Here is a 54,976-nt window from a genome sequence, read left to right on the forward strand (position 1 = left end):
TGACTGAGCAGGATCAGCCGCAGATCCTGCGGTGCCACCCCGCGTGCCTTCATGTTGTCCAGCAGGTGACCGGCCATCTGTGGCATGCCGCCATCCAGCAGCACTGCGCCCTCGGCGGTCTGCACCAGCAGGGCGGTCAGCTCCTGCGTGCCGATCTGCCAGGTGTGGTCGGCAATCTGCAATGGTGCCATTGGCTGCAGCCAGGAGGCATCTACGGTGTAGGCGCGCAACTGCGGTAGCGGCGCTTCGGCGGCATGCGCCTGGGCGAATGGGAGCGCGGCAGCAAGGGCGAAGGTGAGCAGGGAACAACGCATGGTTCACGTCCGTTTGAAGGAGGCCCAGAAACTAGCATGGGCCTCCTTCAGCGCGTCTCGCATAGATTTCATGACTCCCATAAGGGCGCCGATGGCTCAGTAGCGGTACTGCCAGCCCAGCGTCAGCACCCGGCCGCGGCCGGAGAAATAACTTGGGTTCGACGGCGTGGTCTGCGAGTAGTAGCTGATGTACTGCTTGTCCGCCAGGTTCTGCACGCCCAGCGTGAGCGCGTGCTTGCCCAGCGTGTAGCGCGCGACCAGGTCCACCATGGTGTAACCCTTGAACTCTGCCACTCGTGCGCCGCGCAGGTCGAAATCGCGGTCGAAGGCATGGCTGGCCTGCAGGCGGGTGCTGAACTGCGGCGTCCAGCCCTGTTCCCAGAACGCGGTCAGCCGGTTCGGTGCGATGTTGACGCCGGCCAGGTCGCTGTCGAGGCGACCGTCGATGTCGGCGTCGTAGCGGCCGTTGGCACGGGCATAGCCCAGGCCGAGCCGGCTGTCGCCAAGCCGCAACCGCAGGTTGCTTTCAAAGCCCTCCACGCGGGTCGCCTGGCGCTGCACTGCGTAAGCATCGATGCCCGGGTCATAGACCAGCACCGAACCCAGCTTCGATTCGGAGGTGTAGTAGGCGATGTCACTGCTGAAGCGGCCATCGTCATACTCCAGGCCGATCTCGCGGTTGTCCGACACCACCGGCGACAGGTCGATGAGGCTCTCGACGCGCTGGCCGTCGCGGTTGATCGCGCGCAGCACGCGGCCGACGTCGGCCACGGTGTATCCCTCCGAGTAGGAGGCATAGGCGTTGAGACGATCGTTGATGTACCAGACCGCGCCGAAGTTGGGCAGGGTTTCGCTCATGGTCGGCTTGCCGCCGGTCACCTTGCGCGCGCCATAGCGGGGCAGGGTGGTGTAGTCGCCCACCTCCAGCTCACCCTTTTCGTAGCGCAGGCCGCCGGACAGCATCAGGTGGTCGGTTGGCCACCAGTGCAGCTGCAGCAGCGGCGACAGGCTCTGGTAGGTAGTCAGCGGTACCCAGTTCATGCCGCTGGCCAGCAGCACCTGGTGGGTGCGGTCACGCAGGCCGTCCAGGCCCAAGGTCACATCCAGCGTGGTATCGGCGATGCGGCTCCAGCTCTGGGTCAGCTTGAAGCCGCGCTTGTCCGATTCGTTCTGGGTCTGGTCCCAGGCGGCATTGGCACCGGTATTGCCCCACGGGTCCCACTGGCTGGCGCCATAGCGTCCCTCGAAGTCGACCGCGAACGCCTGCGCCTGGAAGCGGCCACCGAGCAGGTCTGCGGCGCTGTAGTCCACGGTCAGCGAGCGCGAGCGGTTCATCGGTGGGTCCAGCGGCGTGTCACCGCGCACCGAAATCGTCGGGCGGCCGGTGCGGAAATCGCCATTCACCGCGAAGTAGTTGTCCAGCCCGCGCAGCTCGTAGCGGTTGGCCATCACCTGCAGGCGCTGGCCTTCGGCAATGTTCCAGCCCAGCTTGGCGAACACGTTCGATGAGGTCGAGTCCATCAGCTCGCCCTGCGCGTTGGTGCCGATCGATCGGCCCTCGCCGTCGTGGTACAGGCCCTGCTTCTCATAGGCCAGGCCGGCAACCAGGTCGAACTGTTCGCCGCGCACGCCCACCAGGGCCGAGCCGCGCTGGCCATTGTCGTCGTGGCGGCTGGGCAGGGCGGAGCTGTAGCTGACATTGGTGTCGAGCAGGAAGGCACCCGGCTCGCTGGGCGCGCTGCGGGTGATGATGTTGACGATGCCACCGGTACCGCCGATGCCCTGCAGCGCGTTGGCGCCGTGGATGACCTCGATGCGCTCGATCATCGCCGGGTCGATGGTGTGCGAATCCCGTGAGCCGTCACGCAGGGGGGTGGACTGTGGCACGCCGTCGACCATGTAGAGGATGCCGCGGCCACGCATGGTTTCGCCGTAGTTGGACATCTTCTCGCGCGCCGGGGCAAACGCCGGGATCTGTGACGAGAGCACCCGCGACACATCCGAACCCAATGCCAGCTGCTGGGCGATGTCCTCGCGGGTCAGCACCGTGATGGTGTTGGGCATCGCCGTCTCGCCCTGCGGCATGCGAGCGGTCGAGGCCGAGACCGTGACACGGGCCAGCGAGGTCGGATTGGCCGGTGCGGCGGGGCGTATCGTTGCGTCGGGCCTGGCCTTGGTCTGTGCGGCAGTTGCACTGACCACGAATACCCCGGGGACGCGTTCCTGCAGGGTCAGGTCGTGGCCCTGCAACAGGCGTTGCAGCGCATCGCGCGGTGCATAGCGCCCATCCAGTGCCGGCGCGCTGCGGCCACTCACACTGTCGGCGGCGAACAACAGCTGGATGCCACTCTGGCGCGCGAGCGCATTGAGCGACGCATGCAGCGGGCCGGCGGGCAGGTGAAGCTCGACGAGCGCGGATGCAGCGCTCTGCGCCATGGTAGGCAGGGCCGTGCACAGGCAGGCGGCGAGCAGGGCAGGGGCCAGCCGGCGCAGGGCGGCAGGTGGGACAGGGCGGGTCATGCAGGGTCCTTCGGAGGGGTTCAGGCAGCTGCCGGATGGGACGACGTGCAACCCACCCTCGCGTGCGCAATCAATCGCGTGCGCGCAGATGCAGGCTGCCATCGCTGGCCGTGTGCACCTGCACCGGCAGGATCTCCGGCAACAGTGCAACAGCGGTCTCGGCGTGATCGGCATCGAACACGCCCGAGACCCGTAATGGTCCCAGCTGCGGGTCATCCAGCACGATCGGGCGGTCGTGATACCGCTGCAGGATGCGCAGCACTTCGGCCAGCGGCAGGCGATCGAACTGCAGGCGGCCATGGGTCCAGTCGGCCCGGTCCGGGCTGACCGGTTCGGGTGGCGACAACGATCCCGGCTGGGCCAGCATGCGCTGCCCCGGCTTCAGGCGCTGCTCGGCGCCCCGGCCATCCACGCGCACGCCCACCTCGCCGCGCCACAGGGTGACCTCGCTGAGGTTGCCCTGCCGGTCCACGTCGAACACCGTGCCGTAGTTGCGCACCCGCACCGGCCCGGCCTCGACCTCGAACGGGCGCCAGCTCGAGTGCTGCACCTGGAAACGGGCCTGGCCCTGCACCAGCACTACCTGTCGCGAGCGAATGTGCCTGCGAACCTGCAGATGGGTACCGGCGTCGAGCAGGAGATGGCTGCCATCGGGCAGGCGGATGTCGCGGCGTTCGCCCACCACAGTCCGATAGTCGTGCACCTGCCATGCCGGGTCGGCAATGAACACGCCGGTGGCCGCGATCAGCAGCAGCGGCAGGACGATCTTCGCCGCACGCCCACCGCGACGACGCTGCAGGGCATCCGCGCTGGGCATGGGGAAGCGTTCCTTCAGGGCGTCGCGATGCTGGTCCAGCACCTGGTCGGTGGTGGCGGGTTGGATCGGCGGTTGCGGTGTGGACGGCGGCGGCTGTGGACTCATCGCAGGCCAGCCGACAGGTGGCAATCGGCCATGGCCAGGCGCAGGTGGCGCTCCACCGCCTTGAGGCCGATGCCCATGCGCCGGGCGACCTCGGCCTGTGGCAGTTCATGGATCTTGTGCAGGATGAAGACCTGCTGGCGGCGGCAGGGCATGCGTTCGATGGTCGCGCCCAGTCGCTGCATGGCCTGCTGTCCCTGCGCCTGCTGCTCCGGCCCGGGGCGCGGGCAGGCGTCATCGGGCAGCTTGGCACGCCCCTCCACCCAGTGCCGGCGCAGATCCTCGGCGCGGCAGCGGTCCACCGCGGCATCGTGTGCGATCCGCCGCAGCAGCGCGACCGGTTGCCGTGCGTCATGCGCGACCGGACGCTCCAGCAGGCGCACGCAGACATCGTGCACCACCTCACGGGCCAGCCCCGGCGAGCGGAAACGGCGGCGCAGATATTCCACCAGTTCCTCGTAATGGCGCACCAGCGAGGACATCAACGGCGGCGCAGGCGGGCAGGGAGAGGGCAGGCGGGGCATCCGGACCGGCAGTGGAAGCAAAGGGCGGGCGCGGGAGGGCATCCCTGCGCGATGACGCAATACTAATGGGAACTGTTCTCGTTTGCCATGTGGCACGCGGGTCGGGATTGTTCGTCGGGGCTGGAAGGTGAAACCACGATCATCGGCTGGAGCGCAGAATCGGCGGCGGCTAGCCTGCCAGCGGGCTCAAGGAGATGGACCATGCACGTGCTTCTGGTGATGGTGGGTGGGGTGCTGCTGTTGGGCGTGTTCCTGCTGTTCGGGCGGCTGTGGAGCGTAGGCCAGTCGCTGCTGCCCACGGCCCTGATCGCGTTCATCGCCACCTGGCTGCTGGTGACGGTAGCCAACATGTGGGTGGGCGTGAGCAAGGCCGGTTACGCCGTGCGGGAGGAACTGCCGATCCTGCTGCTGGTGTTCGCCGTGCCTGCACTGCTGGCGGGCCTGCTGTACTGGCGCCTGGCGCGCTGAAGGATGGCCATGAGCACACGACTGCGACTGCCCGCCCTGCGTCAGCGCGATGGCCACCACGCCCGCGTGACCTACGAAGAGCTGTTCTTCGACCTCGTCTACGTATTTGCGGTTACCCAGCTCAGCCATCATCTGCTGCACCACCTGGACCTTGCCGGCGTGATGCAGACGCTGGTGCTGTGGTTCGCTGTCTGGCTGGGCTGGCAATACGCCTGCTGGGTCAGCAACTGGTTCGATCCGGAGGCGCCACGCATCCGTGGCCTGCTGTTCGTCACCATGCTGCTGGCGCTGCTGATGTCTTCGTCCATCCCCGAGGCCTTTGCCGATCGCGCCTGGGTGTTTGCCGGGGCCTACGCCACGATGCAGGTCGGGCGCACCGTGTTCGTGCTGCTGGAGGTCGGTCGCGGCCATCCGCTGGCGCCGAATTTCCGCCGGATGCTGGCCTGGGTCAGCGTCTCGGCGTGCTTCTGGCTGGCCGGGGCGGCCACCGAGGGCAATGCGCGACTTGCGCTGTGGGCGGTGGCGGTCGCCTGCGAGTATGTCTCGCCGATGTTCGGTTTTGCGTTCCCGGGGCTGGGCCGTTCGCACACCCGTGAGTGGACCATCGAAGGTGGGCACCTGGCCGAGCGATGCCAGTTGTTCGTCATCGTCGCGCTGGGGGAGACCCTGTTGGCGACGGGGGGCGTACTCAGCGAGATCGAGCACTGGAGCAGCGCTGTGGTATCGGCGGTGTTGGCCACCTTCGCCGGGACCATCGCCATGTGGTGGCTGTACTTCGGCATCTCCAGCCGCGACGCCACCGAGGCGATCACCCATGCGGCCGACCCCGGGCGCATGGGCGCCAACTTCCACTACGTGCATGCACTGCTGATCGCGGGCATCATCGCCACAGCGGTGGGCAATGACCTGGTGATGGATCACCCGGGCGCGGCGGTCACGCCGGTGTATGCGACGGTGCTGGTGGCTGGGCCGCTGATCTACCTGCTGGGCAGCGCCTTGTACAAGCGGGTGGTCTACGGGCGTGCGCCCTGGTCGCATCTGTTCGGTGCCGTGGCGCTGGCCGTGCTGGGCGTCGCGCTGACGCAGGCCCATCTGCTGGCTGCCGGCTGGCTGACCAGTGCGGTGCTGCTGGCCGTGGGACTGATGGACACGCGGTTGAAGCGCCGCCTACAAAGCGCCTGATCCGCACGTTGCCCGGCATTGCTTGCGCAGGCGTGCGACGGGTGTAGCGTTGGCAACGGGACGCATGGATCCGGGAGAGGCGCAGCATGCAGAACGTTCCGCAGTGGTTGGTGTGGGCCGGGTTGTCGGCGTGCTTCGCCGCGCTGACCGCGTTGTTCGCCAAGGTGGGCGTGAAGGGCGTCGACTCGGACCTGGCCATGGCGATCCGCACCCTGGTGGTGGCCGCGGTGATCCTGCCGTTGGTGGTGGTTACCGGCAAATGGTCCAATCCGCTGCTGTTGCCGGGTCGCACCCAGTTGTTCCTGGTGCTGTCTGCACTGGCCACCGGCGCTTCATGGCTGTTCTACTTCCGCGCGCTGCAAAGTGGTGAGCTGGCCAAGGTCGCGGTGGTCGACAAATTCAGTGTGGTGCTGGTGATCGTGCTGGCCTACCTGCTGCTGGGCGAACGACCGACCCTGCGGGAATGGAGCGGGATCGGCCTGGTGGTGGCCGGGGTGATCGTGCTGGCGACGAAGAAGTAGCGGCGTTCAAACCCATCGACGAGGGAGAGCAGGATGCAGGGCGAAGCGCACGGAACCTTTAAAGTGAACCTGCTGCCGATCGGTGGCAACGACGGCCCGATCGGGGTGATGTCGATCGACAAGGTCTTCCACGGTGACCTGCAGGGCAGCAGCGTCGGCCAGATGCTGGCGTTCCGCAGCCCGGTACAGGGCTCGGCCGGCTACGTGGCCATGGAGCGGGTGAGTGGCACGCTGGCCGGACGCCAGGGTGCTTTCACGCTGCAGCACAACGGCCTGATGACCCGTGGCAGGCCGGAGCTGAGCGTGGTGGTGGTGCCTGACTCGGGCAGTGAGGGGTTGCTCGGCCTGAGCGGCACACTGGAGATCACCATCAGTGAAGGCCGCCACGACTACCGGTTCGCCTATGCATTGCCGGAACCGGAATAGCCGGCTTCCGGATTCAAGCGCTGCCCGCCTGCAGGCGGTCATACATTCGCACCAGATCCACCAGGGTGCGCGCACCCATCTTGCGCATCACCTGTGCGCGGCGAACCTTCACCGTGATCTCGCTGACGCCCAGGTCGCCGGCGATCTGCTTGTTGAGACGGCCGCGCACCACGCCATCGACCACCTCGCGCTCACCGGTATTGAGTGTGGCCCAGCGCTGTTGCAGCGCGCCCAGTGCTTCGCCCTCGCGGCGCCGCAGGCGGTCGAGCTCGATGCCCTTGTGGATCGCATCGAGCAGTTCCTGGTCGCGGAAGGGTTTGGTCAGGAACTCGATGGCGCCGTCCTTGATCGCGTTGACGCCCATCGCGATGTCGCCGTGGCCGGTGATGAACACCACGGGCAGCTGCAGGCCCAGGCTGCCCATGCTGCGCTGGAACTCCAACCCGCTCTGGCCCGGCATGCGTACGTCCAGCACCAGGCACGCAGGGGTGTCTTCCAGTTCGTGTTCAAGGAAGGCCTGGGTGGAGGCGAAGGCGCGCACCTGCAGGCCCATCGAGGCCAGCAGGTCTTCCAGCGCCGCGCGCACCGATGGATCGTCGTCGACCACGTAGACGATCGGCGCCGGTTCGGCCGCAGGTGCAGGGGGCTTACGCATGAGGGGTATCCAGGGCGACGGGCAGGTCGAAGATGAAGCAGGCACCGCCGCCTGCGGGGCGTTCGGCGCGGATCTGGCCGTCATTGGCCTCGATCATTGAACGGCTCAGGCTGAGCCCGAGCCCCAAGCCGTGTGACTTGGTGGTCCAGAAGGCATCGAACACACGCTCGGGATGGTCGGCGGGCAGGCCGACGCCGCGGTCACGCACACTGAGACTGACCCGCTGGCCGTCACGCCGGGTCAGCAGTGACAGGCGCCGGTCGGCGGCGGGCACGCCTTCCATCGCGTCCACCGCATTGAGGATCAGGTTGCCGATCACCTGCTGCACTTGCACGCGATCGGCCTGCACCGGAGGCAGGTCGGCGTCCAGCAGCAGCGCCACGGCCACGCCGTGCTGGTCGAGCTCGCTGCGCGACAGCGCCAGCATTTCCTCCACCGCCTGGTTCAGATCGAAGGCGCGTCGTTCCGGTGCCGCGCCCTGGGTCAGGCCGCGGATGCGGGCGATCACGTCGCCGGCGCGGTGCGCATCGGCCAGGATGCGGGCCACGGTCTGCCGTGCCTTGTCCACGTTCGGCGGGTCCTGTGCCAGCCAGCGCTGGCAGGCTTCGGCGCTGCTGGCGATGGCGGCGAGCGGCTGGTTCACTTCATGCGCGATGGAGGTGGTGAGCTCGCCCACGGTGGAAGCGCGCGCCACCCGCAGCAGGCGGCCCTGTGCTTCCTGCACGGCGGCCTTGGCCGCTTCCATGTTCAGGGCGAGGTAGGTGGTGATGCCGATCACCAGCATGCCGATCACCGAGTTGACCAGGCCGATGCGGTAGGTGCCGAAGCGGGTCAGGAAGAAGCTCAGCCCGGTCAGCGCGATGCAGGCAATGGCCAGGGTGATAAGCCCGCGCGCGCTCAGTACGCGCGACGCGGCGAGGATGACTGCTGCGTAGAAGCAGGCGGCGGCAACCGCATAATCGGTGACGGTGTCGATCAGGAAGATCGCCGCCATCACGACGATCAGAGCCAGCAGCACCAGCGGGCGGCGGGGCGACAGCGATGGCATCGGGACGGCTCCCTGGCGTGGGCGGAAAGGATAGCAAAGCCGCCATTGGGTGGATGCCGGCCGGCAGTACCGAACCACTATTCCTCCAGGCTGGCGTTCCAGAACCCCTGCAGTACGCCGGGCGTCGTCGCCAGTGTGGCCAGCACCGCATCGAGCTCACCGGCATCGACGGTGGTGGCATACAGCACCGCCTCGATCTCCACGTCGCGCTCGCCGAACGGCCGCTGGTCCACCGCGCGCACCGGGTACTGCGCCTGCTCGAGCAGCAGCAACAACCGGTCCAGCACCTCGGCCTGCTGCTCGCGCTGGCAGACCACGTTGATCGCATAGGTCGCCTCGCTGAACGCTTCCGGCAGTGGCTGCCGCTGGATGCGGTTCACCACGGGCCGAAGCAAAGTATTGGCGGCCAGCACGAACACCGCCGCCAGTACCGCCTCAGGCAGCAGCTTGATGCCCGCACATGCGCCCACGGCCGCCGATCCCCACAGGGTGGCGGCGGTGTTCAGGCCGGACACCTGGGCGCCGTCCTTCATGATCGCGCCGGCACCGAGGAAGCCGACGCCGGAGATCACATAGGCAACCACATGCAGCGGCGACGGCGGGCCGCCGTACAGGTCATGGAAGCGTACCGCCAGATCGACGAACACCGCCGCTCCCACCGCCACCAGCGTGTTGGTACGCAGGCCGGCGGTGCGTTGCCGCAGCTGCCGTTCCAGGCCGATGATCGTGCCCAGCACGAATGCCACCGACAGGCTGATCAGCGAGCTGAGCGTTGCGCCGGCGTTGAACGCCGGCAGGTTGGGATTGATGTCCATTGTGTTTCTCCCTGGACCAGGCGGCGGGCGCTTACTGCCAGCCGTAACGGCGGATGTAGAACCGCTTCAGCGCAGTGGTCAGCACCGCATAGCCGAACAGGATCGCCACCAGGAAAGGCCAGTAGCCGGCCGGCAGGGCCTGCAGCTTGAAGTAGCCGGCCAACGGGCTCATCGGCAGGGCCACGCCGATGGCCATGATCAGGCCGGTCATCAGCAGCAGGGGCGGTGCAGCGATGCTCTGCAGGAACGGTACTTTCGGCGTACGGATCATGTGCACGATCAGGGTCTGGGTCAGCAGGCCGACCACGAACCAGCCGGATTGGAACAGGCCCTGGTCGGCCGGCGTGCGGGCATCGAACACGTACCACATCAACGCAAAGCAGGTCAGGTCGAAGATCGAGCTGATCGGCCCGAAGAAGACCATGAAGCGACCGATGTCCGTCGGGTTCCACTTCAGCGGCTTGCGCACCAGTTCCTCGTCCACGTTGTCGAACGGAATGGCGATCTGCGAGATGTCGTACAGCAGGTTCTGCACCAGCAGCTGCAGCGGCAGCATCGGCAGGAACGGCAGGAAGGCCGAGGCCACCAGCACCGAGAACACATTGCCGAAGTTGGAGCTGGCGGTCATGCGGATGTACTTCAGCATGTTGTTGAACGTGCGCCGGCCCTGGATGACACCTTCTTCCAGCACCATCAGGTTCTTTTCCAGCAGGATGATGTCGGCGGCCTCCTTGGCGATGTCCACGGCGCTGTCCACGCTGATGCCGATGTCGGCCGCACGCAGTGCCGGGGCATCGTTGATGCCGTCTCCAAGGAAGCCCACCACCTTGCCCTGAGCACGCAGCTCGCGCACCAGGCGCTCCTTGTGCAGCGGCGTCAGCCGGGCGAACACGCGATGGTGGTGCAGCGCCCGCGACAGCGCACCGTCATCCATGCGCTCGATCTGCGGGCCGGTCAGGATGGTGTCGGCATCCAGTCCCACCTGTGCGCAGACACGGGCGGTCACCAGTTCGTTGTCGCCAGTGAAGACCTTGACCTCCACGCCATGCGCGGCAAGCGCCTGCAGCGCCTGCGCGGCCGATTCCTTCGGCGGGTCGAGGAACGCCACGTAGCCGATCAGGGTCAGGCTACATTCGTCGGCCTGCGAATAGGCGGTCTGGCTGGCCGCGGTCTCCTTCATCGCCACCGCGACCACACGCAGGCCCTGTTCGTTCAGCTCCTCGGTGGTCTGCCGCACGCGGGCCAGGCGGCGCTCGTCCAGCGGCATGTCCTGGCCGTTTTCACGCACGGTGCTGCAGACCGCCAGCATCTCTTCTACCGCCCCCTTGCAGATCAGCTCGTGGTGGTCCTCGCGCTCGGAGACCACCACCGACATGCGGCGGCGCTCGAAGTCGAACGGAATCTCATCCACCTTGTGGTAGTCCTGCGACAGCCGCAGCGAACTCTGCAGCTCCACGTGCTCCAGTACCGCACGATCCAGCAGGTTGATCAGCCCGGTCTGGAAGTGGCTGTTGAGGTAAGCGAACTTCAGTACGTCTTCCGAATCGTGGCCGAACACATCGGTGTGGCGCTCCAGCGCGATCTTGTCCTGGGTAAGGGTGCCGGTCTTGTCGGTGCACAGTACTTCCATCGCGCCGAAGTTCTGGATGGCATCCAGCCGCTTGACGATCACCTTGCGCCGCGACAGCAGCACCGCGCCCTTGGCCAGGGTGGAAGTGACGATCATCGGCAGCATTTCCGGGGTCAGGCCCACCGCCACCGACAGCGCGAACAGGAAGGCCTCGGTCCAGTCGCCCTTGGTCCAGCCGTTGATCAGCAGTACGAACGGCACCATCACCAGCGCGAAGCGGATCAGCAGCCAGCTGACGCTGTTGACGCCGGCCTGGAACGCGGTGGGTGCGCGGTCGGTGGCGGTGCTGCGCTGGGCCAGGGTGCCGAAGTAGGTGCGGTTACCGGTGGCCAGCACAATGGCGGTGGCCGTACCGGACACCACATTGGTGCCCATGAACAGCAGGTTGTGCTGCTCCAGCAGGCCGGCCAGCCCGTCGCCCGGGTGCGCGAACTTCTCCACCGGCAGCGACTCACCGGTCATTGCCGCCTGCGCCACGAACAGGTCCTTGGCACTCAGCACGCGGCAATCGGCCGGAATCATGTCGCCGGCCGACAGCACGATATGGTCACCGGGCACCAGCTCGCGGATCGGAAGGTCCAGCAGGCGCGCCGGGCGGCGGCTGTGCAGGTGCGCGCCGAAGTACTGGTCGGCCACATCCGCAGCCTCGGTGCCGGGATTGCGGCGCAGCACGCGCGCAGTGTTGCCGACCAGTGCCTTCAGCCGCTCGGCCGCTCGGTTCGAACGACCCTCCTGCACGAAGCGGATCAGCGTGGACAGCAGCACCATCGCACCGATGACGATCGTCGCCTTGATGTCCTCGGTCAGCCAGGACACCGCCGCCAGCACGGTCAGCAGAAGGTTGAACGGATTGCGGTAGCACTGCCACAGGTGGCGCCACCACGGCAGCGGCTTTTCGTGATCCACCTCGTTGGGGCCGAGCGTGGCCAGTCGTTCCTCGGCCTCATGCGGGCTGAGGCCATCGGCATGTGATTCCAGCGTGGCCAGCAGCTGGTCTTCATCCTGCTGGGCGAGGGTGACCAGGCCGGTGGTGAGTGCGAATGGTGCCGCTTCGGCGCTGCCCGGGCCGAAGCCGGCCTCGGGCATCGCGCGGCGGCGGAACAGGTTGCCTGCGCGACGGCTGCGCAGGAAGGCGTTGAACCAGGCGTTGAGCAGGCTCATGGGACGCTCCTTGAATGTCAGAGCCGGCCGGGGCCGGAACACGAACGGAATGGACGAAACAGATCAGGCGTGGCGCATCGCCAGCACCGCCGGTGACCACGGCTGCATGTGCAGGCGCTGGCTGCCGCCGATGCACAGTGGCTTCATCGCATCGCGCAGGGGGTAGGGCAGGTGGCGCAGCACCGTGATGCGTTCGCTGATCGGCAGCAACGACAGCGCGTCGGCCACCACGCGTGGCGAGCCGAGCGACAGCGAACGGGCGAACATGACCGGGCCGTGCTGCAGCAGCTGGCTGCGCAGAGCGGCAACATCGCGCTCACCGATCAGGCGGCGCAGGGTGATGTAGAGGATCTTGTATGACATGGGGGCGATCTCCAGGCAGGCGGCACCTGGCGATCCCCCCTCACTCAGACAGGCAGGGACCGGCGGGCAGGCGCCAGGAACAGGCAACAAGCGGGCATCCGGGGCGCGGTGCGCCCGGCAGGGTCGGGGTCCATCTGCGTCTCCATGAGGGGAGGGGCCGGCCAGGGCTGCCCTGGCCAGTGGCGCTATTGTCCGCCCCTGAATGGGGCAGTCCTAGAGGCTCGTGGGTTACCCCGGCTATACCTTGGTATAGCCGGGTACCCGTAGCGCCAATCGAGGGTTCAGTAATGGATCAATGCGAAGCGCTGGTCTGCTTGCAGACGTCGTACTCGCCACGGGTCAACGTCTTGTCACGGTCGGTATCGCAGGCATGCAGGCGTTCGGCCCAGTCCGGTGCTACCGCATCGACTTCCGCCAGGGTGACGATGCCGTCCTTGTCCCTGTCCAGCGACTCGTACGGCGGTATCAACTTCACTTCGGTGACGTCCTCGGCGGCGGTGGCCTTGCTCGCCTCCTGGGTCCTGGAACAGGCGCCCAGCAGCAGGGCCGCACAAAGCGAGAGTGCAATGGGAAGGTAGCGACAAGCGATCATGGCGTGCTCCTGAAGAAAAGGCGGACTACCGGTGCGGTGGTCACGGCCGGATCTTCTGCGGGAGGCTGTAAGTGGGCTGCGAAGAATGGGGCTCGTGGACCGTTGCCGGTGGGTCGCCATTCACCGGGCCGCACAGCTACGATTGCGCGGAGACGCCTGGGCGAGGTGGCTCGACGGAGACGGCTCGGTAGAGTCGACTGCTAGTCGACTATCGCGCGCAGCGCGGAGCTTTCAGCTTCCTGCCAAGAGCAGTCGACTAACAGCCGACTCTACCCTGGAACGGCAGGAAGCCGGCCAGCGGCCGGCACTCCCGTCTGCTTCAGAAGCGGTCGGCAAAGGCGTCCGTGGCCCGCACCAGCGCATCCACCGTGGCCGGCTCGTTGGCACTGTGGCCGGAGGTCACCATCTCCAGCCGCGCTTCCGGCCAGGCCTTGGCCAGGTCCCAGGCGCTGCGCGGCGGGCAGATGATGTCGTAGCGCCCCTGCACGATCACGCCCGGCAGGTGGCGGATGCGATCGATATCACGCAACAGCTGGTCCGGTTCCAGGAAGATGCCGTTGCGGAAGTAGTGCGCCTCGATGCGGGCCTTGGCGAGGGTATCCAGCGGGTCATCGGTGGATTCGGCATCCACGTCGTGCTGCAGGGTGGCCGCGTTGTCTTCCCAGCCCAGCCAGGCCTGCGCGGCTTCGATCCGGATCGCTTCATCCGGGCCATCCATGCGGCTCCAGTAGGCTGCGATCATGTCGCTGCGCTCGGCTTCCGGAATGTAGGTTTCATAGCGGTCCCAGCGCTCCGGGAAGATCCAGCGCGCACCGCCGTCGGCCTCGGCGAACCAGCGGTTTTCCATTTCGCGGCCGAGGAATACGCCGCGCACGATCAGGCCGGTGGCGCGCTCGGGATGCGCCTGTGCGTAGGCCAGTGACAGGGTCGACCCCCAGGAGCCGCCATAGACCAGCCAACGCTCGATGCCCAGGTGCTCACGCACCTTCTCGATGTCGGCCACCAGGTCCTGCGTGGTGTTGTCGCGCAGCTCGCCGAACGGTGTGGAGCGGCCGCTGCCACGCTGGTCGATCAACACGATGCGGTAGCGTGCCGGATCGAAGAAGCGGCGATGAGTGGGTGAAATGCCCGCGCCTGGGCCGCCGTGCAGGTACACCACCGGAATGCCGTCCGGTGTGCCGCACTCTTCGACATGCAGCGTGTGCAGATCGCTCACCGGCAGGGTGAACTCGCGGTAGGGCTCGATGGCGGGGTACAGGCTGCGCATGGCGGGTGTCTCACAAGCAGGGGCGGCCAGCATAGCGCCGCAGCCGGGTGCCTGCAGTGGCACATGCTTTCGCGATGCTGGAAATGGGCTGACCGATGCGCATAAGCTGCCGCGATGCAAGCGACCACGACCGGGACGTCAACCTTCAACTTCACTCTCCGCAGCGGCGCGCGCGAGCTGCTGAAGTGGATCGCACTGCTGGCCATGACCGGTGATCACGTGGCCAAGGTGGTCTTCGACGGCTACGTGCCGGTGGTCAGCGAACTGGGGCGCATTGCCTTCCCGCTGTTCGCGCTGGTGATGGCCTGCAACCTGGCCCAGCCCGGGGCCGACCTGCGCAAGTCGATGCGCCGGCTGGCGCTGTGGGGGCTGATCGCGCAGCCATTGCACGCATTCGCGTTTGGCGCCTGGTTGCCGCTCAACATCCTGCTTACCTTCACTTTGGCGGCCGTGGCCGTGCACGCGCTGGCGAACCATCGGCCCGTTCTGCTGTTGCTGGCTGCTGGCGTGCTGCCGATGTTCGTGGATTACCAGTGGGCGGGTGTCGGCTGCGTGCTGCTGGGGTGGATCGCGTTCCGGCATCGCGCGTGGTGGCTGCTGCTGGTCGGGCTCGCAGCGGTGTGCTGGGTCAACCACAACGGCTGGGCATTGCTGGCCGTACCGGTGGTGCTGCTGGCCGCGCGGGTAACATGGCCACTGCCGCGCTGGCGGTGGGCGTTCTACGGGTATTACGTGGGGCATCTGGCGGTGCTGGCGTTGGTTGCCCATCTGCTTGTGTAATGTCGGAACTGGCATGTCGAGTGTCTTGAATGCCGGATGCGGTCAAGGAATGCGCGTCGCAGGTGGGGGGTGAAGCATGCCGCCATCGGCGTGTGTAGAGTCGAGCCATGCCCGACTCAGCGGGCGAACCGGAGCCGAGCATGGCTCGGCTCTACACGTTCTGGGAAATCCACGCCATGCGTGACCGGCAAAGCGAGCCGAGCATGGCTCGACTCCACAGGTGATGCATGTCTGGCGTGGAGGCGCCTGTCTCAGAAGTCCATCGTCGCCGACACCAGCACCGTCCTCGGTGCACCCAGCGCCAGGCTCGACAACAACGGCATGCCCCAATACGCCTTGTTGGTCACGTTGTTCACACTGGCTCTCAGCGCAAGCGGTCGACCCGCCACGGTGGTGCTGTAGCGCGCCCCGACATCGAACAGCGTGCGGCCCGGCACCGACAGGCTGTTGTCGGCACTGATGTACTGCTTCGACATCGCCGTGGCATTGCCGGTCAAGGTCAGGCCCTGCAAGGTCGGCACATCCCACTCCACACCCAGCTTGGCCTGCCGCTGCGCAACCGCTGTGGCCATGCGGCCTTCATTCACGCCGCCTGCCGTGCGGGTCAGTTTCGGCTGCACATAGGCCACGCCGCCCAGCAGGCGCACGCCGTCCAGTGGCGCACCGAAGAAGCCCCATTCCAAACCGCGGTTCCGCTGTTCGCCGCCGAACGAGAAAATATTCGTGACCGGGTCGGTGTAGCTGCTGGGCCGCTTGATTTCGTACACGCTGAAGGTGTGCGCGAAGCTACCCATGTCCAGCTTCATGCCCAGCTCCTTCTGCTTGGTGCGGAACGGTGCGAACACATCGCCCGCGTTGGCGGCGGTCATCGGTGCGGTGGCGCCCTGGCTGAGGCCTTCGATGTAGTTGGTGTAGACCGAGATCGTGTCGGTGGCCTTCACCAGCAAGGCTGCCGCCGGGGTAGTAGCGCTCTCGTCATACCGCGAAGTACGTACGCCCGTGGCCACGTTGAAGGTCTCGCTGACTACCTGCTGGCGGCGCACGCCCAGCGTCAGCTGCACGCGGTCATCGGCGAAGGAGAGGGTATCGGCGAAGCCAAGGCTGTCCAGGCGCAGGTCGGTATGCGAGATGTGTGGCGCTACGAACGGCGCGGCCGGGCCCCACACCGGGTTGTAGAGGTTGGTGGTCCAGTCCCAGCCGGGCACGCTGCGGCGGCCATAGTCGTTCTGGGTGTGCTGGTAGTGGGTCACGTTGGCGGCCCATTGGTGGCCTACGCTACCGGTGCGGAAGCTGCCGCGCAGGCCGGCGTCACCGGATTGCTTCTTGATGTCAAAGGCCAACTGGCCGATCACAGTGCTGAAGTCGCCGGCCGGGTTGAGGATCTGCGCGCTGATCGAGCCGTTGTAGCGGTAGTTTGTCTTGCTGGTGCCATAGGCCAGGTAGGCCATCACGCTGTCATTGATGTCGAACTCGCCGCGTAGCATCGCGCCCTTGTCCTGACTGTCCACGTAGGCCCAGTCCGGGTTGATCAGGGTGTCGCCCCGCGGCGGGCGGGGAATGGCGACGCCCGGTGCCAGGCCGACACCACGGGCCGGGCCGTCCACGCGATCGTCGGCGCTGTACAGATCGGCCGACAGGCGGGTGCGATCACCGCGCCAGTCCAGTGCCAGCGATCCCAGTTGAACCTTCTTGCTCTGCTTGCCAACGGCGCCGTCGCCATCACGCCAGGCGCCGTTGAAGCGGATGCCGAACTGCTTGCCTGCGCCGAGGCGACGGCCCATGTCCACGTGGGCGCCGAACTGCGCATCGGAGGCGAAGTTGGTGCTGACCCGCAGCAGCGGCTGCTCGCCAGCGCGCTTCGGCACCAGGTTCACCGCGCCGCCCACCGAGCCGCCCGGTGGCATGCCGTTGAGCAGCGCGGACGGCCCCTTCAGCACTTCGATGCGCTCGAACATCTCCGGCGAGGTGCGGTAGTAGGGCGCCATGCCGCTGAGGCCGTTGAAGGTGGTGTCGCTGGTGTTGGAGGCAAAGCCACGGATGGCATAGTTCTCGCTCCACGCGCCGGTGACGCCGTTGCTGAACACCGTCGGGTCGGTGGCGGCGATGACGTCGGTGAGGTCCTTGGCCTGGCGATCACGGATGAACGACTCGGTGTAGCTGACCGTGCTGAACGGCGTGTCCATGAAGTCCTTGTCGCCCAGCAGGCCAACACGACCGCCGCCCGCCACCTGTCCTCCGGCATAGTCGGCGGTGGCCCGTCGCTGTTCCTGCACCTGCACCGAGGGCAGGGTGGACGGCGCGGAGTCGGCCAGCGCGGCAAACGAGGCCAGCAGCCCCAGCGCGAGGGTCGAAACGCGATAGCGCCGGGCCAGGCCGGGCGGCTGCATCGGCAGCCGGGTAGTTGCCACGGCCGGACGGATGGGCGAAGAGGGGAGGTCAAACACGGTCATGCCAGATTCCTGTGAATCGCAGGTGCGAACGCGCCTGGCGCGTTGCCAACGGCAAGCACGCGGGAGGGCGCAGCGCAGGGTTGTCGGCTGGGTGGGGACCTGGCGGGAAGTGAGCCACGGGCTCGATTCCGGATGGCGGCGGGGTGCGGCCCAGACGCATTCCGAATTAGTTGAGTAAAATAAACTAAATCATATGAAGCGGACAAGAGGGTCCTTTTACTGGCACCCTCGCGACGGTATGAGCATGCAACCCGAGATCCCGGCGCCGGCCCGTGGCCGCCCGCCCACCATCACTCCCGAGCGTCTGGCTGACATCGGCATCAAGCTGGGCCTGCCGAACCTGACCATGGCCAACGTGGCCGCCGAGCTGGCGGTGACCCAGGCCGCGCTCTACAAGCGTGTGGCCAACCTGGAGGCCTTGAAGCGGCTGGTGGCCGATACGGTGTTCCAGCGCTGGCAGATTCCGCGCGCGTCGGTCGAGGCGCCGGGTGGGCTACAGGGCTACCTGATGGTCTTCGTGGAATCGCTGTGCGAGGTGGTGAAAGCGCACCCTGGATTGCCGCCCTACCTGTTGCGGCGCTCGGTGGCGACCACGCCGATGCTGGAAAAGATCGCCTCGCACCAGGCCCATGTGGCCGAAGTATTCGGCCTGCCGTTGGACAAGGCGCGCTGGGTGCTGGCCACGATTGCGTTCTACTGCATTGCCGGTGCGGACACGGTGTATGGGCTGGTGGATGACGAGGCCGAAGCGTTGACCGGGCGGCGCGTGCAGGACGAGGAAGTGATTGCCGAGTTCAGGCAGGGCATGCGTGCGCTGGTGATCGGCTCGCTGGACGTACTCGGCGTCCGGTAGATCCACGCCATGCGTGGATACCGGCACACGGTCCGTCAGGGCCCCATCCACGCATGGCGCGGATCTACAATGCGGCCATGCCTGCCACGCCCACCCTCGATGATCTGCGCCGCCACGCGGTGGCGCGCACGCTGTTCAAACCCACCACGCTGTTGGCCGCGATCCGGCGCCTGGGTTTCGTGCAGGCCGACCCGATCCGCGCACCGGCACGGGCACAGGACCTGACCCTGCGCCACCGGGTGAAGGACTACCGTGCAGGCGATCTTGAGCGGCGCTATGCGCGACTGCCGGTGGAAGAGGACTGCCTGGTGAACTACGGCTTCCTGCCGCGCGAGCATCTGGCGCTGATGCACCCGCGCGTGTCCAAGCGCGAGTGGGACGCCGAGACCCATCGTCGTGCGGCCGACGTGCTGGCGTTCGTGCGCGAGCGCGGCAGCGTGCACCCGCGTGAGGTTGACCAGGCGTTTGCGCATGGGCGGGTGACCAACTACTGGGGCGGCACCAGCAATGCCAGTACGCATCTGCTGGATGGCATGCACTACCGTGGCCTGCTGCGCGTGCAGCGGCGCGACAGTGGCACCCGCATCTATGCAGTGGCCGAGCATGCCGAGCTGGATGCCAGCGAACAAGCGCAGGTCGAACGCGCGGCCGCCCTGATCGACCTGGTGGTGCGCAAGTACGCGCCGCTGCCCTCGGCCAGCCTGACCTATCTGGTGCGGCTGCTGGGCTACGGTGCACCGCATCTGGCCGAACAGAGCCGGCAGGCGCTGAAGCTGGCCAAGCAACAGCTGGCCAGCTGCACGCTGGATGGAACGACCTGGTACTGGCCAGCCAACGAGAACCCGCGATCGCGCCGACACGCACCGGACGAGCAGGTGCGCCTGCTGGCACCGTTCGACCCGGTGGTGTGGGACCGCCGCCGCTTCGAGCTGCTATGGGGCTGGGTCTACAAGTTCGAAGCCTACACACCCGCACCGAAGCGCCAGTACGGCTACTACGCATTGCCAGTGCTATGGCACGACCAGGTGGTGGGCTGGGCCAACGTCAGCATGCGTGACGGTGAGCTGGCATCCAGCGTGGGCTATGCCGGCAAGTCGCTGGCCCGTGACAAGGTGTTTCGTGGCGCGTTGGACGAAGAACTGCAACGCATGGCCGCTTTTCTGTAGAGCCGAGCCATGCTCGGCTGCGCGTTGCGCTGAGCTGCGTTTCGGTATCCATGAGACCCACCTATTGCGCGCGGGGCGCACGAATGGCAGCCGAGCATGGGCTCGGCTCTACAAGGCGATGATCGAGGCGGACCCTTGAGCAATCTCAACGCCGCGCATGTACCGGCCAGCGGATCTCGAATGAACTGCCGCCACGTTCGGTAGCCCGGCACCGCGCGGTTCCGTGATGGGCCACGGCAATCGCACGCACGACCGCCAGGCCGAGCCCGGAACCGCCGCTCTGCCGCGAGCGCGAGACATCGGTGCGCTGGAAGGCCTCGAAAATGCTGTCGCGCAGTTCGTCCGGCACGCCAGGCCCCCCATCTTCCACGGCCACCGTGCAATGCCCCTCGGCGAGGGTGACGCGTACCCGCAGCGGGCAGGGGATGGCATGGCGTCGTGCATTTTCCAGCAGCGCCAGCACCGCCTGGCGGATGCGGGCCGGATCGCAGTCCGCCAGCGACGGCCGCGCGTCCAGGCTCACCGAGAAGCCACTTTCGGCCAGCGCCTCGGACATCGCCTCCACCACCGCAGCCACCTGCACGCTGACGTCGCTGCGTTGCAGGCGCAGGTCGAGATGGCCGCTCTCGGCCAGGCTGACCACGCGCAGGTCCTCGATGATGCGGGTGAGGCCCTCCAGCTGGGTGAGCATGCTGTTGAACTGTTCGGGCCCCGGCTCGAACACGCCTTCGGCGATACCCTGCAGGCGGCCGCGCAGGATGGTCATCGGCGTGCGCAGTTCATGTGCGATCGCCGCGTTCCAGAACACCCGGTTCTCCGACATGCGGTTGAGCCGCTCTGCCATGGAATTGAAATCGCTGACCAGGGTGGCCGCTTCGGTCATCGAGGTGTCACCGCCGCGCGCGCGGGCCTCCAGATCGCCACTGGCGACCCGGCGCAGGCTCTCGGCCACCGAGTTCAACGGGGTGATGATGCGCCGGGTGAGGCGCGAGGCGACCAGCGTGGCGAAGATGACGACCACGGTGGCGGTCAGGCCGATCCACAACCACTCCAGCCCGGACGGCATGATCGTTTCCGGCTCGTCATACCAGCGCGGATAGAACACCTCCATCAAATAGTAGAACAGGTAGAAGCCGCTGATCGACAGCACCGTCGAGCACAGCGAGGCGACCGTGATGGACAGCGTGATCTGGCGGCCGATGCTCTTGCCTTTGGGGTTCATCATTCAGTCCAGGAAACGATAGCCAACACCACGGATGGTGGCGGGAATGCCGATCACGCCGACGTCTTCCAGCTTTCGACGCAGCTTGCTGACATGGCTGTCGACGGTGCGCTCCTGCGCATCGCCTTCGGGCAGGCAGGCATGCAGCAGGTCAACGCGTGCATGCACCTGGCGTGGGGCGCGGGCCATGTGCACCAGCAGGCGGAACTCGGTGAGGGTGAAGTTCAGTGCATGAACCTGCTCGCCAAGGCGCACCGTCACCTCGTGGCTGCGCAGATCGATCTCGAACGGCCCCTGGCGGATCAGCCCGCTGGGTTCTTCGACCACGGTACGGGCGCTGCGGCGCAGTACAGCCTGGATGCGTGCCACGATCTCGGCCGGGTTGAATGGCTTGGCCACGTAGTCGTCGGCACCCACGCGCAGGCCGGTCAGCTTGTCCACGTCCTGGTCGAGCGCGGTGAGCATGATCACCGGCGTGTTGCCGCGCCGGCGCAGTTCGCTCAGCACCTGCCAGCCGTCCAGCTTGGGCATCTGCACATCCAACAGCACCAGGTCGGGGCGCAGCTGGCGGTGGCTGGCGAGGGCGGCCTCGCCGTCGGCAGCGCGGGTGCTGCGCAGTCCTGAACGAGCCAGGTAGGCGCCGAGGATGTCGGCAATTTCGCCTTCATCTTCGGCAATCAGCACCAGGGGTGCCTGTCGGGAGCGGAGATCGTGTTTCATTGCGTTCTGCAGCGTCATGGCAAGGGCGGGAAGTGGCGGCATCCAGGGCAGCGTCATCGTCGTTGCTCCATCGCCTGCGCTTCCTCGTCCGCTGCCCAGGCCAGGGTGGCCAGCACCAGCGTGCGCTGAAGGCTGGGCTCGACTGCGCCGAGGTCGTGCAACTGCTGCACCATCAGCGCGGATACAGAAGCCGGCAGCTTGCTCCAGCGCGATGCCATGGGCGTCGCCTCAACCCGGGCCTGCAGCCTGCGCGCCATGCCCACGACGGCGTGCAGGCGCAGCGCCAGCAGGATGACAACCAGTGCCGCAGCCAAGGCAAGCAGGCGCTGCAGGGTGGCAGGATTGGCGGTGGGGAGTGCCGCCGCCCAGACGGCCAGGCCAATCAGGGCCAGTGATGCCGGAGCCCCCGCGCGGCCTGCGTGACGCGGGCCTTCGCTGCGGAACCACACCAGCGCGGCGGCACCGGCACCCGCCAGTATGGGCGGCGCCGGGTTCGCGCTGGCAGGCATCCAGGCACTGGTCGACGCCAGCACCAGCGCAAGCGACGAAGGCGCGCACCAGGCAAGGTAAGCGCGGCGGACATCGATGGGAGGCAGGTCTGGAAACGGCAGGGACACGGCGGGGGCGCAGTCGGCGAGGCCGACGAGGCTAGCGACCGTTGATGGAGACTCGGTCGAGATTGTGTCGAGATTGCGTGGACGCAGGCCACGGCGTTCAGGAGCGGGGGGGGATGCCTGAACGGCCGGCGCATCTCCATGCAATCTCCACGATGGCTCCAAGGAATGTCCATCCACGGCTTCCAGACTGCAGTCTCGGCGGTCGCATCGGGCGACTGCAGGCAGCCGGGCGTTTCGATGAGCAATCGCAGGATCTGGATCATTGCCGGTACCGTGGCCACGCTGGTCGCGGGCACCGGATGGTGGGCGCTGGCCGAAGACGGGGATGCCGCGCTGATCACCGCGCCGGCGCAGGTGGCAGATCTGGAAAAGACCATACAGGCGGTCGGCCGGGTCAATCCCAAGGAGCTGGTTGCGGTGGGCGCGCAGGTGTCCGGCCAGGTCAAGCGCCTGCATGTGGTGCTGGGGCAGCGGGTACAGGCCGGCCAACTGATCGCCGAGGTCGACTCGCAGCCGCAGCGCATCGCGCTGCGCAGCGCCGAGGCAGCCACCAATGCACTGCGTGCCCAGCATGCCGCCAGCCAGGCGCGCCATGCGCAGGCCAGCGGTGTCTACGAGCGGCAGTCGCAGCTGGTGGCGTCGCGACTGGTGTCACAGGAGGGCTTCGAAGCCGCGCGCATGGCACGCGATGCGGCGCGTTCGGAAGTGGCCGCGCTGCAGGCACAGATCGACCAGGCAGTGACCCAGGTGGAAACCGCACGGATCAACCTGGGCTATACCCGCATCGTCTCGCCCAGCGACGGCTACATCGTGGCCATCGTGACCAAGGCAGGACAGACGCTGAACTCGATGCAGACCACGCCGACCATCGTGATGCTGGCGCAGATGGACACGATGACGGTGCGTGCCGAGATTGCCGAGGCTGACGTGGAACTGGTGGCGCCGGGGCAACCGCTGTGGTTCTCGACCCTGGGGCCGAGCGGTCGCCGTTATGAGTCCCACCTGCAGCAGCTGGAGCCAGCGCCATCTTCCATTGCCGACGTCGCTACCGGCAATGCAGGCGGCTCGGCGCAGTCGCCCAAGGCGGTGTACTACGCCGGCCTGTTCGATGTGGCCAACCCCGGCCTGAAACTGAAACCATCGATGACGGTGAAGGTGACCGTGCAGCTCGCGCGCGCCGCCAATGCGCTGCAGGTACCGTTGACGGCGCTGGTTGCGCCGGACGACATGGATGGCAACCGCGGCACCGTGCGCGTGGTCGACCCCAAGGGCCGAGTGCGCAAGCGTGCAGTGACGACCGGCCTGCGCACGGCCACCGCCGTGCAGATACTGAGCGGCCTGCGGGCGGGAGAGAACGTGGTGATCGGCCAGGCGCCCAGCGGCGGTGAATCCGAACCGACCAGCCTGCTTGGGATGTGAACATGACCGACGCACTGCTGGAACTGCATGGCGTATCGCGCAGCTATCGCTCGGGTGCTGGCGAGATTGTGGTGCTCAAGGACGTTTCCCTGCGCATCGACGCCGGTGAATTCATCGCCATCATCGGCCCGTCGGGTTCGGGCAAGTCAACGCTGATGAACATCCTCGGCTGCCTGGACAGGCCGACCGAGGGCAGCTATCGGGTGAACGGCGAGGCCACCGAGCAGATGGCTCCGGATACGCTTGCACGGCTGCGCCGCGAGCATTTTGGTTTCATCTTCCAGCGCTACAACCTGATGGAGAACCTGAGCGCTACCGAGAATGTAGCGCTGCCGGCGGTCTATGCCGGCATGGAGGCGGAAGCACGCACGGCCCGCGCGCGCAGGCTGCTGGAAACGCTCGGCCTGGGTGAGCGCACCGCGAACCGGCCGAGCCAGCTGTCCGGTGGCCAGCAGCAGCGCGTGTCCATTGCCCGTTCGCTGATGAACGGCGGCGCCATCGTGTTGGCCGATGAGCCGACAGGGGCGCTGGACCATGCCAGTGGCCAGCAGGTGATGGCCGAACTGAAGCGCCTGCATGCACAAGGCCACACGGTGATCCTGGTCACGCACGACGCGGCGATCGCGGCCAACGCCAAGCGATTGATCGAGATCGCAGACGGCCGGGTGGTGGCCGACCGCGGTGAGCGTGGCCCGGCTTCTGCATCTGTAGTGACCGCGCCCGATCGCGGTGTTCCATCAGTTACCGAGCGCCGCGCACGCATGGACGCCATACGCGAGGCCACGCGGATGGCCGTGCGGTCGATGCTGGCCCATCGCCTGCGCACTCTGCTGACCATGCTCGGCATCATCATCGGTGTGGCGGCCGTGGTGACGGTGGTGGCGCTGGGCAAGGGCGCCCAGGCGCAGGTGGAATCACAGATAAACGAACTCGGTGCCAGTACGCTGGAGATCTTCCCCGGTGCCGATTTCGGCGACCCCCGCTCGGCAGAGATCGAGACACTGGTGGTCGGCGACGCGGATCATCTTGGGGCGTTGAGCTACGTGGACAGCGTCAGCCCGAACCTGACCGGATCAGTGGCTGCCCTGCAGGGCAGCCGTCGTGCCAACACCCAGGTGCTGGGCGTGGGGGCCGACATGCTGCGCGTGCGTGGACTGCGACTGAAGGCGGGGCGCTTCTTCACCGGCGCTGAAGTGAGTGAGCATCGTGCGCTGGGTGTGGTCGACCAGAAGGCCGCCAAGGCGCTGTTCACGGGCAACCCGATCGGCAGCACGGTGCTGCTGGGTGGCATGCCGGTGGAGGTGATCGGCGTGGTGGGGGCCAATGCATTCGCTGGCGGCGCAACCCCCACGGTCTACGTGCCCTACACCTCGGCGGCGTCGCGACTGCTGGGCAGCCAGCGCCTGGAGAGCATCACCGTACGCGTGCGCGACAATGTACCTACCAGCGCCGCAGAGGCCTCGCTGGGTGCCGAACTGGAGCGCCTGCATGGTCGCCGCGATTTCTTCATCTACAACGCCGACCAGATCCGCAGGGCAGTGATGAAGTCCAGCCAGACCCTGGCGGCGCTGGTCTCCGCCATTGCTGCGGTGGCGCTGGTGGTGGGTGGGGTGGGGGTGATGAACATCATGCTGGTGTCGGTGAAAGAACGCGTGCGCGAGATTGGCGTGCGCCTGGCCGTGGGCGCGCGGCAGGGTGACATCCTGCGCCAGTTCCTGATCGAGGCGGTGCTGATCTGCCTGTTCGGCGGCGTGCTGGGGGTGCTGCTTGCATTCGGCGTGGGGGCGCTGTCCAGCCTGCTGTCGCTGGGTGTGCCGTTCCTGTTCACCGCCGGGCCAGTGCTGGCTGCGCTGGCGTGTTCCTCGGCAATCGGGCTGGGCTTTGGCTACTTCCCGGCACGCAGTGCAGCGCAACTGGACCCCATCCAGGCGCTGGCGGCCGAATAGGGCCGCACCCGCTGCTGGAACCTGTAGAGCCGAGCCCGCGCTCGGCTGCTCTTCGGCCTCTTCCGCGCGCAGCAAGCCGAGCGTGGTCTCGGCTCTACAGGAGCGGCGCTGGCGGCGGGGTGGGTGTGTCAGCGCGGCGGGAACTCAATGACGATGTCGTTCAGCGGCAGCTGACTCCCATGCTGCGCGGTCGCGCCGGGTGTCCAGGCCTCCCCTTGGCCGAACAGCTGCGCTTCGCTTTCAGGGCCGAAATCGTTGAAAGCCTGGAAGACATAGGGGATGCCCTCGGAGCCTTCGAACGTTGCCTTGTTGGAGAGCTGGAAGTGCAGATGCGGGGCGGCGGAGTTGCCCGACTGCCCAAGCTGGGCCAGCGCCTGTCCGCGCTGGACGCGCTGCCCGGGTTCCACCTTGATGCTGCCGGTGCGCAGGTGGGCGTAGCTGGCAAAGATGCCCGGTGAAACTTCCAGGACAACGTAGTTGCCAAACAAGCCATCCGCCGTGAGCGAGGCGGGTTCCGGTTGCGCGGTCAGGGGCGCATGTTCGGGTTGCCCGTCACGTGTCGCGCGCACGATGCCGTCGGCCACGGCCAGCACGGGTGCTGCGTAGCCCACCCAATCCGAATGGCGGGTGTGCTCCAGATCGCTGGCCGTTGGGCGCACGGCGCGCCCCTGTTCGTCGACGCCGACCAGATCGAGCGCGAAGCGCTGCGGAATGGTCAGGTCACCATTCACTGCCACCAGGCTGCCCCAATGGTGTGACTGCGCCGCGCCGGGCCCTTCATGGGCAAGCCATCGGCCACCCCGTAGGGGCGGGCCGAGCGCCATCACCTTCGCCGCGCTGACCGCAACAAGGGCGCCGTCCAGCGCCACGCTGCCGTGGTGCTCGGTGCCCAGCAGCATGCGGTGCCGGAGGGTATGCGGCACGCGATCGGCGGCGGGCAGTGACAGCCACAGGAACACCACCAGGCGCTTGCCCGGTGCAATGGATATCGCCCCATCCTCTGAAGGCGATGGCCGTACCCAGTGGCGCAGGGCAGGGCCATCCAGGCTCAGCAGCGGAATGCTGGAATCGTCGCCGAACACCTGCAGCGATTGCGGCAGCAGCGCACCGGTATCGCCGTAGTAGTTGGTGATGTGCAGCTCGTAGGCCAGATGGCGCAGGCCGTCGCTGCCGACGAAGGGCGTCGGCGCGAAGGGTACCCGTGCTTCAACCGGTGCAGGGGCTGGTGCTGGCATCGCAGGAAAAGGAAGGAGCAACAGCAGCAGAGCCAGGCAGACACTGCGGATCATACGTGTTCCCCCAGGCCGACGGTGGCCGCTGCCGAGCATAGCGCCACGCCGGGGGCTCGAGGTATCAGGGCGCCGGCCGGGGATGCTGGCGCACCCGCGCGCGTTCCCGATACAGGCGACTGTCGGCACGCTGCAGGGTATCGGCCACCGATTCGCCCGGGGTGTGGTGGGTCGAACCGAGCGAGAACGGCGTCGGTGACTGTCCGGCCTTCTGCACATACCACAGTTCCAGCGCGGCCAGCCGTCCGGGTTCCGGCGCGGTCAGCACCACCATGAATTCGTCGCCGCCCATGCGCACCACGTGCTCCGCCGCACCCAGCGGGCCACGCAGGAAAGCGACGAACTCGACCAGCACCGTGTCACCCCGCGCATGGCCTTGGGTGTCGTTGATCCGCTTGAAATGATCCAGATCGAACATCAGGCAGGCCCATGGCTGGTCCGCCAATGCGTCCAGCCGAGGCAGGAAGCGTCGGTTGTAGCTCTGGGTGAGCGGGTCCTTGAAGGACATCTCGCGCAATTGCTGTTCCTGCATCCGCAGCGCCGTCACGTCCTGCGCATGGCCCAGCACGTACGGCGGACTGGCCTCGTTGTCGAGCACATTGTGATAGGCCCAGAAATGCCGGGTGCCGTCCGCAGCGATCAGCTCGATGACGCCAGCATCGGTGTGATTCACCGCAATGCGCTCGAGATAGGCCTTGAAAGCGGCGCGCTTGTCCGGCGGCATCAGGTCACACAGGCTGCGCCCGATCATCTGGCTCTCATGGAAGCCCAGTCACTGCACGGCGGCCGGATTGACCGATGTCAGCACGCCGTCCAGCGTGTGGGTGCAGATCAGGCCAAGGCTGTAGTGGAACAGGCGCCGGTAGCGTGTTTCGCTGGCTTCCAGGGCATCCAGTGCCGCGCGCTCTTCGGTGATGTCCTGGATGGCCCCAACCAGCCGCGGGCGTCCATCTACCTGCTGCCGCCCACCGACCACCCGGGTCCAGATCGCGCGCCCGTCGGCGGTGGTCATTGGCAGCTGCACCTCCCAGGACGTGCCTTCGTCGATGCAACGCTGCACTGCCGCGCGGATGATGTTGCGGCTGTCTTCGCGATAGAACGACAGCGCGGTGTCGAGCGTCGGTTCAAAGTTGCTGCGCACGCCGTGCAGCTGCTTGGTCTCACGGGTCCAGCGCACTTCGTTGGTGACCAGGTCCATCTCCCAGCCACCCACCCGTGCTGCGCGGTTGGTGCGTTCCAGGAAGTCCTCGCTGCGCTTCAGCTCTCGATGCAGGGCCTTGGCCTGTCCAACCTGGGCCATCAGCGTGCTGCGCTGCTCCAGGACCTGGGTGGTGACCCGCGCCAGATGCACCATCAGTTCGCGCTGGGAGGGAGACAGCACGCCGGGCATCGGGTCGAGCAGGCACAGCGTGCCAATGCGTGCACCATGGGCCGAGCCCAGCGGGATGCCGGCGTAGTGCCGGATGCGCGGCCCGGCGGTCACCAGGGGATTGGTCGAGAAGCGAGGGTCCTGGCGCGCGTCGGGTATTTCGAACAGCTCGTCGTGACGGATCGCATGCGTGCAGAAGGAGATCTCGCGGGCCGTTTCGGTGACGCCCTCCAGCCCGATATTGGCCTTGAACCACTGCCGGTCTTCGGCCACCACGGTGATCAGTCCCATGGTCATGCCGGTCGCGGCGCGGGCGGCGGCGACGATGGCATCGAACACTGGCTCAGGGGGCGTATCCAGCAGGTGCAGTCGTTCGATTTCGAGCAGACGTTCGGCTTCGTCCATGGCGCTTTTCAGGGCTGGGTAGCGAGGGCGGTTGCGGCGGCTGGCTGGCGCTACGCTTGTGCGCACGGCGATATGTATCGCCATGGCGGAGTGATGCCGATGTGAGGTGGCCGCGCCCGCTCAGTGTTGTTGGAGCGATGCCTGCAGGGCGGTGGCCAGTGCGGCATCGCCGGATAGCAAGTCCTGCCAGCGTAGCGTGATGCCCTTGCGTCGCCCCTTTCCGACCAGCTTGAGGCCTTCGGGGTCCACGGTGAGGGTATAGGGCCGGCCATCGATGTCCAGTTCGCGACGCAGTGGTTTGTCGAGCGGGGTCATCATCGTTTCCTCGCAGGGGCGGGAGTACGACGTGGCTGGATCGATACGTGACGATTGTCACGTATGTGCCAGCGCCAAGGGAAATCGACAGCGCGGGTAATGCCGATGCGTGGACCCACTACCGGGTCGGACGGAGGCGGGGTCCCATCGCTTGCGATCATGATGCCATGGCTGCCGGTCACCAGGTCGGCGCCGTCGAAACTGCGGTCCAGCCCGAATGCCTGCGAGAGCTTGCCGGGGCCGCTGGCCAGATCGTGGTCCCGGCGCGCGGTGGGGCGCAGCTCGTGCATGCGCTCAAGGCCTGCCAGCGGCTCGACGGCCCGCAGCAGCACCGCCACGCCGTCACCGACCTCTCCGCAGACCACGTTGCTGCCCCAGTGCATGCCGTAAGTGAAGTAGACATACAGGTGGCCGGCCTCACCGAACATGCTGGCCGTGCGCGGCGTCTGCCCCCGATAGGAGTGCGCCGCCGGATCGACGCTGCCCGCGTAGGCCTCGACTTCAACGATGCGACCGGCTCGGCCATCGTTACGGACCAGAAGTTTGTTGAGCAGCTCGGGCGCAACCTCGACGGGCGGGCGCCGGTAGAAGCTGCGCGGGAGGATCTGAAGAGAGGCGGGCAACCAATCCGGCACGGTAGAGGCAGGCTCGGGCAAATGTTGGTGGGACTGTGGCATTGGACTGGTGAAACGGGCGCAGGCGCAGCGTCATTCCGGCGCGGGCGGCGCCGCCAGCGTGGCGCGCCGGGCGGCATAGACCTCGGGCGTCTGCGGTTTGATGAACAGTGCCACCAGTTCCGGATACTCGCGCTTTACCGCCGTTTCGATGCGGGTGATGCAGGCTTCAATCTGTGGGGTCTGCCGATCGTCCTCGAACTCGGCGCTGAGCATGGCCACCACCTGTTCCGGGCCCATCTGCATGGTGGTCACGCCATTGGCGCGGCGCAGGTCCGGATCGGTTTCGGCCACCGCCATGATCCGCTCGGCCACCGCGGGGTGGGCAGGCTCTCCAACCAGCAGGCCCTTGGTTTCACGGGCCAGGAGGAAGGCGGTTGCGGCCAGCACGCCGGCGATGCACAGCGACGCCACACCATCAAGCACCGGCATATCCAGCACCTGCGCGGCCACCAGGCCGATCAACGCGAAGCCCAGCCCGAGCAACGCAGCGCTGTCTTCCAGCAGTACGGTGAAGGTGGAAGGGTCCTTGCTGCGGCGGAAGGCTTCGAAGTAGCCAAGTTTGCCTTTGGTACGCCGGAACTCCCGCAGCGCCACCCACCAGGAGGCCCCCTCGAACAGGATGGAAATGCCCAGCACGCTGTAGCTCAACGCATGATTGGTGGCCGGCTCCGGCCGGCGGATGTGCTGGATGCCCTCGTACGCCGAGACGCCGGCGCCAGCGGCGAACACCAGCAGGGCGACGATGAAGCTCCAGAAGTACAGCTCGCGGCCATAGCCGAATGGATGGACCGGGTCCGGCGCCTTGCGGGCACGGCGCAGTCCATACAGCAACAGCAGTTCATTAAGGGTGTCGACCAGCGAATGCACGCCTTCGCTGAGCATGGCCGAGCTGCCGGAGATGCCGGCAGCGATGAACTTGGCGATGGCAATGGCGAGGTTGCCGGCGAGTGCGGCATAGATGACCAGGCGGGAACCGGTGGGAGCGGACATTTCGGCAGCGGGGTGAGGCGGACGCCTGATCTTCCCGTTCAGCGCGTGCCCACTGCGTGCACGGTGCGATCAGCGTCCCTTGGGATTGAGATACAAACGCGCCCCATCCGATTCACGGTACCCCGTCCAACGCCCGCCTCCCGACGCGCGGAACCGCCCGAACACCGTGTTGCTGGTGTCGGTCAGCTGCAGCTGGTTGCCCGACAGCACCCAGCGGTTGGCCGAGAAGAAGCCATCCGGGCAGCCGGCAGGCACATAGGCATTGTAGCCGCCGAACCACTCGATGTTCTTCAGCTCGATGGTGCAGGTGCTGCCGTTCTCCTGGCCCAGTGTCCAGCTGCCGAACAGGTCGCTGTCGCGCAAATCGCGGCCGCCACGGTGGCGGTCTTGGCGCCAGTCGTCGTTGTCGTCGTGGGAACCGAAGCCCACGACGATCTCTTTGCTTCCGCTGCGTGACTCGGACTGCGAGATGCCGCTGGTGGTGGTCTGGGTGGTCACCGCGCCACTGCCCTGGGTCTGGGTGCTGCTGGATTGCGTGGTCTGGTCGGTGTGGGTGGTCTGTCCGCCGAAGCCGAACGAGGCGTCCTGGGCGAGGGCGGGCAGGGCCAGGCAGCACAACGCGGACAGGCAGGTACGGGCGAGCACGGCAGCCATTGCAGCATCCTCGGAAGGGTGGACCGCGCGAGTATCGAACCGGTGGGGCGGGAGACGGTGTGAGGGTGTGCCCTGGGGCAGCCCAGCGAAGGCTGGGTGCTGTCTGCTGAAGGGTAGTGCCGGCCGCCGGCCGGCTCCTCTTTGGCGCCCAGAGACCGAAGGAATGCCGGCCAGCGGCCGGCACTACCCGCAGCCAGGCAGGGCCTGGCGCTACGGGTCGGGCTTTACCCGCACCACCCGTTTCCGGTACTCATACACATTGTCACCGCGGATGCGCTTCTCCTCGGTACCGGTGACCCTGCCCACCTGCTGGTCCGAGCCGGTGACGGGCTTCGCCTCGATCTCGGTTTCATGCTCGAAGGAGTGGGATTTGTCGGTGTTGCGGTAATAGCGGTACAACGCCCAGTACAGCGCGGTTGCGCCGGCCGGACCTGCCGCCAACAGCCAGAGGCCACTGTCGTCGCTCATGTCGATGCCACCAGGAATGCTATTGCGAGGGCTTCAATGACGGTGCCGGTGGCCAGTGCCGCCAGCAGCATCTTCCATTGCTGCACGGGTACGCTGCCCATGGTCTCGCCGGTGCGGCCATTCACTGCGATGTAATGCAGCATGCCGCCGTTCTTTCCCGGCTGATGGTAGGAATACAGCCACACCGGCAGGTACATCGATACCCAGCGGGTACCATGCACCTCCAGCTGTTCCTGTTCCCAGCGCACGCCACGGTTGTAGCGCTTCACCGAACCTTCCACCTGTGCGCGGGCAATCGACAGCAGCTGGTCTTCCAGCCGCGGCCGCAGTCTTTCCACATCCAGGTTGCGCTTCTCCGAAGTGAAGCCGGCCAGGTACGAGGCGTTCCACTTCACCGCGTTCTTGGTGTCGAACGGCAGGATGGTGTTGATGATGTTGTTGGTGTTGGCGCGAGTATCCAGATTGCCGCGCTCGGCCGAGGATTCCAGTGGCAGGTCATCGACGGTGAAATCCACCTGGCGCTCGACCTGGTAGACATCGGCGTCGTACAGGGTGCGCTTGTTCTTCTCGCTGCCCACCGTGTATTCGCGCGTCTTGATCTCGCCCTTGCCGGCCACGGCCGCGCTGACATTGCTGTCGACGATCATGTAGGGCAGGAATACGCCCACCACGTTTTCCGGGGTGAACTGGTCCTTGAACGCCTTCAGCGCAAACATCCGGCGCTTGTCGACGAACTGGCGGATGCGTGCGACCGCATCGTCCTTCTTGATATGGAAGGGCAGCACGGCATCTGGCACCGCGCCGTTGGCGATCTGCTCGTTGACGCCGAAGACGTGGCGGCACCAGTGGCAGCGCGTTGTCATCGTGCTTTCGGTATTGACCATGACTTCGGCGCCGCAGCCGGTGCACTTGAACGTCATCAACGCCGAGGTGTTGGCATCGATGTCGCGTGCGCCGGAGGCGATGACGGTGCCGCGCAGCTGGTCGATGGCCTCGCCCAGCCCGAATTCCTCCTCGACCCGCGCGCCATGCCATTCGTGACGGCAGTACAGGCAGACCAGGATATCGGTGCCGGCCTTGGGTCGGATGTCGGTGGCGCCGCACTTCGGGCAGCGGTTGAGGCCATCCTTCAGCTCGCTGGCCGAGGTGTCGATGGCAACCGGATCAGGCGCTTCCACTTCATCGCGGATCGCCTGCGGCAGCGTCGAAGTGTCCAGCGGGAAGCTGCCGGGCAGGGGAGGGACGTCCTGCGGCGAACCCGGCCGATCCAACGACGCCGCCGGCAGGGGCGGCGGCGTCGCGGGCACGGATCCGGGCAGCGGCGGTGGGCCGTTTCGGGGATCGGACATGTGGTGTATGCGTCCTGCCGGTTACAGGCCCAGTGCCTTGGCCTTGAGCGCGTCGTAGTCACTCTGGGTGATCAGGCCCAGGTCCAGCATTTCCTTCGCCTTCTTCAGCTTGGCGACCGGGTCGTCCGCAGCCGGGGCCACCGGCTGCTGCATGCCGCCGACACCGAACATGCCAGATGCCATGCCGACTCCGACCAGGCCTGCCGCGCCGCCATTCTCGCCTGCCGACTGGATGCCCTGGGCAACACTGGCCTGCAGGTTGGAGTTGCCACGCGCACCGGACAGCGCATCGGCGCGCTGCACGGTCTTCAGCAGTTCGCGGGTGTTGGCGTCGTATTCGATCGAGACGATGGCGGTCTTGACGATGGCCAGGCCGCGGTCCGACTTCCACTGGTAGCCCTGTTCAACCGCGGCCGACAGGCTCTGCGCGAAGCCCAGCGAGTCCTGCTGCAGCTTGGTGATGCGGTTGCCCTTGCCCGGGTCGTTGGTGTACAGGCTGAAGGCCGGGGCCAGCGAACCGACCACTTCATTGAACAGTTGGTTGGCGGCGGCATTGTCCAGATCAGTGAAGTCGAACACCTGGCCGGGCCGCAGGTAGCTGGCCGGCACGAAGTTCTTCACGAACAGGATCGGGTCGACAATCTTCAGCGTGTACGAGCCACGGGTGACCGCGCCGACCTGGGTGTTGAGGAAGCCGTCGTCCCAGTAGATTTCCGACTGGGTGCCGAAGCGGTTGTCGGGCAGCTCCTTCAGCGAGACGAAGTAGGCGGCCTGCTGCGAGCCGGGCTGGCCGCCGAACTTGAAGCGTTCCCAGCTCTGCTTGATGAAGGTGCTGACCAGGCCGTCGCCGGCGAAGATCGACTGCGAGTTCAGATCGTCCGAGCGCCACTCATAGCCACCCGGTTCGGCGACGAACGCAGTGATCGCGCCGTCCTGGAACAGCAGCAGGCCGTAGCCTTCGGGCACGATGATCTTCGAGCCGTTGGTGATGATGTTGGACGAGCCGCTGGTGTTGGAGCCGCGTCCGGCATTGGTGCCCTGCGGCACCGCCGCGAACAGGGCCGCCGTGGACGGCAGGCCCGCCGGCACGGTGTAGAAGTCCTTCCACTGGTCGGCCAGAACACCGCCAACCGCACCCTTCACCGCCTGTACCAGACCCATGTCCAACTCCCTGTGATTCGAGGGCAGGCACCGTGCCTGCCGAGCTGGACTGAATATAGCAGCGGTGGGGGGCGGCAGTGGTGCCGGAACATGAATCCGGATCAGCGCCGGCCCGTGCCGGTTGGCCCGGCCCGTACAGCCTGCAGCACGGCCGCCATGTCCAGCGCCCCCGACCCGGACGCCAGTGCCTGTGCGAACAGCGCGTCGCTGGCGTCGATCAAGGGCGCATGCATGCCGACCTCATGGGCGGCAGCGGCTACCAGCCCACTGTTCTTGCGCACGTCGGTGATCGACGCCTGCACGCTGAAGTCGCCACGGACCATCTTGTCCAGCTTGATGCGTGATACTTCGCTGGCCATCGGCCCTGCGTTGAGCACCTGCGCGAAGCGGTCCAGCTCGATGCCGTGGGCTTCGGCGAAGTGCACCGCTTCGGCCAGGCCGGTGACCAGGGTGATCAGGTACAGGTTCACCGCCAGCTTCATGCGCAGCGCGGACGGCACTGCACCACAGCACACCGTTTGCCTGCCCATCGGTGCAACCAGTGGGGCGGCTGCCGCGAGGTCGGCATCCGCACCGGCCAGCAGGATCACCAGCTGCGCCGCTTCGGCCTGTACGCGTGAGCCGGACACCGGCGCCTCGACGTAGCGGCCGCCCGCGGCACGGATCTGCTCGGCCAGCGCCTGCGAGTACGCTGCCGAGCTGGTGCCCATGTTGATCAGCAGGCGGCCCTCGACCCGCTCGCCGAACGCCGCGCTATGGCGGTCGAGCACGCTGTCGATGGCATCGTCGTTGGCCAGCATCAGGATGAGGTGGTCGCAGGCCGCGAATACTTCGTCCACTGCCTCGCAGACGTCGATGCCGGCGGCGCGCGCGGCAGCATGGTTGCGGTCTGAGCGCGACCAGCCGCGTACCTCGTAACCTGCGCGAGCCAGATGGGCCGCCATGGGCGTTCCCATCACTCCAAGTCCCAGGAATCCGATGCGCATGATGGACGTCCGCTGGCCGCAGGGCGCCCATCATGCCATGGGCAGTGGCCGCTAGAGCATGTACGGAATCTTGAACGCCAAGGTGAAGTCCGGCGCATCCGGGGTCAGCCCGATGCCCAGCAGGGTGACCAGCGTGGTGTGCTGGTTCAGCGCGTAGGTCACGCCCAGATTCAGTGACGCCGCGTTGGCGTCGCTGCCGATCACCTTCGTCCACTTGCCGCCCTGGAAGCGGGTCGAGGCACGGGCGCTGATGCGGTCGCTGAAGGACAGGCTGAGGCTGGTGCGTTCATTGAACGCAAAGGCAACTCCGGCACCGAAGTACACCGAGCCGCCCAGCTTCACATCACCCGGGTTCACGGTATCCGGATTGCTGTCGATATCGTTGAACCCGCGCGGGATGGAGTGCACGTAGCCGATGTTGGCGAACAGGATCGCCGGATCAGCGGTCTTGACCATCGAGAGGCCCAGGTTGGCCTGCCATACGCCGTTGCCCGTGGGCTGTTCGCGCGGCACGGCGAAGCGGATGTAGTCGTCGTCATCACGCTCGATCACCTTCCAGTCCAGGCCGTAGGGCGCGCGACCGGTGGGCGCGGTCACGCCTGCCGTCAGTACCGTCTCGGGCCGCCAGCCACGTTCCCCGAACAGCCGGTAGTTGGCGCTCAGGCCGATATCGCCCAGGCCGTTGCCATTGGTCTCTTCCTGTGCAATGGCAGCAGCTGCGCCGCCCGCCCCACCTTTCTGGTAAACCGTGCGCCGTGCGAGGTAGGGCACGTCCAGGTTGAGGGTGAGGTTCGGGCTGACGCCCCAGCGCGCAGCCAGGTTGTAGGTGAGGGAATCGGACTCCACGTTCTCGATGGCGATATTGCCGAGGAAGATCGCGTCCAGTGCGAGGAAGCCGTTGAGGGTGAGCTGCTTGCGGTCGTAGCGGGCGTAGCTGAGGCTGTTTTCGACGGTGAAGCGGCGGGAAAACAGGGCCGATTGCTGCTGCTTCACATCATCCACGCTGCGTCGCGACTCCTGCTTCGCCTGCTGCGCCTCGGCCGCCGTGCTGGCGTAGCCTTCGCTGCGTGGTGGAACGGCTGCACCTGCACCGGCCTGTAGTGCCGTGCCGCGCTCTACTGCCGTTGCCGGAGCATTTGCGACTGCCGGATCCATTGGTCCAACCCGGCCACTCAATCGCGCCTGCATGGCCTGCACCTGCATGTCCAGTTCGCGCAATCGTCGAACCTCCTGGGCGTAGTTGCTTTTGAGCTGCTCCAGCTGGTTGGCCAAGGCCTGTACATCCGCATTGTCGTCGGCCGCCGCCGGAGGTGCGGCGAGGGCGGTGCCCGCCAGCGCCGCCAGCGCCACCGGGGTGATCCTCAGTAGGGTGTGCATGTTCGTGTCCTGCGTTGTGGAACGCGTCCCCCAATGCCGCGCCGTGTTACTGGCCCGGCCCCATGCCGCGGTTCAGCGCGATTGCCTGGGCCACGTTCTGGCTCAACGGCAGGTTGCCGCCCGCGGTGTTCCTCACCAGTTCCAGCCGCAGCTGGTTGCTGGCTGCCTGGCCGTCACCGGCCAGGGCGATGCCCTGGCCGACGCTGCCATTGCGTATCCATTGCTGCACCAGCCCCTGGCCGTCCACCTGCAGCATCAGGCGTGCCTGGTTGCCGTCCAGCACGGCACTGGCACGGATGCCGGCCTGCTGTGCGCTGGCCGCATGAGCGCCGTCGGATGTCGCCACGGGCACGGCACCGTCACGCACCACCAGCGTGGTGGCGTTGCGTGCGACGTTGCCATCGCCGGCCACCTGCACGCTCTGCACCAGCCCACTGGCGTTGGCCAGGCCGCTGCTGTCGATGCTGCGGCCGTGCGTGTCCGGTAACGGGGCGTCGGCGGCGGTCACATGCACGCTGGGCTGGAAGCTCAGCTTCGGGGGGCCGCCGCCGCGGAAGTCCATGCCCAGCGTCAGCGCGCCCTGCAGCGCGGCGCCGTTGCCGGCCTGCCATTGCGAGACCATGGTTACCCCGAACCAGGCCACGGTGTTTCCACCCACGGTGTAGCGGCCACGCATCAGGTTCAGTTCGGGATCCGGAATCTCTTTCAGGCCGCGTCCTGGCGCGCCCTCGGCTGCAAGCCGGGGCAGGGCAGGGCTTGCCAGCAGCAGGACCATCAACAAGGGGCGGCGGAACATGGCGAGGCCTCCTTCAGAACAGGTCGGCATGGCTGAAGCCGAAGTCGACCAGCTCGGCATCGGTGATCGGCCCCTGTCGCGCGAAGAGCGCGCGGGCACTGGGCCGTTCGTTGGGTTGCAGCAATACCGTGTTGCGATCGAAATCACTGCCGATCACCACGAACACGGCACGTGAGGGCCAGGCGGCCAGAAACTCCGGCAGGGCCAGGCTGCGGTTGCCGAGGATCGGGTCTGCCACTTCCACGATGCCCTCACGGACCTGCTTGAGCACCACGAAATGGCGGAAGCCGCGCACGTCCATCAGTACCAGGCCGGGAACGCGCAGTGTGCGCAGGCGTTGTTCGTCGATGCGGTAGCCGCGCCCACGCATGCCCAGTGACTCCACGTAGCGCTTGATGTCGAGCAGCGAAAAGCCGCGTTCGGCGACCAGCGCCGGATCGGATACCCCCATCATCCCTTCGATGACCGTCGCCTCGTCGGTGTCCAGGTGGTAGGCGTGGCGCAGGATGGTCGCCAGCGCCGCAGCCCCGCAGCTGTAGTCGGTGTGCTGGCGTACCACGTTGCGGTAGCGCCGCTCCTGCATGCTCTCCACCGTCTGCTGCAGCAGCGCGCCATTGGGCAGCACGCCACTGAAGCGCACGTCGCCCGCCCACGCAGATGCAGTGGCCAGCAGCAACAGGCACGAGAGCAGGCGCATCGAAAGACGGCAACGGATCATCACGGTCTCCGGCGGCAGGGGGGAGCCCCTGTCCCAAGGGGGAGGAGGAACAGGGGCTCCCGGGAACCCGGCCATTGGCGGACGGCCGGGGTGTTGCGCTTACTCGCCGCTGCCGCCACCACCGCCGGTGCTGGGCTGGGCGACTGCCAAGGCAAGGCTGTTGGCCTGCAGGTTGCCGGTGCTGGACGCCACGTTCACGCCGATGTTGCCGGAGGCGCCGGAGAAGGCGCTGCCCGACAATGCCGAAGTGTTGGTGGCGTTGACGTTCACCCAGCGCGTGGTGCTGACCGTGCCGCTGAGGCTGGCATACAGGTCGGCCACGCCCAGTTCGACGAACTGGCTGGTGCCACTCTCACGCGTATCGAAGCCCAGGCCGCCCACCCCCGGCCGGTTGGGGTTCATCGTGGCGTTCTGGATCTGGTTGTCCAGGTCGATGTGGCCGGTGCTGTTGCCACTCGGGTGCGGCAGTTCGCCATTCCAGGTGTCCAGATAGTAGTTCGCCATCTGGTAGGCGTTGCCGGTGCCGCGGTAGGTGCCCGCGCCATAGGCCAGGGTCAGGCCGCTGACACCGCCACGCATGCCGACCTGCACGGTATCCGTGTAGGACTGCACGAAGCCGGCGTTGCTGACCGTGTTGCCGGTGGAGACCTGGTTCGAACTGATGCTCGACTGCGCCACCGCCGTGGTTGCTACCGAGGCCGCGAGCGCGTTCTTCTGCTCGTTGTTGTTGCCCGAAGCGATGTTCACGCCGATATTGCCGGACGCGCCGCCGAAGGCATTGCCGCCCAGGCCTGCGGCGTTGGTGACGCCGGAGTTCATGGTGGCGTTGCCGAAGCCAGCCTGGTTGACGAACACCTCGGCGTCGGCCATGCCGAAGCTGAAGGATGCATCGGCAGCGGACAGCGACGCGGCGTTGTCCTGCGCGTTGTTGTCGCCCGATACCACGTTGAAGCCGAGATTGCCCGATGCACCGGCACCGACGCTGTCACCGATGGAGGCGCTGTTGGTGACCAGGCTGTTGCTGGTGGCGTTGTTGCTGATCGACTGGCGATTGTCGATCACGGCGATGGCGGCCGAGTCGAGGTCGATGTCACCGGTGATGTTCGGGTCGCCGGAGAAGTTGATGTCGGTACTCAACCGCAGGTCCTTCTCCAGGTTCACGTCGACGCCGTGGTTGTTCTTTTCCTTGCGTTCGTCGGCCTGGATGTTGCTGTGCTTCTGCACATTGACGTTGACGGTGCGGTTGCGCACATCGTTGTCGGTGTGGTTGTGCGTGTCGTTGCGGGTTTCGCTGACGGTATGGTTGTGGTTGATGTTCGCGTTGGCGTTCTGGTTGTCCCAGCCATTGGCCGCGGCGGCGGTCGAGGCAGTGGCAATCGCCATGGCGAGCATGGTCTGTTTGACGGTCGCTTTCATGGTGCCCTCTCTCTCATCAGGTGGTGCATCGGTTGGGTGGTTGTCACGGGCGGTCCTGCACGACCAGGCCCAGTACGTTGGCCGTGTCGTTGCCGCTGCCCGCTATCTGATTGAGTTGCAGGACCCCGTCGAATCCCCGCAGCGCGGTGCTGGCCACACCAACGCTACGGGTGCCCGTCGCAACGCCGCGACCGGCGTCGTCCCGCCCCCCTGCCAACGCGGAACCTTCGGCGGCCAAGGCCAAGTCGTCGGTTTCGCGTATGCCCTGTCGGGCCAGCGTCGCGCTGACGACGTTGAGCGTCGTGTTGGCGATGCCACTGGCCTGGTTGATGGATGCGATGCCGCTGGCACCCGCAAGTGCATCGCCGTCGATACCGGCGCGTGCGTGCAATGGCGCCGACAGCACCCGGTTGCCAGGCAGCAGTTGCTGGGCGCTGATCGCCACATCGGCGCGCTCGCCGGTGGCGATGCCGCGCAGGTTGGCCTGCTGGTTGAGGTCACCGGCGGCCTGGTTCACCGCGATCGCGCCATTGGCATCGGCCAATGCGCGGCCGTCGATACGGGCTACATCCAGATAGGCAAGCATGCCGCTGTACTCGTCGCAGTGCGCAAGCGACGGCGCCATCGCCAGCATCAGCAGCGGCAGGCAAGGGCGTTTCACTTGCCACCTGCCGGGGCCGGACCCTGCAGCGGGAACTGGGCGAGGGCGCCGCGCACCGTATCGCCAATGCCGCGTGTGCTGTTGCCCACCGCGCCCAGCGGACCGCTCATGGCGCCGCCGAGGCTGCTGCCGGCCATGCCGTCGCTGCTGCGGCCGAGCGTGCCACCAAGGGCCTGCTGCGTGACGCGCTCGACCGTCGTCCCCCCCGGCGCCGAAGCCGGAGCGGCGTGCCCTGCACCCATGCCTGCATAGTCCTCGTCGCTCAGCTCGTCCATTGCGCCGCTACCGGCGCGGGTGCCAAGCGCGGCGGCGATCTCGCGCTGAGGCTTTGGATCGGCAATCAGCGCCATGCCCGGTGGCGCCATCCGGTAGGCGGGGCGCGCCGACACATCGCGCAACAGGACGATTTCGCCCGGTTGTGCCTTCACCGCTTGGCGCGCGCCGGAACCGGCTGCGTTCATGGCGACCGACAACAGGGCCAGCGCCAGGGGTGCCGCCAGGTCACGAATGAGGGTGGTGCCGTCCATGCCGATCTTCCGCGGTGGGTGCGGCGGAACTACGCATCAACCGTGCCAAGTGCCGGAGGCCCGTGCCGCAACCGGCGGCCGGGGTGCGGCGCGGCCGGGTGGCGCCAGGGCGTTACAACGGCGTCGGGAAATTGTGGGGATTGCGCAGCCCGCAGCTGCCACAGGGCAAGGCGGATGCCCGACTGTCGCATTGTTGTTACAGGTGACATCGCCGACTGCAACGGTGCCGCTTCAGCCGGTGATTTCTTGACGCGCTGCTCATTGCGCTGCCGTTTAGCGCAGCGCTAGCATCCGCCCATCAAAGGCCGCCCCGGTGGCCGAAGAAGTCCCGGCGGGGGGCGGCACGCCGGTGATTGCCTGACAGTCCGCCGACGGTGTCCGGATGCTGGGGGAAGCATGGCGGCGGTCCCGGAGGCTTCAACATCGCGCTGCGTACTCTGGTTCGGCGAACCGCTGGCAGGCGAGCGCAGCGCGCTGGCGGCCGCAGGCTGGTGTGTACGCAGCATCCATCCCGATCCCGGCATGGCCATTGGCCTGCGTGGACGCGATCGACTGCTCGCCGTCGTCGATCTACGCCATATGGACGGGCCGGCGCTTCAGCTGCTGATGCCGTGGATCGAACAGCACCAGCATCTGCCCTGGCTGGCAGTGCTGCCGCCCGGCGCAGGGGCCACGCCAACGGCATGGCTGCCGCTGCTGCAGTTCTGCCTGGCGCGCTTCACGCTCCCGTTCGGCCTGCAGGACCTGGTCAGTGCGATGCGCCAGCAGTTCGATGCGGATGAACCCTCTGCTGATGGCGCGTGCAACGGGCAGGGGCCGCGCGCATTGATCGGCGAGAGCCCCGCACTGCATGCCGTGCGCACGGTGCTGCACAAGTTCGCTCCGGTGGAACTGCCGGTGCTGGTCACCGGTGAAACCGGCACCGGCAAGGAGTTGGCCGCGCACGCGCTGCATGCGTTGTCCGGGCGCGCGGGCAGGCCATTCATCGCCGTCAATTGCGGTGCGATCCCGGCCAACCTCGTGCAGTCGGAGTTGTTCGGGCATGAGCGCGGCTCGTTCACCGGTGCCGACAAGCGCCAGATCGGCGTGTTTGAAACGGCCCAGGGCGGCACCGTATTCCTCGATGAGGTGGGCGACCTGCCGGCGGAGGCCCAGACCAGCCTGCTGCGGGTGCTTCAGGAAGGCACCTTCGAGCGGGTCGGCAGCAGCCAGCCGTTGCGCGCCGACGTGCGGGTGCTTGCCGCAACCCACGTCGAGCTGGAGCACGCCGTGGCCCATGGCCGTTTCCGCAGTGATCTCTACTACCGCCTCAACGTGCTGCGGCTGCTGATGCCGCCGCTGCGCGAACGTGGTGCCGATGTGCAGCTGCTGGCCGAGCACTTCCTGCGCTGCTTCCGGTTGCGTCACACGGTTCGCGCACGCGGCTTTTCGGCGGCGGCGATCCAGGCGATGCGCCGCTTCGACTGGCCGGGCAATGTCCGCGAACTGCTCAACCGGGTGCAGCGCGCTGCGATCATGGCCGAAGGGGAACTGATCAGCGAGCGGGACCTGGAACTGGGCGCACCGGTGCCGGCCCCACCCGGCGCGATGCTGCACGATGCGCGTGGACAGGCCGAACGTGATGTGCTGCTTCAGACCCTGCGCCAGACCGGCTACAACGTCTCCGAATGTGCGCGCCAGATGCAGATTTCGCGGGTGACGGTGTACCGGCTGTGCCGCAAGCACCGGCTGGAGCTGCCCGCGCAGCGCTGATCAGCCGGTCGCCAGGTGCTTGAACAGGCGCAACGGCTTGCCCGCGACGCGCTCGATCACGCCCTTGGCTTCAAGATCCAGCTGCACGGCCTTCAGCCACCAGCCGGCTGTGGCACCTGCCGGGAACAGCGCGGCGGGTAGATGTGGCAGCAGTGCCTGCTTTGCCTGCGCAACGGTCAGGCCGGGCGGTTGTGCCGGCAGGGCCCTCAGCAAGGCATGGCGCATGGCCAGATACTTGGCACGATCCACGTGCTGGATGTGCCCGGGCGTGGTGATGCTCTCGATCTCGATCCGCTCGTGCTCAGACATGGGTATCTCCCGCGACTTCGATGCGTGGGCTGCGGAGGCCCATGGCGATCCACGCTTTCATCAACCGGGCATAGAATTGCAACGACCGGATCTCCAGGTTCGGCACATCGTCGGGAAGGACAGACGCATCCGGAAGATCACTGACCATGGTCCGCATCTCCACGGCGGGTCTTGCCGATGCCGGCCACAACAGGCCATACAGGCTCAGCCAATGGCCGCCGCTGAACTCAAGGAAGAGAGGGGTATTGCAGCAGCCCGCTAGGACGCGGCGGCTGCCGCCCCTGCTGGACAATCGCAACGCGCGCAGCATGGAATGTCCGGCATCGATGCTGACGCGATCCTTGCGATGCATTACGAAGAGCGTCTGGCCGTGCGGGCCCAGCACGGCCGGTGCTTGGGGCATCGACTGCAGCATGGCGCCGGCCTTGCGACAGCTGTCGCAGCAGCATTCTACGGTGGCAATGGGCTGGCCCGTGGCGGTCAGGCGCACCTGGCCGCAGGCGCAGGCAAGGGACTGGTGTGAGGCCATCTTCGTTTTCTCCTGGGGTGGTCATCCTCTCGACGAACCGGGGCGCCGGAAATCGACGGCATCCGCCTTCAGGGGCGCGTCATCCGATAGCGGATGCGGTACAGGTCCAACCCTGCACCGTCCGCGCGCCGCGCCGAATAGGTCAAGGTGCCGGGTTGCGAGCCATCCAGCATCGCGCCGTAGCTGTCGCCGGAGACCTCGTTCAAGGGGGAGGGCAATGCATGGCCCGTGTCATAACGGCCTCCACGCTCGTAGGCAATGAACTGGCGCACCGGTGCCCTTCCGAAGTCCAGGGCGCGGGCAAACACGAGCGTCCGGCCGTCGCCCAGGAAGGTGGCATCGAACTCCTGCGCTACGGTATTGAGGTCTCCCGCCAGCGGCCGGGCACGCTCCGCGACGCCACGGACCATCGTTGCGATGTAGAGGTCATGGCCACCCGCACCGCCTGCGCGATCGCTGGAGAACAGTAACGTGCCTGCATCCGGCGAAAGCATCGGCGCGAACTCATCGGCTGCGCTGTTCACTGCGGGGCCAAGATTGATCGGCTCCCCGAATCGACCGTCGCTCCCCATGCTGACCCGATACAGATCGCCGCCGCCCTGGCCGCCTGCGCGATCCGAACAGAAGTACACCACGCGGCCATCGGCGGAAAAGGCGGGATCGAAGTCGCGCCCCGGCGTGTTGAACGGCACCGGCGTCGCCAGCCGCCAGCGCTGCCCATCGTGGCGGGAGACCCAGATGTCATACCCGCCCGGACCGCCGGGCCGGTTGCGGCTGAACCACAGCGCGGTCTTTCCGTCGGGGCTCAAGGTCAGTCGAATCTCGTCGTACTGCGTGGATGCAACGCCCGGGGCAAAGCGCTCGGCCGGGCCGACGATCTGCAGTCCCCTTGATGGAGACGCGGGGGGGCGACGCAGCAACCAGCAGCACCACGGCCAACAGCGTCTTCATGCCTGTCGCTCGAAATCGCTGACCCAGTTGGTTTCCCAGCTGCGCCCACCATCGGCCGAGGCCGCCTGTTCCCAGCGCGCCGAACGCGGGGTAATGCGTGACCAGATCACCCGTGTCTGGATTGATCGACCGTCGTGCTGGTCTTCGCCGAAGAAGTGGCCGACACCGGCCTCGAAGCCACCGCGCAGCGGCGCGCCGATCCGGGTCGGCTCCCGGCCATCCAGCCACCAGCTCAGCCAGTGCTGCTCCGCCGCATTCCAGGCACGGATGCCCATGCCGCGCAGCGGTGCTCCAGGCACGTCCATCAGGTTGTCACCCACGTTGCCGAATCCTCCCAGTACCGGCCAGTTGTGCAGGGTGCCGTTGAACGCGTCCCACGCATCGCTGCCTGCCAGCCGAGCGCGCAGGCGACGATGGCGCACGTTCCAATGGCCCACCAGGAAATCAAAGTCGCCTGGTGCATCCGGCAGCTTCGGAAGCGGAGAGGGGGCCGCAGCAGTGCGGCGAAACCAGTTGCGCCAGTTCACTTCCCAGTGCGCACCGGCATCATCGGAGAACGCCTGTTCCCACCACGGCTCCTCGCCGTGGATGTCATGCCAGCGGAACCAAACATCGATGGGGCGCCCGTCGATCCGGTCGGTGCCATGGAAGCTGCCGGCGTTGCCTTCGAAAACACCGCGCACGGGGGCTTCGATACGGGCAGGGTTGCGGCCATCGATCCACCAGATCGACCACAGGGAAGACACCGGATCAAATGCACGCACGCCCAGGCCCCTGTAGGGGCCCGAAGGCAGCGCCATGACGTTGTCATCGATGGTGCCGAGTCCGCCCAGGGTGAGCCATACCGCGCTGGAGCCGGTGAAAGACTCCCAGCGGGTATCGCCCACCAAGCGCTCCTTCAGGCGTTGGTGCCGGACCTGCCAGTTGCCCTGCAACCATTTCCAGTCTTCGCTGTGGCCGGGCAGGGCCCACCCGGAGGGCAGCGCCGTGGACGCTGCCGCGGCGGCCAGGGTTGCCAGGAACTGCCGTCGATCCATGTGCGTGATCCCCTGTCGAAGGTGCCTCCATCGTTGCGCGTACCAAGGGGATTGACCACGCAGAAATCGGGGCTCAGGCTAAGTCACACTTATGGTCACCCAACGCCAACTGCCATCGCTTGCCGCCATCCGTGCCTTCGAGGCGGCGGCGCGACTGGGCAGCTTCGCGCGCGCCGCCGAAGAGCTTGACACCAGTGCGGCGTCGGTGAGCTACCACGTGCGGCGGCTGGAGGCCCAGACCGGGATCTGCCTGTTCCTGCGCCACGCACAGCACGTGGAACTGACGGTGGCGGGTGCCAGCGTCGCCCAGGAGGCCACCCGGGCATTCGATGCACTGCGCGCCAGCTTCATGCGCGCCGCTGACAGGGATGCGGCGCGACTGCGCCTGTCCGTGCTGCCGACGCTGGGCACCAGTTGGCTGACGCCGCGGCTGGGCACGTTCCGCGCCCGCCACCGGCAATTCGTGCTGGAACTGGACCTGTCGGCAGCGCCGCAGGATCTGGCCGCCGGCCACTTCGACGCCGCCATCCGCAATGGCCAGGGCGAATGGCCGGGTCTTCAGGCAACTCCCTTGTTTCCCAGCGTGTTCACACCGTTGTGTGCGCCGGCGCTGCTGCACGAGGCGCGTGGGCTGGGCAGCAGCGCGCTGGAGATTCCCCTGCTCGGGCGGCCGGACTGGTGGGCCCTGTGGTTTGCCGCGCACGGGCACCATCCACCGCCGGCACCGGAGAGTTTCGTCGCGCCCTTTGCCGTCGAGCATCTGGATGTCGGCGCCGCGATCGCCGGGCAAGGCATCGCCATTGGTTCGCCGATCCTGTTCCAGGCCGAGCTGGACAGCGGGCGGCTGGTGCAGGCGCATCCGGGCGTGGCCAGCGACGGTCGCGGCTTCTGGTTCGTGGCACCCACGGCGCGAGGTGGCAGTGCCAAGGTCATTGCATTCCGTGACTGGCTGGTCGAGCAGGCCGCCGAGGCGCGGCACGCAGCCCGCCATTACTTGGCCCGGGCGGTAATGCCATGAACCAGAGCCCTGAACTGCTGCGGCGCCTGCTGCGTGCCAAGGACCGGATGGATCGGGCCAGCCATGAGGAATGGCCCGTCGCGCGCCTGGCCGAGGTCAGTGCGGTGTCGCCGGCGCACTTCGCCCGCTCGTTCAAGCAGGCCTTCGGGCTGCCACCGCACCGCTATCTCCTCAGCCGGCGCATCGAACGGGCCGTGGCGATGTTGCGTGACACCGAGTTGCCGGTCACCGAAATTGCCGCGCAGACAGGGTGGAGCAGCCTGGGTACCTTCGGCCGCATCTTCCGTGACATCACCGGTGACAGCCCGGGCAATGTGCGTGAGCGTGAGCGTGCGGGTCAGGCGGCGTCGGCCAGCGTGCCGGAATGCCATGCACGCGCCGCGCAGCGCCCGGACCTGAAGATCGCAGTTTTGGAGAAGCGCCGCCGCGAGGCGGTTGCTAACGTGGACCCTACCTGAGGGAGGTCCCATGACGAACACTGTGAACACGGTCGGCCTGTATGTGCGCGACCAGGATGAGGCGCTGGCGTTCTACGTCGGCAAGCTCGGTTTCGAAGTGCATACCGACGTGCGCAATGGCAGCTACCGCTGGCTGACGGTACGCAGCCCGGGCCAGGACGGTTTCCAGCTGGGCCTGTTCGTGCCGGGCCCGCCCACCCACGATGCGGCCACCGCGCTTTCGCTGCAGCAGCTGGTAGCCAAGGGCGCAATGCCGCCCCTGGTGCTGGCGGTCGATGACTGCCAGGCACGCTACACGCAATGGCTGGCACAGGGCGTTGAATTCACCCAGCAGCCGATCGAGCGCTATGGCGCCGTCGACGCCGGATTCCGCGACCCATCGGGCAATGGCTGGAAGATGATCGAAGCCCGTTCCGAAGCGAGGCGCCGGCAATGAGCCGCGGTGGCTGGGCACGGCCCGTGCATCGTTGGACCTCGATCGTGTTCACCCTGGCGGTGATCGCCAACTTCGCCGTACGTGGGCTGGGCCAGGGCGAACCGGCGGCGTGGATCACCTATTCGCCGTTGCCGCCCTTGTTCCTGCAGCTGTTCACCGGGTTGTACCTGTTCGTGCTGCACTACAACGGCAGGTGCCGCAGCGCCGGGCAGGGCACTGCGGGTTGACGCTGGGTCAGGCGGCAGCGTCGGCGGCGTAGGCCGCCAGCAGCGCGGGAAGGTCTTCCATGCGCTGGAAGATCACCTGGGCACCGGCTGCGCGCAGCGCCTCGGGCGTGCTGTGGTGCGGGCCGCCCTCGCTGAAGCCGAACACGGTGGCGCCTGCCGCCACACCGGCGGTCGCACCGGTCACGGTGTCTTCGATGACCGCGCAGCGCTTCGGATCCACGCCCAGCGCGGCAGCGGCCGCCAGGTAGACGTCCGGGTGCGGCTTGGTGTTGGGCATGTCCTGGCCGCTGTAGACGTGGTCGCCGAAGGCATCGAGGATGCCGACCTTGCCCAGCTGCAGCTGCACCTTGTGCAGATCGGCGCCGGAAGCGCAGGCAATCCGCCCTTCGGTCGCAACTGCGATCGCACGCACCGCTTCCGGCGCGCCCTGGATCGCCTGCAGGTCACGCTCCAGGGCGATGTTGCGCTGCTGGCGGAATTCCTCCAGCCATTCCTCGGTGAACGGCTTGCCGGTGCGTTCTTCGATCAGTCCGGCCAGGTGGGCAACGGATTGGCCAAGGAAGACTTCCCCCGCCTGCGCTGGAGTCAATGGCCAGCCACGTTCGGTCAGCATCTCGGAGAGGACGCGGGCGACCAGTGGCTCGGAATCGACCAGTACGCCGTCGCAGTCGAACAGCACGGCATCGAAGGGGAAATGGGACATCTACAGCTCCAGAGGGCAATGCGGTGGTGCAATTGCCCGCCATTTTCCCACAGCCATCCTTGCGTGGCACCCGGACCGGGTGCCACCCATTCCCGGCAGGCCGGTCAGCCCAGGTCACACCCCGCCGGCTGGGGCCAGGTGGTGGCCGGCAGCATGTTCTTCAGCGAGGCAGGTGCGTTGATCGCCACGTAGCTGGCACCCAGCAGCTCCTCCAGATCGGCGATGGTCACCAGGTAGCTGTCCAGGCTGCCCAGGTTCGCTTCATTGGGGATGATCCAGCTGATCGCCTTGGCCGTGCCGGTGTTCGGATCGCGGGTGATGATCGTCTTCCAGAAGAACTCCGGCGTCGGGATGCCGTGGCTGGAAAGGAAATAGTCGTTGGCGGCGTCGCCGTAGACGACGCCACCGTAGACATCCACCGGCGCGATGTCACGATAGCACTCGGCCACGTTCTCGGCCTTCACCCAGATGCCCTGGTTGAAGCTGGACACCTGCGGGACGATGTTGGTCATGTAGTTGGCGCGGCGGATGTACGTCGCGTTGTAGTCCATGTGGTTGGACGTCACCAGATGGCCCCGGTCATAGCCGGACTTGATGCTGGCGTAGGAGGCGGTGCTGGTCTGCCCGAGGCAGCCGGCCGGCAGGTCCGGGTCCTTGTAGAAGCTGGACGGCCGCGCGGCCGAACCAGTGTCTGCGGTCAGGGTGTATTCGTAGCGGGTGGCGCTGTGGATGCTGCAATCGTAGGTAAGCACGAAGCCGCCCTTGTTGAGGGTGACGACCTGGGCCTGGGCAGCGCCGGCGAAGGCACTGAGGACGAGCGCGAAGAAGAAGCTTGCAAGGCGCATTGCGGTTCTCCAGCAGAAGTTCAGGGCGCAGCCGTCCGCCACGGCCTGGCAGGGCGAGGTCATGGGGAGACGGTGCGGAGTGGGTGCAGCGGATTGCGGTGGGACGTGGCCGCGTTGTTGGGCTGTGGAGGCCCTGCGGTGTCGTAAGCGTCACAAGCTGTCGTCTTTCGGTCAACGACGAAAAGACGAAGCTGTGACCGCGCGCAAGCACTGGAGAGGTGTCAGATCACACGGCACGTGGGTGACATACGCGGGTGCTAGGGCGTTGTAGCGCAGGCGGTGTACGACTCGATATCCTGCGCAGCAGGACCGGGAGCCATGGGATCGGGCAAGGCGAATGATCAACAGTGAACTGCTTGCAGGGGCCGCTGCTGCCGCCCTGATCGGGATTGCAATCGTGGCCGCGCTGCGTCGACAGAGACGCCCGCCACATCGCAGTTTCAAGTGTGGGCGCTGCGGCAACGCCGCCCTCCATGACGAACGTACCCGTGGCGCCTGGCGCGCCGGCAAGCAGCGCTTCTACTGCAGCGCCTGTCATGCCGCCTGGCTGCGATCGCATCCACAGACTTCCGCGCCGCACCGCGGGGCGTCCGGATGCCTGGGCGTCGTTGGCACACTTGCATTGATGCCACTTGCAGGCCTGGTGGCGTGGGTGATCCACCGCGCCTGAATGTGATCGTGCATCGATCCAACCGGGCGCCGGGTTCGAAAGCGTCATGCTGCGTCGCAAGGTGCCACCCACCATTCGCACTGGTACGGTCCGACCCGTTGCACCACCACCGACGGGGAGAGACCACGATGCGCAAGGTAGTGCTGCTGTTGATCCTGCTGACCGGGCTGGCGCCCACCGCTTGGGCGGCCACGGTCAAGACCACCCATCGCACCATTCCCAGCTGGGATGGAACGCCTCTCGGGGCCTTCGTCATCGAACCGCAGGACGCGGGCAGCGGACGGCATCCGCTGCTGGTGATGCCCAGCAGCTGGGCCGTGCCCAGCGTGGAGTACGTGGGCGTGGCGCAGTCACTGGCCCGGCGCGGCTATGTAGTCATCAGCTACAGTTCGCGTGGCTTCTGGGAGTCCGGCGGCAGCATCGACATCGCCGGGCCGGCCACGGTCGAGGATGTCAGTGCGCTGATTGACTGGGCGCTGGACAACACCCGGGCCGATCCCACCCGTGTTGGCGTCTCGGGCATCTCGTACGGCGCCGGCACCAGCCTGCTGGCCGCGGCGCGCGACCCGCGCATCAAGGCGGTGGCGGCACTGAGTGGCTGGGCCGACCTGCAGGCCTCGCTGTACAGCAACGATACCCCCAGCGCACAGGGCATCGCGCTGCTGGTGGCCGCCGGCCTGGCCACTGGCCGTCCGGGAACGGAACTGGCCACCATCAACCGCAATGTGCTGGTGGGCAACTACCAGGGTGCTGTGGACTCACTGTTGCCTGTGGCGGCGCAGCGCAGCCCCGGGGCCAGCATCGATGAGATCAACGCCAACCTGCCGGCGGTGTTCCTGGCCAACGCCTTCAACGACAGCCTGTTCCCGCCGGGCCAGCTGGTGGACTTCTTCAACCGCCTGAAGGGCCCCAAGCAGCTGCAGCTGCGCCATGGCGACCACGCGCTCAACGAAGCCTTTGGCGCACTGGGCATTCCCAACGAGGTCTACGACGCGGTTGGCGACTGGTTCGACCACTACCTCAAGGGTGAAGCCAATGGCATCGACCGGCAGCCTGCGGTGCAGCTGAAGTCGCAGAAGGGCAGCTGGAGCACGTATCCGAACTGGCAGGCGACCAATGCCGGCGCCATCAGCTATGCGCTGACCGCGCCCAAAGGGCTGCTGCTGCCCACCGGCGGCCTGGGAGAGAGCGGAAGCAGTACCGGCTGGAACTACCGTATCGGTAGTGGCCTGCTGACCGCTGCCAATTCGGGCGTGGCGATGGCCTCCGGCGCGCTGCAGATGATCAATCTGCCGCCAGGCGCCTATGTTCCGTTCGTGGGCCGCAACGCGGCCGGCGTCTGGCAGGGGCCGGTCCAGTGGAGTGCGCGACGCCTGGACGGCGCGCCGGAGGTGCGCCTGACCGTCACGCCCAGCCGCGCCGACACCACGCTGTATGCCTATCTGTACGCCGAGGATGTGCTGGGCAACGGCCAGCTGATCAGCCACAAGCCGTACACGCTGCGCGGCGCCACGCCGGGCCAGCCGAAGACGCTGGACCTGCGCCTGGAAGCGAGCAGCTGGAACATTCCGGCTGGCAGCCGCCTGACCCTGGTGGTTGATACGGTGGATCTGCGCTATTCCGGCATCAGCCAGTTGGGCGGCACGGTGACCTTCAGTTCACCAGCCAACGCGCCTTCGGTGCTGAAGGTGCCGTTGCATTGAGGCCAGAAGCCAGGGCCGTCGCCCGATGCCAAGTCGAGCGGCGGCTGTTTCCTGATGGGGTCAGTTGCTGCGCGCCCGGGCGGCCGCCGCGTTCGCGCGATTGATGCGATCCAGTCTTTCCTGTTTTTCGTATGCGTCCTTGGCGTCCATCACGCCACTGGCAGCATGCAACCACCCGCTGGTGGTGCACCCGGAAAGCAGAAGAGTGCAGGCGAGAGCAGAGGCGGCGAGGGTGACTTTCATCTGGATTCCTTGAGGCAACGGTCGCTCCCACGGATCTGAGCGCCTACGCGCATCGGGCGGGAGCGTCGCAAGGCTACTTCACGATGGCTTAACTTTGTGCGACCGACTGACTGGATTTATTTGTATGTTCAATTGGTTGGCGCCCATTTCCTGGCGTGGACAGCAGGCCGGATACGTTTCACGGGAGTCGCGGATGTCTGCAACGACGATGCTGGTCGCGGTACTGCTCGGTACCTCCGCAACGGTAGTCCCGCCCATCGATTGGCCTGACGTGCTGCAGAAGGATCTGGATGCAGCCGACGCGGCCATGCGCGGCAGCCATCCGGGCGCCGTGGATCTGCGGAATCCTGGTTTCGGCGCGCAGCTGGATGAAGCATTGGCCCTTGCGCGCTCGCGCACGGATCGGGTCTCCAGCTACCAGGGTTACTGGTGGGCGATGAAGGGCTATGCGGCGTCCTTCAACGATGGGCATGTCAGCCTCAACGCACTTCCCGGCGCGCCCGTGCTTCCAGCGCAGTGGCCCGGGTTCCTGACCGGTTTCGACGGCGATGCGCAGGTGGTCATGACCGTGGGCGGTGGTCCGGGCCACCCGCCGCTGGGGGCTCGATTGCTGTCCTGTGACGGCATCGATGCGCAGACGCTGGCTGCGCGCCGGGTGGGTGACTTCAGTGGGCGCTGGAACCTGCAGGCCAGCCGCATCCAGGGTGGCGGCGAAGTGCTGCTGGAGCAGGGCAATCCGTTCGTGCCAAGGTTACGCAGCTGCATTTTCCGTGTGAATGGTCGAGAGCAGGCCCATTCGCTACGTTGGACGCCAATCGATCCGGCAGCCCGGAAGGAACGCCTGGCCGATACCCGTCGCAGCTTCCGCCCGGCCAATGGCTGGCACATCATGCCCGACGGCGGCTACTGGATCACCACCAGCAGCTTCAATGCCGACCCTACGGAGCAGAACTTCAAGGAACTGACCGCGCTGCTCGAGCAGCTTGCTCCAAAAGCCGAAGCGCTGCAGCGGGCACCGTCGGTCGTGCTGGATGTACGTGGCAACAGTGGCGGTGCTTCGCAATGGAGCATCGAACTGGCGCGATTGATCTGGGGCCGTGCCGCCGTGGACGGGCTGTCCGATCCCAGCTGGGTGGAGTGGCGGACCTCCGAGGCCAACATTGCCCAGTTGCGCAGCTTCCTGCAGAAGCTGGTGCGGGCGTCCGACGCATCGCCAGAGCTGCGTCGCATGCTGGAATCGGTGACGACGGGCATGGCACAGGCACGCGGCCGGGGTGAGGCAGTGTGGCGCGAGCCATCCGATACCAGGGCAGATACAGCATCAACCGCAGGCCCGGCAGCACCGCTGCGCAAGGGCAGGGTGGTGGTCGTGGCCGATGCGTCCTGCGGCTCGGCCTGCCTCGATGCACTCGATCTGTGGAAACGGCTGGGCGCGATGCAGGTCGGCGTCGAGACTTCGGCCGACAGCCTCTACATGGATGTCAGGCCGGAGCGGCTGCCGAGCGGACTGGCCAGGATTTCCGTACCGATGAAGGTTTTCCGAGGCCGGGTGCGCGGTTCCAATGAACCGCATGCTCCGGATCGTCGCTTTGACGGCGACATGCGGGACACACGCGCACTGGAAGCGTGGCTGCTGGCGCTGTGAGGACGCGCCTGCCCATGACACGGAATTCCCACGTGCTGTTGCCGGACGCAACGCTGGGTCAGCGCAGGTCCGGTGGATTCATCGAAGCGTCGCGGACAGAGGGATCACCGGCGTCCGGTGTCAGGCGCGCCTCGATGTCTGGTGGAAACCGCGGAATCCTGCTGGTCTGCATCACCACCCAGCGCATGATCGTGTGCAGGTAGTTGAGTGGCAGCATCGTGAGCCACATGAAACCCGGGAGCTGCGCGTCTTCGGCGAAGATGCGCTCCTTGCCGGACGCGAAGCTCTCGCGCTTGCCGTCCAGCGGCATGCAGTAGCGCACCGCGTCCACGACGGCTGCCGGTCCTTCTTCCATGTAGCGCCGCAGGAACTCCCAGTGGGCATGTGCGTTCTCGATGCGAGAGGTCGCGATGCAGAACGCGAACGTCTCCCGTACTGTGACGCCATCCGCGTCCAGGATCAGTCCGCGTACATCCCAGTTGTACCATCCGAAGGTTCCGGTTCCGCGGCCAAGCGTGAAATAGACCTGGTCCCAGGGCACGCTGAGGGTGGTGCCATCCAGCCCGAACACGTGTATCTGCCGGTGCTTGCGATCGAGCGCGATCGGATAGTAGGTCCAGCGGAACAGCTCGAGGCAGGCCACCCAGATGCTCGCTGCAGTGAAGGCGGCCAGCATCGCCATGCCGATGAATATCGCCTCCCACAGGCCATTTTCGTTGGGTAGCCTGTTCACGATCAGCAACCAGAGCAGCATCAGCACGCCGCCCAGCCCGAAGGCAATGCCGATCGCGCCCAGCAGGGCTGCAAAGCCACGCGCGGCGAACCAGCGATCCACCGAAACCAGGCAGTTCGAATTCATCTTCACCACGCACAGATGCGCCAACGGCACGACATCCAACCGCTTCTTCTGCAGCAGGCGGTGCTCGCGATCAAACGCATTCAGCGGGCGGTTGTTGGGAAACTTGCGCGTGTATCCGGTGTAATCCATGGGCGATCCCTGCGCGATTCCAGCGCCCGTTGGATTCTAGCGGGATTCTCCTGGGGGGGGGGGATCAGCGACGAACGTCGAACGGATGGCTCTCCATCAGTGCCCGGACTTCAGCTTCGCGGGCAGGGCTGAAGTCGCCGGGAATGGCGTGCTTCAACGCGCCCGCGGCCAGTCCGAAGCGGACGGTGCTTTCTGCGTCTAGACCGGACAGCAATCCGTGCAGGACGCCGGCGGCAAAGGCATCGCCACCGCCGATGCGATCAACGATGCCGGGCAGCGGCCTCGGAGCGGCCTGCGCGCGGGTTTCATCGCGTCCCAGCAGCAGCGCACCGAGCACGTGATGGTCGGCGCTGATCACCTCGCGCTGGGTGCAGGCCAGCCACCGCAGGTGCGGGAACGCAGAAAAGGCAGCGGCCGCAGCGGCCTCGGTTCGAGCGACCGCATCGTCCTGCGGGAAGCGCAGCCCCAGCACCAGTTCGATGTCCCGATGATCGGCAAAGAGAATGTCGGTCTCGGCGAACAGCTCGCGCAGGATCGGCGCTGCATCGCCATCCCAGCGTTGCCACAATGAGGGACGGTAATTGCCGTCGAACGACACCTGCACACCGGCCGCGCGAGCCGCACGCACGGCACCCAGCACCGACTCGGCCACGTTGGCGCCCAGCGCCGGGCTGACGCCCGAAACATGCAGCAGGTGCGCGCCGGAAAGCAGGGCGGGCCACGCAT

General features: G+C 66.8%; 54 protein-coding genes and 2 pseudogenes (2 of these 56 only partly in view). 16 read left to right on the forward strand and 40 right to left on the reverse strand.

The window, feature by feature from the left end:
- The 4 genes from blaL1 to AASM09_RS10375 all read right to left on the reverse strand — a co-directional run.
- Positions 1–314, reverse strand: partial view of a L1 family subclass B3 metallo-beta-lactamase gene (blaL1, locus tag AASM09_RS10360; protein WP_049427757.1) — the beginning only. 559 nt of this gene lie to the left of the window's left edge; only the first 314 of its 873 coding nucleotides appear in the window; its start codon is at positions 312–314; its stop codon lies off the left edge, out of view.
- 96 nt (positions 315–410) lie between these two features.
- Entirely contained in the window at positions 411–2,834 is a 2,424-nt protein-coding gene (locus AASM09_RS10365) for a TonB-dependent receptor domain-containing protein (RefSeq protein ID WP_049427755.1), read from the reverse strand.
- Between the two features lie 70 nt (positions 2,835–2,904).
- Positions 2,905–3,756, reverse strand: coding sequence for a FecR family protein (locus AASM09_RS10370; RefSeq protein WP_049427753.1), 852 nt, complete (start codon positions 3,754–3,756; stop codon positions 2,905–2,907).
- Positions 3,753–4,277, reverse strand: a complete 525-nt coding sequence (locus tag AASM09_RS10375) for an RNA polymerase sigma factor (RefSeq protein WP_100443840.1) — start codon at positions 4,275–4,277, stop codon at positions 3,753–3,755. Before AASM09_RS10375 ends, AASM09_RS10370 begins: the two co-directional genes overlap by 4 nt.
- A 201-nt stretch (positions 4,278–4,478) precedes the next feature.
- Between AASM09_RS10375 and AASM09_RS10380 the strand changes: the two genes are divergently transcribed.
- The 4 genes from AASM09_RS10380 to AASM09_RS10395 all read left to right on the forward strand — a co-directional run bounded on the left by AASM09_RS10380 (position 4,479) and on the right by AASM09_RS10395 (position 6,874).
- The gene (locus tag AASM09_RS10380; RefSeq protein WP_049427891.1) at positions 4,479–4,745 is read left to right on the forward strand and encodes a hypothetical protein; all 267 of its coding nucleotides are present in this window, start codon (positions 4,479–4,481) and stop codon (positions 4,743–4,745) included.
- A gap of 9 nt (positions 4,746–4,754) precedes the next feature.
- Complete coding sequence (locus AASM09_RS10385; RefSeq protein ID WP_049427890.1) at positions 4,755–5,927, forward strand: low temperature requirement protein A; 1,173 nt, start codon at positions 4,755–4,757, stop codon at positions 5,925–5,927.
- 86 nt (positions 5,928–6,013) lie between these two features.
- Positions 6,014–6,448, forward strand: coding sequence for an EamA family transporter (locus AASM09_RS10390; protein WP_049427888.1), 435 nt, complete (start codon positions 6,014–6,016; stop codon positions 6,446–6,448).
- A 33-nt stretch (positions 6,449–6,481) separates the two neighbouring features.
- On the forward strand, positions 6,482–6,874 hold the full coding sequence (locus AASM09_RS10395; RefSeq protein WP_049427886.1) for a DUF3224 domain-containing protein: 393 nt from the start codon (positions 6,482–6,484) through the stop codon (positions 6,872–6,874).
- A gap of 13 nt (positions 6,875–6,887) precedes the next feature.
- On the opposite strand, the gene AASM09_RS10400 is transcribed toward AASM09_RS10395, so the two are convergent.
- The 7 genes from AASM09_RS10400 to pip form a co-directional block, all read right to left on the reverse strand.
- Positions 6,888–7,529 (reverse strand): response regulator transcription factor, encoded by a 642-nt coding sequence (locus tag AASM09_RS10400; RefSeq protein ID WP_100443841.1) that lies wholly within the window; start codon positions 7,527–7,529, stop codon positions 6,888–6,890.
- Positions 7,522–8,577: a sensor histidine kinase gene (locus tag AASM09_RS10405; RefSeq protein WP_049430486.1), complete on the reverse strand. Its 1,056-nt coding sequence runs from the start codon at positions 8,575–8,577 to the stop codon at positions 7,522–7,524. Before AASM09_RS10405 ends, AASM09_RS10400 begins: the two co-directional genes overlap by 8 nt.
- 77 nt (positions 8,578–8,654) lie before the next feature.
- Positions 8,655–9,392, reverse strand: coding sequence for an MgtC/SapB family protein (locus AASM09_RS10410; RefSeq protein WP_049430484.1), 738 nt, complete (start codon positions 9,390–9,392; stop codon positions 8,655–8,657).
- 31 nt (positions 9,393–9,423) lie between these two features.
- Positions 9,424–12,183, reverse strand: coding sequence for a magnesium-translocating P-type ATPase (gene mgtA / locus AASM09_RS10415; RefSeq protein ID WP_049430482.1), 2,760 nt, complete (start codon positions 12,181–12,183; stop codon positions 9,424–9,426).
- 63 nt (positions 12,184–12,246) lie between these two features.
- Complete coding sequence (locus tag AASM09_RS10420) at positions 12,247–12,546, reverse strand: hypothetical protein (protein WP_005413574.1); 300 nt, start codon at positions 12,544–12,546, stop codon at positions 12,247–12,249.
- Between the two features lie 292 nt (positions 12,547–12,838).
- Positions 12,839–13,138, reverse strand: coding sequence for a hypothetical protein (locus AASM09_RS10425; protein WP_049430480.1), 300 nt, complete (start codon positions 13,136–13,138; stop codon positions 12,839–12,841).
- A gap of 319 nt (positions 13,139–13,457) precedes the next feature.
- Positions 13,458–14,405, reverse strand: coding sequence for a prolyl aminopeptidase (pip, locus tag AASM09_RS10430; protein WP_049430478.1), 948 nt, complete (start codon positions 14,403–14,405; stop codon positions 13,458–13,460).
- Between the two features lie 114 nt (positions 14,406–14,519).
- Here pip and AASM09_RS10435 point away from each other — a divergent pair, with 114 nt between their 5' ends.
- On the forward strand, positions 14,520–15,185 hold the full coding sequence (locus AASM09_RS10435) for a TraX family protein (protein WP_049430475.1): 666 nt from the start codon (positions 14,520–14,522) through the stop codon (positions 15,183–15,185).
- A 251-nt stretch (positions 15,186–15,436) separates the two neighbouring features.
- On the opposite strand, the gene AASM09_RS10440 is transcribed toward AASM09_RS10435, so the two are convergent.
- The gene (locus AASM09_RS10440) at positions 15,437–17,572 is read right to left on the reverse strand and encodes a TonB-dependent receptor (RefSeq protein ID WP_370672013.1); all 2,136 of its coding nucleotides are present in this window, start codon (positions 17,570–17,572) and stop codon (positions 15,437–15,439) included.
- A gap of 301 nt (positions 17,573–17,873) precedes the next feature.
- Here AASM09_RS10440 and AASM09_RS10445 point away from each other — a divergent pair, with 301 nt between their 5' ends.
- Both AASM09_RS10445 and AASM09_RS10450 read left to right on the forward strand, forming a co-directional pair.
- Positions 17,874–18,488, forward strand: coding sequence for a TetR/AcrR family transcriptional regulator (locus AASM09_RS10445; protein ID WP_049430471.1), 615 nt, complete (start codon positions 17,874–17,876; stop codon positions 18,486–18,488).
- Positions 18,489–18,565: 77 nt separating this feature from the next.
- A complete protein-coding gene (locus AASM09_RS10450; RefSeq protein WP_049430501.1) occupies positions 18,566–19,654 on the forward strand; it encodes a DNA glycosylase AlkZ-like family protein in 1,089 nt (362 codons plus the stop codon).
- A gap of 145 nt (positions 19,655–19,799) precedes the next feature.
- Here the strand turns inward: AASM09_RS10450 and AASM09_RS10455 are convergent, their stop codons facing one another.
- From AASM09_RS10455 to AASM09_RS10465, 3 genes are read right to left on the reverse strand one after another with little or no spacing between them, the layout of a single operon-like run.
- Complete coding sequence (locus AASM09_RS10455; protein WP_049430499.1) at positions 19,800–20,876, reverse strand: ATP-binding protein; 1,077 nt, start codon at positions 20,874–20,876, stop codon at positions 19,800–19,802.
- A 3-nt stretch (positions 20,877–20,879) separates the two neighbouring features.
- The gene (locus AASM09_RS10460; protein WP_049430497.1) at positions 20,880–21,596 is read right to left on the reverse strand and encodes a response regulator; all 717 of its coding nucleotides are present in this window, start codon (positions 21,594–21,596) and stop codon (positions 20,880–20,882) included.
- Positions 21,597–21,649: 53 nt separating this feature from the next.
- Complete coding sequence (locus AASM09_RS10465; RefSeq protein ID WP_180848961.1) at positions 21,650–22,213, reverse strand: hypothetical protein; 564 nt, start codon at positions 22,211–22,213, stop codon at positions 21,650–21,652.
- A 237-nt stretch (positions 22,214–22,450) separates the two neighbouring features.
- Between AASM09_RS10465 and AASM09_RS10470 the strand changes: the two genes are divergently transcribed.
- Together AASM09_RS10470 and AASM09_RS10475 are read left to right on the forward strand one after the other, a co-directional pair.
- Positions 22,451–23,632 (forward strand): efflux RND transporter periplasmic adaptor subunit, encoded by a 1,182-nt coding sequence (locus AASM09_RS10470; protein WP_049430469.1) that lies wholly within the window; start codon positions 22,451–22,453, stop codon positions 23,630–23,632.
- A 2-nt stretch (positions 23,633–23,634) separates the two neighbouring features.
- A complete protein-coding gene (locus tag AASM09_RS10475; RefSeq protein WP_049430467.1) occupies positions 23,635–25,578 on the forward strand; it encodes a MacB family efflux pump subunit in 1,944 nt (647 codons plus the stop codon).
- A 128-nt stretch (positions 25,579–25,706) separates the two neighbouring features.
- Here AASM09_RS10475 and AASM09_RS10480 read toward each other — a convergent pair whose 3' ends face one another.
- The 16 genes and pseudogenes from AASM09_RS10480 to AASM09_RS10555 all read right to left on the reverse strand — a co-directional run bounded on the left by AASM09_RS10480 (position 25,707) and on the right by AASM09_RS10555 (position 40,736).
- A complete protein-coding gene (locus AASM09_RS10480) occupies positions 25,707–26,813 on the reverse strand; it encodes a M23 family metallopeptidase (protein WP_157804750.1) in 1,107 nt (368 codons plus the stop codon).
- Positions 26,814–26,931: 118 nt separating this feature from the next.
- Positions 26,932–28,641, reverse strand: a pseudogene (locus tag AASM09_RS10485) (sensor domain-containing diguanylate cyclase).
- Positions 28,642–28,761: 120 nt separating this feature from the next.
- Positions 28,762–28,956 (reverse strand): hypothetical protein, encoded by a 195-nt coding sequence (locus tag AASM09_RS10490; RefSeq protein ID WP_049430465.1) that lies wholly within the window; start codon positions 28,954–28,956, stop codon positions 28,762–28,764.
- A complete protein-coding gene (locus AASM09_RS10495) occupies positions 28,956–29,591 on the reverse strand; it encodes a DNA-3-methyladenine glycosylase (protein ID WP_049430492.1) in 636 nt (211 codons plus the stop codon). Before AASM09_RS10495 ends, AASM09_RS10490 begins: the two co-directional genes overlap by 1 nt.
- Positions 29,592–29,663: 72 nt before the next feature.
- Positions 29,664–30,623 (reverse strand): cation diffusion facilitator family transporter, encoded by a 960-nt coding sequence (locus AASM09_RS10500; RefSeq protein WP_049430463.1) that lies wholly within the window; start codon positions 30,621–30,623, stop codon positions 29,664–29,666.
- 69 nt (positions 30,624–30,692) lie between these two features.
- Positions 30,693–31,277 carry an AprI/Inh family metalloprotease inhibitor gene (locus AASM09_RS10505; protein ID WP_049430461.1) on the reverse strand — a complete coding sequence of 195 codons (585 nt, stop codon included), beginning with the start codon at positions 31,275–31,277 and terminating at the stop codon, positions 30,693–30,695.
- Between the two features lie 210 nt (positions 31,278–31,487).
- Positions 31,488–31,745, reverse strand: coding sequence for a hypothetical protein (locus AASM09_RS10510; RefSeq protein WP_014037272.1), 258 nt, complete (start codon positions 31,743–31,745; stop codon positions 31,488–31,490).
- On the reverse strand, positions 31,742–33,094 hold the full coding sequence (locus AASM09_RS10515; protein WP_049430458.1) for a membrane protein: 1,353 nt from the start codon (positions 33,092–33,094) through the stop codon (positions 31,742–31,744). Before AASM09_RS10515 ends, AASM09_RS10510 begins: the two co-directional genes overlap by 4 nt.
- 21 nt (positions 33,095–33,115) lie before the next feature.
- Entirely contained in the window at positions 33,116–34,255 is a 1,140-nt protein-coding gene (locus AASM09_RS10520) for an SPFH domain-containing protein (RefSeq protein WP_049430456.1), read from the reverse strand.
- Between the two features lie 101 nt (positions 34,256–34,356).
- Complete coding sequence (locus AASM09_RS10525; protein WP_049430454.1) at positions 34,357–35,199, reverse strand: NAD(P)-binding domain-containing protein; 843 nt, start codon at positions 35,197–35,199, stop codon at positions 34,357–34,359.
- 93 nt (positions 35,200–35,292) lie between these two features.
- A complete protein-coding gene (locus tag AASM09_RS10530; protein ID WP_049430452.1) occupies positions 35,293–36,618 on the reverse strand; it encodes a transporter in 1,326 nt (441 codons plus the stop codon).
- A 46-nt stretch (positions 36,619–36,664) separates the two neighbouring features.
- The gene (locus tag AASM09_RS10535) at positions 36,665–37,414 is read right to left on the reverse strand and encodes a hypothetical protein (protein ID WP_343369020.1); all 750 of its coding nucleotides are present in this window, start codon (positions 37,412–37,414) and stop codon (positions 36,665–36,667) included.
- 13 nt (positions 37,415–37,427) lie between these two features.
- The gene (locus tag AASM09_RS10540; RefSeq protein WP_049430449.1) at positions 37,428–38,132 is read right to left on the reverse strand and encodes a C39 family peptidase; all 705 of its coding nucleotides are present in this window, start codon (positions 38,130–38,132) and stop codon (positions 37,428–37,430) included.
- A 99-nt stretch (positions 38,133–38,231) separates the two neighbouring features.
- Complete coding sequence (locus AASM09_RS10545) at positions 38,232–39,548, reverse strand: adhesin (protein ID WP_343369022.1); 1,317 nt, start codon at positions 39,546–39,548, stop codon at positions 38,232–38,234.
- A gap of 43 nt (positions 39,549–39,591) precedes the next feature.
- Positions 39,592–40,182 (reverse strand): hypothetical protein, encoded by a 591-nt coding sequence (locus tag AASM09_RS10550; protein WP_049430490.1) that lies wholly within the window; start codon positions 40,180–40,182, stop codon positions 39,592–39,594.
- 23 nt (positions 40,183–40,205) lie between these two features.
- A complete protein-coding gene (locus tag AASM09_RS10555) occupies positions 40,206–40,736 on the reverse strand; it encodes a hypothetical protein (RefSeq protein WP_049430444.1) in 531 nt (176 codons plus the stop codon).
- Positions 40,737–41,132: 396 nt separating this feature from the next.
- Between AASM09_RS10555 and AASM09_RS10560 the strand changes: the two genes are divergently transcribed.
- Positions 41,133–42,488 (forward strand): sigma-54 dependent transcriptional regulator, encoded by a 1,356-nt coding sequence (locus tag AASM09_RS10560; RefSeq protein WP_049430442.1) that lies wholly within the window; start codon positions 41,133–41,135, stop codon positions 42,486–42,488.
- Here AASM09_RS10560 and AASM09_RS10565 read toward each other — a convergent pair whose 3' ends face one another.
- From AASM09_RS10565 to AASM09_RS10580, 4 genes and pseudogenes are all read right to left on the reverse strand, one after another.
- Positions 42,489–42,797 carry a DUF6958 family protein gene (locus AASM09_RS10565; protein ID WP_049430441.1) on the reverse strand — a complete coding sequence of 103 codons (309 nt, stop codon included), beginning with the start codon at positions 42,795–42,797 and terminating at the stop codon, positions 42,489–42,491. It abuts the gene before it with no gap.
- Positions 42,790–43,326 carry a GFA family protein gene (locus AASM09_RS10570; RefSeq protein ID WP_049430439.1) on the reverse strand — a complete coding sequence of 179 codons (537 nt, stop codon included), beginning with the start codon at positions 43,324–43,326 and terminating at the stop codon, positions 42,790–42,792. The genes AASM09_RS10565 and AASM09_RS10570 overlap by 8 nt, the downstream gene beginning before the upstream one ends.
- Positions 43,327–43,394: 68 nt before the next feature.
- A pseudogene (locus tag AASM09_RS10575) lies at positions 43,395–44,277 on the reverse strand (TolB family protein).
- Complete coding sequence (locus AASM09_RS10580; protein WP_049430437.1) at positions 44,274–45,314, reverse strand: twin-arginine translocation signal domain-containing protein; 1,041 nt, start codon at positions 45,312–45,314, stop codon at positions 44,274–44,276. The pseudogene AASM09_RS10575 and the gene AASM09_RS10580 overlap by 4 nt, the downstream one beginning before the upstream one ends.
- A gap of 91 nt (positions 45,315–45,405) precedes the next feature.
- Here AASM09_RS10580 and AASM09_RS10585 point away from each other — a divergent pair, with 91 nt between their 5' ends.
- The 4 genes from AASM09_RS10585 to AASM09_RS10600 are packed head-to-tail and all read left to right on the forward strand — an operon-like array spanning position 45,406 to position 47,453.
- Positions 45,406–46,332, forward strand: coding sequence for a LysR substrate-binding domain-containing protein (locus AASM09_RS10585; protein WP_049430433.1), 927 nt, complete (start codon positions 45,406–45,408; stop codon positions 46,330–46,332).
- Entirely contained in the window at positions 46,329–46,790 is a 462-nt protein-coding gene (locus AASM09_RS10590) for a helix-turn-helix domain-containing protein (protein WP_005409769.1), read from the forward strand. The genes AASM09_RS10585 and AASM09_RS10590 overlap by 4 nt, the downstream gene beginning before the upstream one ends.
- Before the next feature lie 10 nt (positions 46,791–46,800).
- A complete protein-coding gene (locus AASM09_RS10595) occupies positions 46,801–47,226 on the forward strand; it encodes a VOC family protein (protein WP_049430432.1) in 426 nt (141 codons plus the stop codon).
- Positions 47,223–47,453: a hypothetical protein gene (locus tag AASM09_RS10600; protein ID WP_049430431.1), complete on the forward strand. Its 231-nt coding sequence runs from the start codon at positions 47,223–47,225 to the stop codon at positions 47,451–47,453. Before AASM09_RS10595 ends, AASM09_RS10600 begins: the two co-directional genes overlap by 4 nt.
- A gap of 7 nt (positions 47,454–47,460) precedes the next feature.
- On the opposite strand, the gene AASM09_RS10605 is transcribed toward AASM09_RS10600, so the two are convergent.
- Positions 47,461–48,156, reverse strand: a complete 696-nt coding sequence (locus AASM09_RS10605; protein ID WP_049430430.1) for an HAD family hydrolase — start codon at positions 48,154–48,156, stop codon at positions 47,461–47,463.
- Between the two features lie 104 nt (positions 48,157–48,260).
- Positions 48,261–49,001, reverse strand: a complete 741-nt coding sequence (locus tag AASM09_RS10610) for a DNA/RNA non-specific endonuclease (protein ID WP_049430429.1) — start codon at positions 48,999–49,001, stop codon at positions 48,261–48,263.
- A gap of 798 nt (positions 49,002–49,799) precedes the next feature.
- On the opposite strand from AASM09_RS10610, the gene AASM09_RS10615 reads away from it, so the two are divergent.
- Positions 49,800–51,374 carry a S15 peptidase family protein gene (locus tag AASM09_RS10615; protein ID WP_049430427.1) on the forward strand — a complete coding sequence of 525 codons (1,575 nt, stop codon included), beginning with the start codon at positions 49,800–49,802 and terminating at the stop codon, positions 51,372–51,374.
- 60 nt (positions 51,375–51,434) lie between these two features.
- Here AASM09_RS10615 and AASM09_RS10620 read toward each other — a convergent pair whose 3' ends face one another.
- Entirely contained in the window at positions 51,435–51,617 is a 183-nt protein-coding gene (locus AASM09_RS10620; protein WP_049430425.1) for a hypothetical protein, read from the reverse strand.
- 193 nt (positions 51,618–51,810) lie between these two features.
- Between AASM09_RS10620 and AASM09_RS10625 the strand changes: the two genes are divergently transcribed.
- Positions 51,811–53,262 carry a S41 family peptidase gene (locus AASM09_RS10625; RefSeq protein WP_100443843.1) on the forward strand — a complete coding sequence of 484 codons (1,452 nt, stop codon included), beginning with the start codon at positions 51,811–51,813 and terminating at the stop codon, positions 53,260–53,262.
- Positions 53,263–53,320: 58 nt separating this feature from the next.
- On the opposite strand, the gene AASM09_RS10630 is transcribed toward AASM09_RS10625, so the two are convergent.
- Together AASM09_RS10630 and AASM09_RS10635 are read right to left on the reverse strand one after the other, a co-directional pair.
- The gene (locus AASM09_RS10630; RefSeq protein WP_049430422.1) at positions 53,321–54,250 is read right to left on the reverse strand and encodes a DUF6708 domain-containing protein; all 930 of its coding nucleotides are present in this window, start codon (positions 54,248–54,250) and stop codon (positions 53,321–53,323) included.
- A 64-nt stretch (positions 54,251–54,314) separates the two neighbouring features.
- Positions 54,315–54,976, reverse strand: the 3' portion of a protein-coding gene (locus AASM09_RS10635) for a sugar kinase (RefSeq protein ID WP_049430419.1). Its footprint extends 358 nt past the window's final position; only the last 662 of its 1,020 coding nucleotides appear in the window; its start codon lies beyond the right edge, outside the window — the gene reads right to left on this strand; its stop codon occupies positions 54,315–54,317.

The sequence above is a fragment of the Stenotrophomonas maltophilia genome, assembly GCF_039555535.1.
Classification (GTDB): domain Bacteria; phylum Pseudomonadota; class Gammaproteobacteria; order Xanthomonadales; family Xanthomonadaceae; genus Stenotrophomonas; species Stenotrophomonas maltophilia_Q.

What these genes read in the sequence shown, in the direction of transcription:
- AASM09_RS10365 (WP_049427755.1), bottom strand. Translation starts at nt 2,834, where the DNA reads ATGACCCGCCCTGTCCCACCTGCCGCCCTGCGCCGGCTGGCCCCTGCC.
- AASM09_RS10370 (WP_049427753.1), bottom strand. Translation starts at nt 3,756, where the DNA reads ATGAGTCCACAGCCGCCGCCGTCCACACCGCAACCGCCGATCCAACCC.
- AASM09_RS10375 (WP_100443840.1), bottom strand. Translation starts at nt 4,277, where the DNA reads ATGCCCCGCCTGCCCTCTCCCTGCCCGCCTGCGCCGCCGTTGATGTCC.
- AASM09_RS10380 (WP_049427891.1), top strand. Translation starts at nt 4,479, where the DNA reads ATGCACGTGCTTCTGGTGATGGTGGGTGGGGTGCTGCTGTTGGGCGTG.
- AASM09_RS10385 (WP_049427890.1), top strand. Translation starts at nt 4,755, where the DNA reads ATGAGCACACGACTGCGACTGCCCGCCCTGCGTCAGCGCGATGGCCAC.
- AASM09_RS10390 (WP_049427888.1), top strand. Translation starts at nt 6,014, where the DNA reads ATGCAGAACGTTCCGCAGTGGTTGGTGTGGGCCGGGTTGTCGGCGTGC.
- AASM09_RS10395 (WP_049427886.1), top strand. Translation starts at nt 6,482, where the DNA reads ATGCAGGGCGAAGCGCACGGAACCTTTAAAGTGAACCTGCTGCCGATC.
- AASM09_RS10400 (WP_100443841.1), bottom strand. Translation starts at nt 7,529, where the DNA reads ATGCGTAAGCCCCCTGCACCTGCGGCCGAACCGGCGCCGATCGTCTAC.
- AASM09_RS10405 (WP_049430486.1), bottom strand. Translation starts at nt 8,577, where the DNA reads ATGCCATCGCTGTCGCCCCGCCGCCCGCTGGTGCTGCTGGCTCTGATC.
- AASM09_RS10410 (WP_049430484.1), bottom strand. Translation starts at nt 9,392, where the DNA reads ATGGACATCAATCCCAACCTGCCGGCGTTCAACGCCGGCGCAACGCTC.
- mgtA (WP_049430482.1), bottom strand. Translation starts at nt 12,183, where the DNA reads ATGAGCCTGCTCAACGCCTGGTTCAACGCCTTCCTGCGCAGCCGTCGC.
- AASM09_RS10420 (WP_005413574.1), bottom strand. Translation starts at nt 12,546, where the DNA reads ATGTCATACAAGATCCTCTACATCACCCTGCGCCGCCTGATCGGTGAG.
- AASM09_RS10425 (WP_049430480.1), bottom strand. Translation starts at nt 13,138, where the DNA reads ATGATCGCTTGTCGCTACCTTCCCATTGCACTCTCGCTTTGTGCGGCC.
- pip (WP_049430478.1), bottom strand. Translation starts at nt 14,405, where the DNA reads ATGCGCAGCCTGTACCCCGCCATCGAGCCCTACCGCGAGTTCACCCTG.
- AASM09_RS10435 (WP_049430475.1), top strand. Translation starts at nt 14,520, where the DNA reads ATGCAAGCGACCACGACCGGGACGTCAACCTTCAACTTCACTCTCCGC.
- AASM09_RS10440 (WP_370672013.1), bottom strand. Translation starts at nt 17,572, where the DNA reads ATGCAGCCGCCCGGCCTGGCCCGGCGCTATCGCGTTTCGACCCTCGCG.
- AASM09_RS10445 (WP_049430471.1), top strand. Translation starts at nt 17,874, where the DNA reads ATGAGCATGCAACCCGAGATCCCGGCGCCGGCCCGTGGCCGCCCGCCC.
- AASM09_RS10450 (WP_049430501.1), top strand. Translation starts at nt 18,566, where the DNA reads ATGCCTGCCACGCCCACCCTCGATGATCTGCGCCGCCACGCGGTGGCG.
- AASM09_RS10455 (WP_049430499.1), bottom strand. Translation starts at nt 20,876, where the DNA reads ATGAACCCCAAAGGCAAGAGCATCGGCCGCCAGATCACGCTGTCCATC.
- AASM09_RS10460 (WP_049430497.1), bottom strand. Translation starts at nt 21,596, where the DNA reads ATGAAACACGATCTCCGCTCCCGACAGGCACCCCTGGTGCTGATTGCC.
- AASM09_RS10470 (WP_049430469.1), top strand. Translation starts at nt 22,451, where the DNA reads ATGAGCAATCGCAGGATCTGGATCATTGCCGGTACCGTGGCCACGCTG.
- AASM09_RS10475 (WP_049430467.1), top strand. Translation starts at nt 23,635, where the DNA reads ATGACCGACGCACTGCTGGAACTGCATGGCGTATCGCGCAGCTATCGC.
- AASM09_RS10480 (WP_157804750.1), bottom strand. Translation starts at nt 26,813, where the DNA reads ATGCCAGCACCAGCCCCTGCACCGGTTGAAGCACGGGTACCCTTCGCG.
- AASM09_RS10490 (WP_049430465.1), bottom strand. Translation starts at nt 28,956, where the DNA reads ATGACCCCGCTCGACAAACCACTGCGTCGCGAACTGGACATCGATGGC.
- AASM09_RS10500 (WP_049430463.1), bottom strand. Translation starts at nt 30,623, where the DNA reads ATGTCCGCTCCCACCGGTTCCCGCCTGGTCATCTATGCCGCACTCGCC.
- AASM09_RS10505 (WP_049430461.1), bottom strand. Translation starts at nt 31,277, where the DNA reads ATGGCTGCCGTGCTCGCCCGTACCTGCCTGTCCGCGTTGTGCTGCCTG.
- AASM09_RS10510 (WP_014037272.1), bottom strand. Translation starts at nt 31,745, where the DNA reads ATGAGCGACGACAGTGGCCTCTGGCTGTTGGCGGCAGGTCCGGCCGGC.
- AASM09_RS10515 (WP_049430458.1), bottom strand. Translation starts at nt 33,094, where the DNA reads ATGTCCGATCCCCGAAACGGCCCACCGCCGCTGCCCGGATCCGTGCCC.
- AASM09_RS10520 (WP_049430456.1), bottom strand. Translation starts at nt 34,255, where the DNA reads ATGGGTCTGGTACAGGCGGTGAAGGGTGCGGTTGGCGGTGTTCTGGCC.
- AASM09_RS10525 (WP_049430454.1), bottom strand. Translation starts at nt 35,199, where the DNA reads ATGGCGGCCCATCTGGCTCGCGCAGGTTACGAGGTACGCGGCTGGTCG.
- AASM09_RS10530 (WP_049430452.1), bottom strand. Translation starts at nt 36,618, where the DNA reads ATGCACACCCTACTGAGGATCACCCCGGTGGCGCTGGCGGCGCTGGCG.
- AASM09_RS10535 (WP_343369020.1), bottom strand. Translation starts at nt 37,414, where the DNA reads ATGTTCCGCCGCCCCTTGTTGATGGTCCTGCTGCTGGCAAGCCCTGCC.
- AASM09_RS10540 (WP_049430449.1), bottom strand. Translation starts at nt 38,132, where the DNA reads ATGATCCGTTGCCGTCTTTCGATGCGCCTGCTCTCGTGCCTGTTGCTG.
- AASM09_RS10545 (WP_343369022.1), bottom strand. Translation starts at nt 39,548, where the DNA reads ATGAAAGCGACCGTCAAACAGACCATGCTCGCCATGGCGATTGCCACT.
- AASM09_RS10550 (WP_049430490.1), bottom strand. Translation starts at nt 40,182, where the DNA reads ATGCTGGCGATGGCGCCGTCGCTTGCGCACTGCGACGAGTACAGCGGC.
- AASM09_RS10555 (WP_049430444.1), bottom strand. Translation starts at nt 40,736, where the DNA reads ATGGACGGCACCACCCTCATTCGTGACCTGGCGGCACCCCTGGCGCTG.
- AASM09_RS10560 (WP_049430442.1), top strand. Translation starts at nt 41,133, where the DNA reads ATGGCGGCGGTCCCGGAGGCTTCAACATCGCGCTGCGTACTCTGGTTC.
- AASM09_RS10565 (WP_049430441.1), bottom strand. Translation starts at nt 42,797, where the DNA reads ATGTCTGAGCACGAGCGGATCGAGATCGAGAGCATCACCACGCCCGGG.
- AASM09_RS10570 (WP_049430439.1), bottom strand. Translation starts at nt 43,326, where the DNA reads ATGGCCTCACACCAGTCCCTTGCCTGCGCCTGCGGCCAGGTGCGCCTG.
- AASM09_RS10580 (WP_049430437.1), bottom strand. Translation starts at nt 45,314, where the DNA reads ATGGATCGACGGCAGTTCCTGGCAACCCTGGCCGCCGCGGCAGCGTCC.
- AASM09_RS10585 (WP_049430433.1), top strand. Translation starts at nt 45,406, where the DNA reads ATGGTCACCCAACGCCAACTGCCATCGCTTGCCGCCATCCGTGCCTTC.
- AASM09_RS10590 (WP_005409769.1), top strand. Translation starts at nt 46,329, where the DNA reads ATGAACCAGAGCCCTGAACTGCTGCGGCGCCTGCTGCGTGCCAAGGAC.
- AASM09_RS10595 (WP_049430432.1), top strand. Translation starts at nt 46,801, where the DNA reads ATGACGAACACTGTGAACACGGTCGGCCTGTATGTGCGCGACCAGGAT.
- AASM09_RS10600 (WP_049430431.1), top strand. Translation starts at nt 47,223, where the DNA reads ATGAGCCGCGGTGGCTGGGCACGGCCCGTGCATCGTTGGACCTCGATC.
- AASM09_RS10605 (WP_049430430.1), bottom strand. Translation starts at nt 48,156, where the DNA reads ATGTCCCATTTCCCCTTCGATGCCGTGCTGTTCGACTGCGACGGCGTA.
- AASM09_RS10610 (WP_049430429.1), bottom strand. Translation starts at nt 49,001, where the DNA reads ATGCGCCTTGCAAGCTTCTTCTTCGCGCTCGTCCTCAGTGCCTTCGCC.
- AASM09_RS10615 (WP_049430427.1), top strand. Translation starts at nt 49,800, where the DNA reads ATGCGCAAGGTAGTGCTGCTGTTGATCCTGCTGACCGGGCTGGCGCCC.
- AASM09_RS10620 (WP_049430425.1), bottom strand. Translation starts at nt 51,617, where the DNA reads ATGAAAGTCACCCTCGCCGCCTCTGCTCTCGCCTGCACTCTTCTGCTT.
- AASM09_RS10625 (WP_100443843.1), top strand. Translation starts at nt 51,811, where the DNA reads ATGTCTGCAACGACGATGCTGGTCGCGGTACTGCTCGGTACCTCCGCA.
- AASM09_RS10630 (WP_049430422.1), bottom strand. Translation starts at nt 54,250, where the DNA reads ATGGATTACACCGGATACACGCGCAAGTTTCCCAACAACCGCCCGCTG.